General features: G+C 60.3%; 47 protein-coding genes (1 of these 47 cut by a window edge). 35 read left to right on the plus strand and 12 right to left on the minus strand.

The genetic code is table 11. The annotated features are described in order from the left end of the window. From recJ to ung, 4 genes are all read left to right on the plus strand, one after another. Positions 1–89, plus strand: partial view of a single-stranded-DNA-specific exonuclease RecJ gene (gene recJ, locus B2589_RS08315; protein WP_286816230.1) — the 3' end only. 1,645 nt of this gene lie to the left of the window's left edge; 89 of the gene's 1,734 nt are visible here — the last part of the coding sequence; its start codon lies beyond the left edge, outside the window; its stop codon occupies positions 87–89. A 394-nt stretch (positions 90–483) separates the two neighbouring features. Next, positions 484–1,579 (plus strand): peptide chain release factor 2 gene (gene prfB, locus B2589_RS08320; RefSeq protein ID WP_154707616.1). Its coding sequence is split into 2 segments (ribosomal slippage): positions 484–555 and positions 557–1,579, totalling 1,095 coding nucleotides; the frame shifts between segments, so codons are not numbered across the junction. A 51-nt stretch (positions 1,580–1,630) separates the two neighbouring features. Further along, on the plus strand, positions 1,631–3,166 hold the full coding sequence (gene lysS / locus B2589_RS08325) for a lysine--tRNA ligase (RefSeq protein WP_199456296.1): 1,536 nt from the start codon (positions 1,631–1,633) through the stop codon (positions 3,164–3,166). 4 nt (positions 3,167–3,170) lie between these two features. Further along, complete coding sequence (gene ung, locus B2589_RS08330; protein WP_199456297.1) at positions 3,171–3,905, plus strand: uracil-DNA glycosylase; 735 nt, start codon at positions 3,171–3,173, stop codon at positions 3,903–3,905. Here ung and B2589_RS08335 read toward each other — a convergent pair whose 3' ends face one another. Genes B2589_RS08335 through nadB form a run of 4 tightly spaced genes read right to left on the minus strand, consistent with a single transcriptional unit; the run spans position 3,906 to position 7,260 of the window. Next, entirely contained in the window at positions 3,906–4,871 is a 966-nt protein-coding gene (locus B2589_RS08335; RefSeq protein ID WP_199456298.1) for a YgfZ/GcvT domain-containing protein, read from the minus strand. 30 nt (positions 4,872–4,901) lie between these two features. Further along, positions 4,902–5,360, minus strand: coding sequence for a hypothetical protein (locus B2589_RS08340; protein WP_199456300.1), 459 nt, complete (start codon positions 5,358–5,360; stop codon positions 4,902–4,904). After that, complete coding sequence (locus B2589_RS08345) at positions 5,344–5,616, minus strand: succinate dehydrogenase assembly factor 2 (protein WP_058340296.1); 273 nt, start codon at positions 5,614–5,616, stop codon at positions 5,344–5,346. The genes B2589_RS08340 and B2589_RS08345 overlap by 17 nt, the downstream gene beginning before the upstream one ends. A gap of 36 nt (positions 5,617–5,652) precedes the next feature. Further along, positions 5,653–7,260 carry an L-aspartate oxidase gene (gene nadB / locus B2589_RS08350; protein ID WP_199456306.1) on the minus strand — a complete coding sequence of 536 codons (1,608 nt, stop codon included), beginning with the start codon at positions 7,258–7,260 and terminating at the stop codon, positions 5,653–5,655. A 94-nt stretch (positions 7,261–7,354) separates the two neighbouring features. Between nadB and rpoE the strand changes: the two genes are divergently transcribed. The 13 genes from rpoE (at position 7,355) to pdxJ (ending at position 20,722) form a co-directional block, all read left to right on the plus strand. Then, positions 7,355–8,044, plus strand: a complete 690-nt coding sequence (gene rpoE / locus B2589_RS08355) for an RNA polymerase sigma factor RpoE (RefSeq protein ID WP_286816233.1) — start codon at positions 7,355–7,357, stop codon at positions 8,042–8,044. 15 nt (positions 8,045–8,059) lie between these two features. Then, entirely contained in the window at positions 8,060–8,617 is a 558-nt protein-coding gene (locus B2589_RS08360) for a sigma-E factor negative regulatory protein (RefSeq protein ID WP_199456307.1), read from the plus strand. Positions 8,618–8,633: 16 nt separating this feature from the next. Continuing rightward, on the plus strand, positions 8,634–9,665 hold the full coding sequence (locus B2589_RS08365) for a MucB/RseB C-terminal domain-containing protein (RefSeq protein WP_414673941.1): 1,032 nt from the start codon (positions 8,634–8,636) through the stop codon (positions 9,663–9,665). After that, complete coding sequence (locus B2589_RS08370) at positions 9,662–10,111, plus strand: SoxR reducing system RseC family protein (protein WP_058340294.1); 450 nt, start codon at positions 9,662–9,664, stop codon at positions 10,109–10,111. Before B2589_RS08365 ends, B2589_RS08370 begins: the two co-directional genes overlap by 4 nt. Positions 10,112–10,267: 156 nt before the next feature. Further along, the gene (locus B2589_RS08375; protein WP_228285695.1) at positions 10,268–11,671 is read left to right on the plus strand and encodes a DegQ family serine endoprotease; all 1,404 of its coding nucleotides are present in this window, start codon (positions 10,268–10,270) and stop codon (positions 11,669–11,671) included. 119 nt (positions 11,672–11,790) lie between these two features. Further along, a complete protein-coding gene (locus B2589_RS08380; RefSeq protein ID WP_199456309.1) occupies positions 11,791–14,517 on the plus strand; it encodes a bifunctional diguanylate cyclase/phosphodiesterase in 2,727 nt (908 codons plus the stop codon). A 104-nt stretch (positions 14,518–14,621) separates the two neighbouring features. Beyond that, positions 14,622–16,424 carry a translation elongation factor 4 gene (gene lepA, locus B2589_RS08385; protein WP_036219390.1) on the plus strand — a complete coding sequence of 601 codons (1,803 nt, stop codon included), beginning with the start codon at positions 14,622–14,624 and terminating at the stop codon, positions 16,422–16,424. Positions 16,425–16,439: 15 nt separating this feature from the next. Then, positions 16,440–17,219, plus strand: coding sequence for a signal peptidase I (gene lepB / locus B2589_RS08390; protein ID WP_199456310.1), 780 nt, complete (start codon positions 16,440–16,442; stop codon positions 17,217–17,219). A 25-nt stretch (positions 17,220–17,244) separates the two neighbouring features. Continuing rightward, positions 17,245–17,631: a DUF4845 domain-containing protein gene (locus tag B2589_RS08395; RefSeq protein ID WP_199456311.1), complete on the plus strand. Its 387-nt coding sequence runs from the start codon at positions 17,245–17,247 to the stop codon at positions 17,629–17,631. After that, the gene (gene rnc, locus B2589_RS08400) at positions 17,628–18,317 is read left to right on the plus strand and encodes a ribonuclease III (RefSeq protein ID WP_036219388.1); all 690 of its coding nucleotides are present in this window, start codon (positions 17,628–17,630) and stop codon (positions 18,315–18,317) included. The genes B2589_RS08395 and rnc overlap by 4 nt, the downstream gene beginning before the upstream one ends. Next, positions 18,317–19,234 (plus strand): GTPase Era, encoded by a 918-nt coding sequence (era, locus tag B2589_RS08405; RefSeq protein ID WP_022988876.1) that lies wholly within the window; start codon positions 18,317–18,319, stop codon positions 19,232–19,234. The genes rnc and era overlap by 1 nt, the downstream gene beginning before the upstream one ends. Before the next feature lie 7 nt (positions 19,235–19,241). Beyond that, positions 19,242–19,988 carry a DNA repair protein RecO gene (recO, locus tag B2589_RS08410; protein ID WP_199456312.1) on the plus strand — a complete coding sequence of 249 codons (747 nt, stop codon included), beginning with the start codon at positions 19,242–19,244 and terminating at the stop codon, positions 19,986–19,988. Further along, on the plus strand, positions 19,988–20,722 hold the full coding sequence (pdxJ, locus tag B2589_RS08415; RefSeq protein WP_199456314.1) for a pyridoxine 5'-phosphate synthase: 735 nt from the start codon (positions 19,988–19,990) through the stop codon (positions 20,720–20,722). The genes recO and pdxJ overlap by 1 nt, the downstream gene beginning before the upstream one ends. On the opposite strand, the gene B2589_RS08420 is transcribed toward pdxJ, so the two are convergent. Continuing rightward, a complete protein-coding gene (locus B2589_RS08420; protein ID WP_286816237.1) occupies positions 20,719–23,595 on the minus strand; it encodes an ATP-binding protein in 2,877 nt (958 codons plus the stop codon). The genes pdxJ and B2589_RS08420 overlap by 4 nt on opposite strands. A 150-nt stretch (positions 23,596–23,745) precedes the next feature. On the opposite strand from B2589_RS08420, the gene cysM reads away from it, so the two are divergent. The 9 genes from cysM to B2589_RS08465 all read left to right on the plus strand — a co-directional run bounded on the left by cysM (position 23,746) and on the right by B2589_RS08465 (position 35,681). Continuing rightward, positions 23,746–24,639 carry a cysteine synthase CysM gene (gene cysM / locus B2589_RS08425; RefSeq protein ID WP_286816238.1) on the plus strand — a complete coding sequence of 298 codons (894 nt, stop codon included), beginning with the start codon at positions 23,746–23,748 and terminating at the stop codon, positions 24,637–24,639. 28 nt (positions 24,640–24,667) lie between these two features. After that, complete coding sequence (gene rlmD, locus B2589_RS08430; protein ID WP_286816240.1) at positions 24,668–26,017, plus strand: 23S rRNA (uracil(1939)-C(5))-methyltransferase RlmD; 1,350 nt, start codon at positions 24,668–24,670, stop codon at positions 26,015–26,017. Between the two features lie 78 nt (positions 26,018–26,095). Next, a complete protein-coding gene (gene relA / locus B2589_RS08435; protein WP_286816241.1) occupies positions 26,096–28,333 on the plus strand; it encodes a GTP diphosphokinase in 2,238 nt (745 codons plus the stop codon). Then, positions 28,330–29,175: a nucleoside triphosphate pyrophosphohydrolase gene (gene mazG / locus B2589_RS08440; RefSeq protein ID WP_286816243.1), complete on the plus strand. Its 846-nt coding sequence runs from the start codon at positions 28,330–28,332 to the stop codon at positions 29,173–29,175. Before relA ends, mazG begins: the two co-directional genes overlap by 4 nt. Positions 29,176–29,256: 81 nt before the next feature. After that, on the plus strand, positions 29,257–31,902 hold the full coding sequence (gene ppc / locus B2589_RS08445) for a phosphoenolpyruvate carboxylase (RefSeq protein ID WP_286816244.1): 2,646 nt from the start codon (positions 29,257–29,259) through the stop codon (positions 31,900–31,902). Between the two features lie 13 nt (positions 31,903–31,915). Next, the gene (locus B2589_RS08450) at positions 31,916–33,298 is read left to right on the plus strand and encodes an HDOD domain-containing protein (RefSeq protein WP_286816246.1); all 1,383 of its coding nucleotides are present in this window, start codon (positions 31,916–31,918) and stop codon (positions 33,296–33,298) included. 192 nt (positions 33,299–33,490) lie between these two features. Further along, a complete protein-coding gene (adk, locus tag B2589_RS08455; protein WP_022988866.1) occupies positions 33,491–34,144 on the plus strand; it encodes an adenylate kinase in 654 nt (217 codons plus the stop codon). A gap of 36 nt (positions 34,145–34,180) precedes the next feature. Beyond that, entirely contained in the window at positions 34,181–34,882 is a 702-nt protein-coding gene (tsaB, locus tag B2589_RS08460; RefSeq protein WP_058340280.1) for a tRNA (adenosine(37)-N6)-threonylcarbamoyltransferase complex dimerization subunit type 1 TsaB, read from the plus strand. Continuing rightward, positions 34,845–35,681 (plus strand): class I SAM-dependent methyltransferase, encoded by an 837-nt coding sequence (locus B2589_RS08465; RefSeq protein WP_414673942.1) that lies wholly within the window; start codon positions 34,845–34,847, stop codon positions 35,679–35,681. Before tsaB ends, B2589_RS08465 begins: the two co-directional genes overlap by 38 nt. Before the next feature lie 29 nt (positions 35,682–35,710). On the opposite strand, the gene plsB is transcribed toward B2589_RS08465, so the two are convergent. Beyond that, positions 35,711–38,182: a glycerol-3-phosphate 1-O-acyltransferase PlsB gene (gene plsB / locus B2589_RS08470; RefSeq protein ID WP_286816249.1), complete on the minus strand. Its 2,472-nt coding sequence runs from the start codon at positions 38,180–38,182 to the stop codon at positions 35,711–35,713. A gap of 142 nt (positions 38,183–38,324) precedes the next feature. On the opposite strand from plsB, the gene nudC reads away from it, so the two are divergent. Both nudC and murI read left to right on the plus strand, forming a co-directional pair. Beyond that, entirely contained in the window at positions 38,325–39,149 is an 825-nt protein-coding gene (gene nudC / locus B2589_RS08475; protein ID WP_286816250.1) for an NAD(+) diphosphatase, read from the plus strand. A gap of 2 nt (positions 39,150–39,151) precedes the next feature. After that, a complete protein-coding gene (murI, locus tag B2589_RS08480) occupies positions 39,152–39,997 on the plus strand; it encodes a glutamate racemase (protein WP_286816251.1) in 846 nt (281 codons plus the stop codon). Here murI and B2589_RS08485 read toward each other — a convergent pair. Further along, on the minus strand, positions 39,975–40,982 hold the full coding sequence (locus B2589_RS08485; RefSeq protein ID WP_232900730.1) for a DUF2156 domain-containing protein: 1,008 nt from the start codon (positions 40,980–40,982) through the stop codon (positions 39,975–39,977). The two genes, murI and B2589_RS08485, sit on opposite strands and share 23 nt — an antisense overlap. A 50-nt stretch (positions 40,983–41,032) precedes the next feature. Next, positions 41,033–41,686 (minus strand): class I SAM-dependent methyltransferase, encoded by a 654-nt coding sequence (locus tag B2589_RS08490; RefSeq protein WP_286816254.1) that lies wholly within the window; start codon positions 41,684–41,686, stop codon positions 41,033–41,035. Positions 41,687–42,147: 461 nt separating this feature from the next. Between B2589_RS08490 and B2589_RS08495 the strand changes: the two genes are divergently transcribed. From B2589_RS08495 to B2589_RS08505, 3 genes are all read left to right on the plus strand, one after another. Beyond that, positions 42,148–43,686, plus strand: coding sequence for a fatty acyl-CoA reductase (locus B2589_RS08495; protein ID WP_286816255.1), 1,539 nt, complete (start codon positions 42,148–42,150; stop codon positions 43,684–43,686). Positions 43,687–43,881: 195 nt separating this feature from the next. After that, positions 43,882–45,831, plus strand: a complete 1,950-nt coding sequence (acs, locus tag B2589_RS08500) for an acetate--CoA ligase (protein WP_286816257.1) — start codon at positions 43,882–43,884, stop codon at positions 45,829–45,831. 39 nt (positions 45,832–45,870) lie between these two features. Continuing rightward, positions 45,871–46,536: a LuxR C-terminal-related transcriptional regulator gene (locus B2589_RS08505; RefSeq protein WP_286816258.1), complete on the plus strand. Its 666-nt coding sequence runs from the start codon at positions 45,871–45,873 to the stop codon at positions 46,534–46,536. A 152-nt stretch (positions 46,537–46,688) separates the two neighbouring features. On the opposite strand, the gene B2589_RS08510 is transcribed toward B2589_RS08505, so the two are convergent. After that, a complete protein-coding gene (locus B2589_RS08510) occupies positions 46,689–47,669 on the minus strand; it encodes a D-2-hydroxyacid dehydrogenase (protein WP_286816259.1) in 981 nt (326 codons plus the stop codon). 153 nt (positions 47,670–47,822) lie between these two features. Here B2589_RS08510 and B2589_RS08515 point away from each other — a divergent pair, with 153 nt between their 5' ends. Both B2589_RS08515 and B2589_RS08520 read left to right on the plus strand, forming a co-directional pair. Next, a complete protein-coding gene (locus tag B2589_RS08515) occupies positions 47,823–49,049 on the plus strand; it encodes a pyridoxal phosphate-dependent aminotransferase (protein WP_022987986.1) in 1,227 nt (408 codons plus the stop codon). A gap of 69 nt (positions 49,050–49,118) precedes the next feature. Beyond that, entirely contained in the window at positions 49,119–49,688 is a 570-nt protein-coding gene (locus B2589_RS08520; RefSeq protein ID WP_286816260.1) for a DUF1439 domain-containing protein, read from the plus strand. A gap of 83 nt (positions 49,689–49,771) precedes the next feature. Here B2589_RS08520 and B2589_RS08525 read toward each other — a convergent pair whose 3' ends face one another. Continuing rightward, entirely contained in the window at positions 49,772–51,031 is a 1,260-nt protein-coding gene (locus B2589_RS08525; protein WP_022988604.1) for an aspartate aminotransferase family protein, read from the minus strand. A gap of 45 nt (positions 51,032–51,076) precedes the next feature. Next, on the minus strand, positions 51,077–52,231 hold the full coding sequence (locus tag B2589_RS08530) for an isocitrate/isopropylmalate dehydrogenase family protein (RefSeq protein ID WP_286816261.1): 1,155 nt from the start codon (positions 52,229–52,231) through the stop codon (positions 51,077–51,079). 328 nt (positions 52,232–52,559) lie between these two features. Here B2589_RS08530 and B2589_RS08535 point away from each other — a divergent pair, with 328 nt between their 5' ends. Beyond that, entirely contained in the window at positions 52,560–52,916 is a 357-nt protein-coding gene (locus B2589_RS08535) for a hypothetical protein (RefSeq protein WP_058340269.1), read from the plus strand. Here the strand turns inward: B2589_RS08535 and B2589_RS08540 are convergent. Next, entirely contained in the window at positions 52,910–53,812 is a 903-nt protein-coding gene (locus B2589_RS08540) for a LysR family transcriptional regulator (RefSeq protein WP_286816262.1), read from the minus strand. The genes B2589_RS08535 and B2589_RS08540 overlap by 7 nt on opposite strands. A gap of 147 nt (positions 53,813–53,959) precedes the next feature. Between B2589_RS08540 and B2589_RS08545 the strand changes: the two genes are divergently transcribed. Continuing rightward, positions 53,960–55,171 (plus strand): acyl-CoA dehydrogenase family protein, encoded by a 1,212-nt coding sequence (locus B2589_RS08545; protein ID WP_199456344.1) that lies wholly within the window; start codon positions 53,960–53,962, stop codon positions 55,169–55,171. Positions 55,172–55,516 lie beyond the last annotated feature (345 nt).

Here is a 55,516-nt window from a genome sequence, read left to right on the forward strand (position 1 = left end):
CGCGGGTGGTTTATAAGCCGGATGCTAATACGTTTCGGGGGCGGACTAATTTGCAGCTTTTGGTGGATTATCTGGAGCCTTTGGGGTGATTTTTTTGGCCACTAAATCCGCGAAAGGACACGAAAAAATAAGGGGTTAAAAGATAAGGATTTTTTGCCACGGAAGACACGGAAAAACACGGAAAGATAAAACGGCAAATACGTAGCCGCAGACTCCCCGAAACATGTCTGGGCGCAGGGTGGGTGGGAACCTTTCCGGGAGTATCGAAAACATGGATGTTTTCGTTAAGCGTACATGGACGTATTCACAGCGTCTCCCGGAAAGGTTCCCGCCCACCCTGTGCCTGCACCAGAGCCGAAGCCTCAGGGTCGGGCTCGGAACTCAGATACTCCGTACTTTCCGCTTGCTGATTTAACCCGCAAATTCCGGTAGAATCCGCCCTCTGTTTTTATCGCACCATTTTCCAAAGCGAGACAAGGTTTCATGGAAATTAATCCCATAGTGACGAAGATCAAAGAGCTTCGCGAGCGCACTGAAGCGCTGAGGGGGTATCTTTGACTACGATCAGCGCAGTGAACGCCTGACCGAAGTCGAACGCGAACTCGAACAACCCACCGTCTGGGACGATCCCGAGCGGGCCCAGGCATTGGGCAAAGAGCGCTCAGACCTTGAACTGATCGTCAAAACCATCGACAACCTCACCAACGGCCTGGCAGATGCAGAAAGCCTGCTCGACATGGCGGTGGAAGAGGACGACGAAGGTACCGTCCAGGAAATCGAAGCCGATCTCGAAGGCCTCGATAAAGAACTCGAGAAACTCGAATTCCGCCGCATGTTTTCCGGTGAAATGGACGCCAACAACGCCTACCTGGACATCCAGGCCGGTTCCGGCGGCACCGAAGCCCAGGACTGGGGCAATATGCTGCTGCGCATGTACCTGCGTTGGGCCGAGCGTCGTGGCTTTAAATCCGAGATCGTTGAACTGCAGGAAGGTGAAGTGGCGGGCATCAAGAGTGCCACCATTCACATCCAGGGCGACTACGCCTACGGTTGGTTGCGCACTGAAACCGGCGTACACCGCCTGGTGCGTAAATCCCCGTTTGATTCCGGCAACCGTCGCCACACCTCTTTCTCTTCGGTATTTGTATCGCCGGAAGTGGACGACAGCTTCGAAATCGAGATCAACCCGGCGGATCTGCGGGTGGACGTTTACCGTGCCTCCGGTGCCGGTGGTCAGCACGTCAACCGGACCGAATCCGCGGTGCGACTGACCCACAACCCGACCGGGATTGTGGTGGCCTGCCAGGCCGGCCGAAGCCAGCACCAGAACAAAGACCAGGCCATGAAGCAGCTCAAGGCCAAGCTCTTTGAGCTGGAAATGCAGAAGCGCAACGAAGAGAAACAGAAGGCCGAAGACTCCAAGTCTGACATCGGCTGGGGTAGCCAGATCCGCTCTTACGTGCTGGATGACAGCCGTATCAAGGACCTGCGCACCAAGGTGGAAACCAGCAACACCCAGTCGGTGTTGGATGGTGACATCGACAAGTTTATTGAAGCCAGTCTGAAGATGGCGCTGTAATCAGCGCCATTCACCCACACCCGGACAATCCCGACTTCTTAGTGAGCCAAAATGACTGAACACACCCAGAACGCTGCACAGCCCGAGGACAACAAGCTGATTGCCGAGCGCCGCGCCAAACTGGCAAACATGCGTGAGCAGGGCAATCCGTTCCCGAACGACTTCCGTCGCGATGCCACCGCTGCCGAGCTGCAGGAAAAATACGGTGACAAATCCAAGGAAGAGCTGGAGTCCCTGGGCATCAAGGTGGCCATTGCCGGCCGCATGATGCTCGACCGCAAGGCGTTCAAGGTGGTTCAGGACATGACCGGCCGCATCCAGATCTATGCCTCCAAGGATGTCCAGAAAGACACCAAGCACTGGGATATGGGCGACATCGTGGGCGTGCGCGGTACCCTGTCGAAGTCTGGCAAGGGCGACCTGTACGTCACCATGGAAGACTACGTGCTGCTGACCAAGTCTCTGCGCCCGCTGCCGGAGAAGCACAAGGGCCTGACCGACACCGAAGCCCGCTACCGTCACCGGTATGTGGACCTGATGGTGAACGAAGACAGCCGCCGCGTGTTCCATGCCCGGTCGAAGATCATCAACACCATGCGCCAGTACTTCACCGACCGTGACTTCATGGAGGTGGAAACCCCCATGCTGCAGGTGATCCCCGGTGGTGCTACCGCCCGTCCGTTTGTGACCCATCACAACGCCCTGGGTATCGATATGTACCTGCGGATTGCACCGGAGCTGTTCCTCAAGCGCCTGGTCGTCGGCGGCTTCGAGCGGGTGTTCGAGATCAACCGTAACTTCCGTAACGAGGGGCTGTCGACACGGCACAATCCCGAGTTCACCATGGTCGAGTTCTACCAGGCCTACGCCGATTACAACGACCTGATGGACCTGACCGAAGACATGCTGCGTACCATCGCGCAGAAAGTACTGGGCACCACCACCGTGGTGAACACCCGGGTACTGAAAGATGGCAGCGAAGAAACCATCGAATACGATTTCGGCAAGTCGTTCGAGCGCCTGACCGTGGTAGACGCCATCCTGCGCCACAACCCGGATATCACCCGCGAGCAGCTGGCAGACGACGCCCAGGCCCGCGAAGTGGCGAAGAACCTGGGTATCCACGTGAAAGATATCTGGGGCCTGGGCAAGGTGCAGATCGAAATCTTCGAGGCCACCGCCGAGCATCGCCTGATGCAGCCGACGTTCATCACCGAGTACCCGAAAGAAGTGTCGCCCCTGGCACGTTGCAAGGACAGCGACCCGTTCGTGACCGAGCGTTTCGAGTTCTTCGTGGGCGGCCGCGAGATTGCCAACGGCTTCTCCGAGCTGAACGATGCCGAAGACCAGGCCGAGCGTTTCCAGGCCCAGGTGGCGGAGAAAGACGCCGGCGACGACGAAGCCATGTTCTACGACGACGACTACGTGATGGCGCTGGAATACGGCCTGCCGCCGACCGCCGGTGAAGGCATCGGTATCGACCGCCTGGCCATGCTGCTGACCGATTCGCCGTCCATCCGCGACGTTATCCTGTTCCCGGCCATGCGCCCGGAGCACAAGGCCGAGCAGAAGCCGGAAGGCGAGTAAAGCGATGCACCCTGCCGAGGCGCTGGCTCAGCAACTGAAGCCCGGTCGCGGCTGGGATGAGTGGCTGACGGACGAGTTCCGTCAGCCCTACATGCGGCAACTGGCCGAGTTCCTGGCCGCCGAGGAACAGGCCGGCAAGGTGCTGTTTCCGCCAAGACATCTGTGTTTCAACGCCCTGAACAGCACGCCACTGGATAAGGTGAGTGTGGTGATTCTGGGGCAGGATCCCTACCACGGCCCCGGCCAGGCCCATGGCCTGTGTTTTTCGGTCCGGCCGGATGTGCCTCCGCCCCCGTCCCTGGTGAATATCTTCAAGGAAATTGAAGCGGATCTTGGCCATCCGCGGCCCGATCACGGCTGCCTGCAAACCTGGGCCGGGCAGGGTGTGCTTTTGCTGAATGCGGTACTGACCGTGGAGCAGGGCAATGCCGGCGCCCATCAGGCCAAAGGCTGGGAAACCTTTACCGATAAGGTGATCGAAACCATCAATCGCGAGCGCGACGATGTGGTGTTCCTGCTCTGGGGCAGCTACGCCCGCAAGAAAGGCCGGCATATCGATCGCAACCGTCACCTGGTGCTGGAAGGGCCGCATCCGTCGCCCCTGAGTGCCTACCGGGGCTTCTTCGGCTGCAGTCACTTCTCCCGGGCCAATGACTGGCTGCTCAGCCGGAACCGGCCTGCGATCGACTGGAGCCTGCCACCGAAGGCCGAATTGCTACAGCGTTACGGCAAGCAATAATCAGCTTGCCGGATCAGCTTCCCGCTCCGGTACCGGGTAGGGCAGGTCGAGCACTTCGAATTGGCAGGCGTCGTTACCTTCCAGGCTCAGTGCCGACTTGTCCGCATCATGACGCAGAACGGCCAGCAGCTCGCCCCCGTTGTCTGAGGTCATCACCGCATTGACCACATCCCCGGCCTTTTTGTCGCCTGCCAGCAGGTTGCTGCCAGCTTCAGGCGCCTGGGTGCAGCCGGTAAAGGCTAGCCTGTACAGGCTCTTCTTCAGCTGGCCGAGGAAATGCATGCGGGCGATCACTTCCTGCCCGGTATAGCAGCCTTTCTTGAAATGCACGCCCTGAAGATGCTGCAGGTTCAGCATTTGCGGTACGTAGGCTTCCACGGTGGTTGGTGTCAGCCAGGGCACGCCGGCGGCGATGCTGGCGGCGTTCCAGTCGTTTATGGTCAGCTCGGGAAGCCCTTCTGGTAATTCGGCAGCACCTTCCGGTAGCCACCATTCGTATCGGGGTAAAGCCCCGGCGCTGTCCTCAATGCGGATCAGGTAGCCGTTCTCTGTAGCCACTACATCGCCCGGGCTGCCCAGTGTGGCGGCGTTGTCTCCGGCAACCGTTACGGCGGCCTCCTGGCCCAGCAGGCCGATAATCCGGGCCTGCTCTACGACATCCATGCGGGTACCGCGGAACAGCATCAGGTATTTCTTCAGCTGGCCCAGGGTGGCGTCTGACAGTTCCCGGTCCAGGTCCATCAGCAGGTCCTGCTGGTCCCGCACCAGGCGGGTCAGGCAGTAGGCGCGGCCTTTTGGTGTGCTGGCTGCGGCCCGGCGTGATTGTTGGGGGGTAACGTCGTCCACGTGCTGGGAAAACTGGCCCTGAACAAACTTGTCGGTGCCCGGGCCGCTGATGCGGACCATGACCCTGTGCTCAAGCACCGCGTAGCCATGTTGGTTGGCGGTGGTGGGGCGGTTGTTCATAAAGCTCTCCGCAATGGGATGGAAAATTCGTTAAGCCGTTGTTGGCCGGCCGGCTCTCAGCCACATCCGTAACCGGCGAAAATCGGTCTCCGGGGCGTTGGCGCCAAACAGGGAGCTGGCACCGAGAACCAGTACAAACATAGTTCTGGATGTGGTGTCTGCAGGGCGCAGTTTCAAGGCCAGGAAGGAGGCGCCGAGGCTGCTCGAACCGCAGATTCTTACAGTGCGGGTTTCCCCGTTTGCCAGCTGGCAGGTGAGGGTGTCGGCGTCAGATTGCAGGGCAACAATGGCGTCAGGGCCCTGTAACAGCCCGCAACGCCGGAACTGGCGAACAGCCATGATCCCTGCAGGCGCCAGCAGCAACAGCAGCCAAAGACTGCTGGCCGGGGCTGCGACGAGGCTGAACACCATCAGTACCAGCCAGGGCAGGGCAGCCAGTATGCCGGCCGCCCGTGAAGGGGAAAGTCTCAGTTCAATCCGGCTGGACACGGTTCAGGATGATCTCCACGATCCGCTGCAGATCCGGGTCCTGCGGCTTGCTGCGCTGCATGAACCACTCGAACATGTCGGTGTCTTCGCAGCTCAGCAGCTTGCGATAGCGCTCCTGGTCTTCCGGATCGAGATCCCGGTAGGCTTCTTCCAGAAACGGCAGCAGCAGTACATCCAGCTCGAGCATGCCCCGGCGGCTGTGCCACCACAGGCGGTGAAAGTCGGTATGGTCGTTGGATGCGTTGGTGTCAGACATAGTCGATTGCCTTGAAAACAGAATGGAATCTCCCGGTCAGGGAGACAGTGTGCGATAGGTGGTGGGTATCAGGACCGTGTCTTGCGGATCGTTCAGCAGGCCCGGGTAGTCCAGTGTGTAGTGCAAGCCCCGGCTTTCCTTGCGTTGCAGGGCCGAGCAGATGATCAGGTCTGCTACGGTAACCAGGTTACGCAGCTCGATCAGGTCATTGGTTACCCGGTAATTGCTGTAGAACTCGCCGATTTCTCGGGACAGCAGGTCGACCCGGTGCTTGGCCCGCTGTAATCGCTTGGTGGTGCGTACAATGCCCACGTAGTCCCACATGAAGTGGCGAAGTTCGTCCCAGTTGTGGGAGATCACAACGTCTTCATCGGAATCCCGTACCTGGCTTTCATCCCAGTCCGGTGCCGCGGGTGGTGCCGGAATATCCGATTCCCGGCGGGTGATATCGGCAGCGGCGGCGCGGCCGTACACCAGGCACTCCAGCAGGGAGTTGCTGGCCATGCGGTTGGCCCCGTGCAGGCCGGTGAAGGCTGCTTCCCCCACCACATAGAGCTGGTTGATGTCGGTGCGGGCGCGTTCGTCGCTGACAATGCCACCACAGGTGTAGTGGGCCGCAGGCACCACCGGAATAGGCTCCTTGGTGATGTCGATGCCAAAGCCCAGGCACTTCTCGTAAATGGTCGGGAAGTGGTGCTTGATGAAGTCTGCCGGCTTGTGGCTGATGTCCAGGTACAGGTGGTCTGCACCCAGGCGCTTCATTTCATGGTCGATGGCCCGGGCGACGATGTCCCGGGGCGCGAGCTCGGCGCGTTTGTCGAAACGGTCCATAAACCGGCTGCCGTCTGGCAGCTTCAGGACACCACCTTCACCGCGAACGGCTTCGGTAATCAGGAATGACTTGGCGTGCGGGTGGTACAGGCACGTAGGGTGGAACTGGTTGAATTCCATGTTGGCGACCCGGCAGCCGGCCCGCCAGGCCATGGCAATACCATCGCCGGAAGCACCATCCGGGTTGGTGGTGTACCGGTAAGCCTTGGAAGAGCCGCCGGTGGCAATCACGGTAAACCGGGCCCGGAACAGTTCCACGTGGTTGTCTTCCAGGTTCAGGATATAGGCGCCCACGCAGCGGTTGCCCGGCAAGGCCAGTTTACGGTTGGTGATCAGGTCTACCGCCACCCGGCCGGATTTCAGGTCGATATTCGGGCGCGCCGCAGCCTGGCTGGCCAGGGTGGTGGATACCGCATGGCCGGTGGCATCGGCGGCATGGATGATGCGCCGGTGGCTGTGCCCGCCTTCACGGGTCAGGTGGTAGTCGGCGCCATCGTCCTGGCGGGTGAACTCCACACCGGATTCAATCAGCCACTCGATGCTTTCCTTGCTGTGCTCCACGGTAAAGCGCACGGCGTCTTCGTGGCACAGGCCACCGCCGGCGTTAAGGGTGTCCTGTATGTGGTTTTCCACAGAGTCGGTATCGTCGAGCACCGCCGCAATGCCGCCCTGGGCCCAGAGTGTGGCGCCCGAACTGATGTCGGCCTTGCTGACCACGCACACCCTGAGGTGTTCCGGCAGGTTGAGCGCTACGGTCAGGCCGGCAGCGCCGCTGCCGATAATGAGAACGTCGTATTCGTAGGACTGTGGCATTGAGTCGATGTCGCGGGCCATAATGTGGACGTGTATTGAACTAAACTTTGCGCTTGCTGTCTATTTGGCCTGAACGAACGCAGGAACATGCCCAATGACTCAAGCAAATTTTGCCAAGGCCAGAAAGCCAGTGGCCAGCAACAGGGGACACACTGCTGTTTCGTCCATGACACCTGATAAAGACTGGAATCCCGGAGAGCAGTCCGACAGCCAGACGGACCTGCAATTGGTACGCAAGGTCCGTAACGGCGACCGTGCGGCCTTCGACCTGCTGGTGGTGAAATACCAGTCGCGCGTGGCCTCTATTATCAGCCGCTATGTCTACGACAGCCAGGAAGTCATGGATCTGGCCCAGGAAACCTTTGTCAAAGCCTACCGGGCGATTGACCGTTTCCGGGGCGACAGTGCGTTCTATACCTGGTTGTACCGGATCGCTGTTAACACCGCCAAAAACTACCTTGAAGCCCGGGGGCGCAGACCTCAGGGCTCGGCCGATGCTGCCGAAGCCGAAAACTTTGATGATGGCAGTCGCCTGCGCGACGTCGCCTCGCCAGAGCGGCTGCTGCAGCGGGAGCAATTACAGAAAGCCCTGAGCGAAGCCATCGCCGGTTTGCCGGAGGAACTTCGGTCTGCGTTTCTGCTCAGAGAGTATGACGGCCTGAGCTACGAAGACATTGCCCGGATTCTGGAGTGTCCGATAGGAACCGTTCGTTCCCGGATATTCAGGGCGCGGGATGCAGTGGATCGCCAGTTGGCGCCGCTGCTGAATCATTCAGAGATATAAACGAGGTTGCACCTGATGGATGATCGTCTCAGAGAGACCCTGTCAGCGATGATGGACGACGAAGCGGATGAACTGTCGGTTCGGCGCTTGTTGTCCCATGCCAACCAGGGCGAAGTCCGGGATCAATGGCAGCGCTGGCAGCAGGTCCGGGATCTGATGCACGAAAACCACGGCCCGGCGGAAGGCCTGGATATCGCCTCTGCTGTGCGTGAGCAGCTTGATGGCCGGAGCCGCCGCGAGGTAGCGGCCAGTGAGGTTGCCCGGTCGCCGCGCCGGCGCTGGCACATGCCGGTCGCTGCCATGGTAGTGATGGCGCTGGTGGTCGGCTTTGGTGCCGGGGCCGGCTGGGATTCCCGACCGGGTGACGTTCCTGCGGCCATCGCGGGGCAGGGTGCGGTTGCACCGGTTGCCTTACCATCGGCTGTGGAAGAGGTGGCCCTGCAACGCCTGGATGAAGAACAACTGCAGCAGATGCGCCAGTATCTGCTTGAGCATGCGCAGCACAACAGCGTGGGCGCCGGGCGCGGTTCGGTAGGCTATGCCCGCCTGGTCAGTGCCAGCGGCGGTTATTGAGTTTGGAGCAGTTTCAATGATGGTTCCGGTTGGCATGAATGTCAGGTTGGTGGGTACTGCGCTGGTGACAGTTCTGGTATTGCTTTTTGCCATGCAGCCGGTAAAGGCCGACGAGTCACCCGCTGATCCGGACCCGGCCATGGCCTGGCTGGAGCGCATGGGCCCGGCCCTGAATATGACATCTTATCGCGGTGTGTTTGTTTATGCCCGGGGCGACCGGGTTCACTCCATGCGCATCGCCCACCGCTACCGCAACGGTCGGGTGGAAGAGCGCCTGGTGATGCAGGACGGTGGCAGCGGAGAGATTGTCCGCAAAGGCATGAATGTAGTGTGCGTGTTGCCGGATCGTGGCCGGATCAGCCTGGAAGAAGTCATTCCCTCCGGCCCCTTTGCCGAGGCCTTTACCAGCCAGTTGATGCCCTTCGGGCAGTGGTATCAGCCGGAACTTATCGGTGAAGACCGGGTGGCGGGATACGATGTGGTTACCGTGGCCCTGACCGCCCGAGACAGCGATCGTTACAGCCACCGGTTGTGGCTGGAGAAAGAAACGGCTCTGCTGGTGAAAAGCCATGTGCGCAACGCTGACGGTGAGGTGCTGGAGCATTTCCAGTTCACCAACCTGGACATAAACGGCGACATTCCCGATGAAGAGTTTGAAGTGCAGACCCGGGGCCGGGAAATTACCCGCACGCTCGACGACGCCGGCCAACCCCGGCAATCGATGATAGCGCGCATGAACGGCTGGACCCTGAACTGGCGCCCTGAGGGTTTTGAACCCGCAGCAGCGCCTCGTTCCGGCAAGGGCAAAGCGGTTGCTTTCTCTGATGGCCTGGCCGCATTTTCGGTATTTGTTGAACCCATGGGCCGGCTGAAAATGCCCACCGGGGCGTCCAGAATCGGTGCTACCACCGTATATATGCGTGAGGTGGCGGTAAAGGAACGCGCGTTCCTGATCGCGGTGGTGGGAGAGATCCCGCCAGCCACGGCACGAAAGGTGGCCGATGGTGTGAAAATTGACGGTGCCCTTGGCCTGGTGTCTGAACGATGATCACTGAAACCGGCAAAGTGGTTGCCCTCAAGGGCGACCGGGCCTGGGTGCAGACTATCCGCACCAGCGCCTGCCAGAGTTGTTCGGCGCGCTCCGGTTGCGGCCAGCGGGCACTGGCGTCGGTGTCTGGTGGGCGTGCGAACCAGATACTGGTGGCCAACACCGTGGATGCCCGGGTGGGCGATGAAGTGGTGATCGGAGTGGACGAGCAATCAGTGCTGACCGCTTCGCTGGCGGTATACGGGCTGCCCCTTGTGCTGATGGTGCTGGGCAGTATCGGGGCCTATCGGTGGCTGGGGGCGACGGACCTTGTCGCGATTACCGGCGCGCTGGCGGGCCTGGCTGCGGGCTTTGTCGCAGTCAGACACTGGCAGTCCGGCTCCGGTGACCGGTTTGAACCGCGCCTTGTGAGGGTCAACCGTATCGCAACGGTGAACTGTCTCTGAGTCCTACCGTTTTTTAAGTTGAAAATCAGAGGCCTGACCCCAGAATTAACGCTGTATCACAGTCATAACAGGGGGTTGTAGATGTCGAGAACAAACACAAAAGCTGCCCGGTTGTCCCCGGTCCTGAAGCCCTGGCCGGTGCTGGGCGCACTGCTGATGTTGTCAGCACTGGTGTCGGTCTTCTGGAGTCAGGGCCTGGCGGCCCGCGGCTTGCCGGACTTCACCGAGCTGGTGGAGGAAAATTCCAGTGCCGTGGTCAACATAAGCACCACAACGGATCCGCAAAGCAGCGGCTCCCGCTTCCAGGGTATGCCCTTCGACGAGCGCCAGTTCGAGCAGCTGCCCCCGTTCCTGCAGGATTTCTTCCGTGGCCCCCAGTCGCCGTTTGGCGGGTCTCCCTATTCCCAGCAGCCCAGCCGTTCCATGGGCTCCGGCTTCATTGTTTCCAAAGACGGCTACGTGCTGACCAATAACCACGTGGTGGAGGGTGCAGACGAAGTGATCGTGCGCCTGAATGATCGCCGGGAGTTCAAGGCGGTTATCGTAGGCACAGATCCACGCTCTGACATGGCAGTGCTGAAAATCGACAACGGTGATGACCTGCCGGTGGTCAGCATTGGTCGTTCTCAGGATCTCAAGGTCGGTGAGTGGGTGTTTGCCATCGGATCGCCGTTCGGGTTCGACTACACGGTAACTGCGGGCATTGTCAGCGCGCTTGGCCGCTCCCTGCCATCTGAAAACTATGTGCCGTTTATCCAGACCGACGTTGCCATCAACCCCGGCAACTCTGGCGGGCCGCTGTTCAACCTGGATGGTGAGGTTGTCGGCATCAACTCCCAGATTTACACCCGCTCCGGTGGCTTCATGGGGGTATCGTTTGCCATTCCCATTGACGATGCCATGAGCGTATTTCGCCAGATCCGGGACGAAGGCAGTGTTGCCCGGGGCTGGTTGGGTGTGTTGATCCAGGAGGTCAACCGGGACCTGGCCGAGAGTTTTGGTCTGAAGCGCCCCCGTGGTGCCCTGATCGCTGAAGTAATGGAAGGCTCTCCGGCTGAAAGTGGTGGCCTGCAGTCTGGTGATATTGTTCTCGAGTTCAATGGCGAATCTGTCCAGCGTTCCTCAGACCTGCCGCCCATGGTGGGCCGCACTGTGGTGGGTGAGTCGGCCCGGTTGACCGTGTTGCGTGAAGGCCGGGAGATGGACCTGGATGTCGAGATCGGTCGCTTGCCGGAGGACGGTGAAACCGCAGCCAGCCCGGAAGTGGGCAGCAACGAGAACAGCGGCTCCAACCCCCTGGGGCTGGCGGTCGAGTCGCTGAATGATGAAATGGCCCGGGCAGCAGGCGTCGACGGTGGGGTGCTGGTGTCCGGTGTTGGCCAGGGCGCAGCCTACGAGGCCGGAATTCGCCCACGGGATATCATCACCGAAATCAACCGCAAGCAGGTGCGTTCGGTTGACGAGTTCCGCAAGGTGGTGGCGGGCCTGCCGGATAACCGGGCCGTTTCGGTACGCATCGTGCGCCAGGGCCGGGCTATCTACCTGGTGATGAAGCCCTGACCTGAACGCCCGGGTTCAACAGCTCACAAAGCCCCTGACGTGGTTCACGACACGCTCAGGGGCTTTTGCTATACTTTTTCGACCGATAATAACGATGGCTATGGCACGGATCGCCGGAAATGATGACAAAAAAGGAACTCCCCCTCCGTAAGTTGCTGAAATTCAGGAACGCCTGGGTTGCCTGGGGCGTGTTCCTGGTTTCAGTCATTGCCACCATTCTGCTCTGGCAATTGTCCATCCGCCTGGTGGAAGATCGCACCGAGGCCCGCTTCCGTACCCAGTCCCTTCAGCTGAGAACTGCCATTGAAGAGCGTTTGCTCAATTACGAGCAGGTGCTGGCCGGCAGCGCCGGGCTGTTCGCTGTCAATGGCCGCGTTACCCGCGAGCAGTGGAGCGAGTACGTCAATAAGGTGGACATCAACCGCTACTACCCGGGCATTGAAGGTATCGGGTTTGTCGAGCGCATTGGCGTGCGCCAGATGGCGGATCACATCTCTTCGGTGCGGGCCCAGGGGATATACGATTACCTGGTCCGGCCGCTGGGCAAGGGGCCCTACTATTACCCCATGGTGTATATGGAGCCGGGTACCGACAGGAACCGGCGGGCACTGGGGTACGATGCATTCAGCGACCCGGTGCACCGGAGTGCCATGGAGCGGGCTCGGGATGCCGCAGTGCCTATGGTTACCGGCAAGGTGGTGCTGGTGCAGGAATCGGTCGATGAAGACCAGGCCGGCTTTCTCATGTATTACCCGGTTTTTCAGGGCGGTGAGGTGCCGGAAATCCGGGCCGAGCGACGCATGATGCTGGCGGGCTATGTGTTCAGTGCCTTTCGTATGAACAGTCTGTTTGACGGCATTGTCGGGCTGATCTCCCCGTTCCTGGACGTTCGCATCTACGATAACGGCGTAGTGGCCCGCGACACCTTGATGTACGGCTCTAACCTCGGTTCCCTGGAAAACGATTTCAGTTTTGAAATGAGCCAGACCGTGTCGCTCGGTGGCCGGGACTGGCTGCTGCAAACCCGCTCTACCCCGGCCTTTGATTACCTGGCGTCTGACGCGCGCCCGCCGATTGTGCTGGGCTCCGGCCTGGCCATCAGCCTGTTGCTCTGGCTGTTTGCACTCGCCCTGATCCGTTCGCGGATGATTGCCCAGGCCAGCGCCGGCCGTTACCGGGCCATTACCGAGGGGGCCGCCAACGTAACGCTGGTCCTGGATGAAGAGGGCCATGCCTTGTATGCCAGCCCCTCCAGCAAGGATATTCTGGGCTTTGATCCGGACGCCGTTGATCAGCTGGAGTTTGACCAGCTGGTGCATGCTGATGACTGGTCGGCCCTGAAGCGCGGTTTCAAGGATGCCATGGCAGAGCCGGGCAAGCAGATGCCGGTGGTGCGGGCCAGGATACGGGATGCCCAAAGCCGCTGGCGCGATATGGAGGGCACCTACACCGCCATGCTGACGGTTCCCGGGGTGAATGGCGTTGTACTCAGCCTGCGGGACCTTACCCAGCTGAAGGCGGCCCAGTCGGAATTGCATCGCCTGGCCTTCTACGATCCGCTGACCGGGCTGGCAAACCGGCAGCTGTTCCGGGATCGACTGGACCATGTGGTGCGCCGTTGCCGGCGCAGTGGTGAACCGGCCGCCTTGATGTTCCTGGACCTGGACGGGTTCAAGCGAATCAACGACACCCTCGGCCATGACGCCGGTGACGAACTGCTGTGCCAGGTGGCTCAATGGCTGCAGGGCTGTGTCCGGGAAGAAGATTCGGTGGCGCGGCTGGGTGGTGACGAATTTGTGGTGCTGCTTTCGCGCATCAGCGATTCCGACGCTGCAGGCCGCGTCGCCGAGTCGATTCTGCGCCGGCTTTGCCAGCGTATCCGCCTGAACGAGCACGAGGTAGGGGTAACCGTCAGTATCGGGATCACCATGATTCCCGACGACAGCGAAGATGCCGGCACCCTGATGAAATACGCAGACCTCGCCATGTACCGGGCCAAGGAAGTCGGCCGCAACACCTATCAGTTCTTCACTCCTGCGATGAATATCAAGGCGGCCAGGCGCCTGTTGCAGCAGGAAGAGCTGGCAACCGCCCTGGAAGGCGACCGGTTTGTACTGCATTACCAGCCGAAACTGGACCTGGCAAGCCAGCGGGTAATCGGGGTAGAGGCCTTCCTGCGCTGGCATCATCCGGAAAAGGGATTGGTATCGGCGCAGCAGTTTATCAGCCTGGCAGAGGAAACCGGCCTGATCATCCGCCTCGGTGAGCTCGCCCTGCGCCAGGCCTGCATCCAGGTACAGGCGCTGGAGCGGGCGGGCTTTGAATCCCTGAAAATGGCGGTGAACTTCTCGGTACGGCAGCTCACAGATTCCGGTTTCCCGGATCTGATGCGCCGGGTGATTACCGAAACCGGGGTATCACCGGACCGGCTGGAGCTGGAAATGCCCGCCGAGCTGCTCAATGAAGACCCGAGGCTGGTTCGTGAGTTGCTGGTGTCGTTGAGTGATCTTGGTGTGTGCCTGATCCTGGACGATTTCGGTACCGGTTCCTGTTCTCTGGCTGCCCTGCAGCAGTTGCCGCTGAACGTGATCAAGATTGATCACCGGTTTATCCGGGACATTCCCTACAATGTCAGCGCCACCGACGTAGCCTCGGCCGTTATCGCCCTGGCGCACCAGCTGCACCTGACCGTTGTGGCGGAAGGGGTGGAAACCATGCAGCAGCTTAACTTCCTGAAATCCGCCGGTTGTGCCCAGGGGCAGGGTAACCTGTTCAGCTATCCGCTGGACGAAGATGCCCTGATCGGGTTCCTGATTCGCCAGTACGAGAAGCCGCTGATTTCCTGATCATGGCAATGACGGCCGGTAACCGGTAAAATCACGCCGTTCCCGGATCCCGGTAGCGGCCCCTCCGGGCTCAATCCTACGTCTTATATGAGTAATCATTGTCTGTGACTGAACTGAGCCGAATCCGTAACTTTTCCATTATTGCCCACATCGACCACGGTAAATCCACGCTGGCGGACCGCTTTATCCAGATTTGCGGTGGCCTGACGGACCGTGAAATGGCCGAACAGGTCCTGGACTCCATGGACCTCGAACGGGAACGGGGCATCACCATCAAGGCCCAGAGCGTAACGCTCAACTACACCGCCAAAGATGGTGAAACCTACAAGCTGAATTTTATCGATACCCCTGGCCACGTGGATTTTTCCTACGAGGTGTCCCGCTCATTGTATGCGTGCGAAGGCGCGCTGCTGGTGGTGGATGCCGGGCAGGGTGTCGAGGCCCAGTCTGTGGCCAACTGTTACACCGCCATCGAGCAGGGGCTGGAAGTTGTTCCGGTCCTGAACAAGATGGACCTGCCGCAGGCCGAGCCCGATCGGGTAGCTGCAGAAATCGAGGACATTATCGGAATCGACGCCACTGACGCCGTGCGCTGCAGCGCCAAGAGCGGCCTGGGCGTCGAGGATGTGCTGGAAGACCTGATCAAGAAGATTCCGCCCCCCAAAGGGGATCGCAGTGCACCGCTGCAGGCGCTGATCATCGACTCCTGGTTTGATAACTACCTGGGTGTTGTGTCACTGGTGCGGGTTACCGAAGGGGTGCTGCGCAAGGGCGACAAGATTGTCATTAAGTCCACCAAGAAAGCGTGGAACGCGGACAAGGTCGGTATTTTCAACCCGAAGCCTACCGATACCAATGTCCTGGAAGCAGGCGATGTGGGCTTCGTGGTGGCGGGCATCAAGGACATTCACGGGGCACCGGTGGGCGACACCATCGTGCACCAGAAGTTTGCTGAAGAAACCCCGATGCTGCCGGGCTTCCAGAAAGTGAAGCCGCAGGTGTATGCCGGTTTGTTCCCGGTCAGCGCCGATGATTACGACGATTTCCGGGATGCCCTGGAAAAGCTGACCCTGAACGATGCTTCGCTGTTTTTCGAGCCGGAAAACTCCGATGCCCTGGGCTTCGGCTTCCGCTGTGGCTTCCTGGGCATGTTGCACATGGAGATTATCCAGGAGCGACTGGAGCGGGAGTATGACATTGACCTCATTACCACCGCGCCCACGGTTATCTACGAAGTGGTCACCAAGCAGGGTGAGACCCTGTCGGTGGACAACCCTTCCCGGCTGCCGGATATTGGCTCCATCGAGGAAATGCGCGAGCCGATCGTAGAGGCCAATATCCTGGTGCCCCAGGAACACCTGGGTAACGTGATTGCCCTGTGCGAGGAAAAGCGCGGCGTTCAGAAGAACATGCACTTTATGTCCACCCAGGTGCAGGTCAGCTATGAGTTGCCCATGGCGGAAGTGGTGATGGATTTCTTCGATCGCATCAAGTCAGCGAGCCGGGGCTTTGCCTCACTGGATTACCACTTTGTGCGTTTCCAGACGGCCAACCTGGTGCGGCTGGATGTGCTGATCAACGGCGAGCGTGTAGATGCCCTGGCCCTGATCGTTCACAAAGACCTGGCCCACCGCAAGGGCCGGCAGCTTGTCGAAAAGATGAAAGAGCTGATCCCCCGGCAGATGTTCGATATCGCCATCCAGGCTGCGATTGGCACCCAGGTGGTGTCCCGGGTAACCGTTAAGGCCCTGCGCAAGAACGTAACGGCCAAGTGTTACGGTGGTGACGTCAGCCGTAAGAAGAAACTGCTTCAGAAGCAGAAGGAAGGTAAAAAACGTATGAAGCAGCTGGGCAATGTCGAGGTGCCTCAGGAAGCGTTTCTTGCCGTGTTGAAAGTCGATAACTAAAACTAAGGCGCCCGGATGGACATTGATTTTCCACTGGTACTGGTAGTTCTGACATTGGTAACCGGTGTGATCTGGCTTGCCGACAAACTGGTTCTGAAAAAGCGGCGCCTGGCGGCTGCCGGGGCAGAGGATGCCCCCGCCGAGGAAGCACCCGCCGAACCCTGGCTGGTGGACATCAGCCGGTCGTTCTTCCCGGTGCTGGCCGTGGTCCTGGTACTGCGGTCGTTCCTGGTCGAGCCGTTCCAGATTCCCTCGGGTTCCATGTTGCCCACCCTGGAAGTGGGCGACTTCATCCTGGTCAACAAGTATGCCTACGGCCTGCGCCTGCCGGTCGCCGGTACCAAGGTTGTTGACATCGGCGATCCGGAGCGGGGCGATGTGATGGTGTTTCGTTACCCGGAAGACGGTTCCACCAACTACATCAAGCGGGTGATCGGCCTTCCGGGTGACCATATCCGCTACCGTAACAAGCAGCTGTTCATCAACAACGAGCCGGTGGCCCGGGACTTTGTGGCGCGTCTGCCACCGATGGAGCGCTGGCGCGAGCAGCTGGGGCCGGTAGAGCATGATGTGTACCTGACCATGGGCCGTGTGAGCGGTACCGGTGAGGGCGAATGGGTGGTGCCGGAAGGGCATTACTTTGTTATGGGCGACAATCGCGACAACAGTAACGACAGCCGATTCTGGGGTACCGTGCCGGACGACCTGGTGGTGGGCAAGGCCTTTGCAATCTGGATGCACTGGCAATCGCTGACAAGTCTGCCATCTTTTGATCGAGTAGGCTCTATTGAGTAATCCATTGTTCCGGAGACAGAAAAGAATGAATAACAAAACTCCTGCAGGCCTGAAAAAGCAACAAGGTGGCGCACTGGCCATGATGATCATCGCGCTGTTCTTCGGTGCGCTGCTCACCCTGGCGATCAAGATCGGGCCGGCCTACATTGATGACATTACCATCCAGGAAGCACTGGAAAGCCTGGAAGGTACCGAAGGCCTCGGGCAGATGGGGCCGGCACAGGTACGCACACTGATCAACAAACGCTTGAGCGTCAATAACGTCCGGGGCTTCGATGCCAAGAACATCACTGTGGAAAAGAACGGTGAGTTTGTGGTGGTCAAGGTGGACTATGAGGTTCGCAACAATATCATCGGGAATGTGGACAGTATTGTTCATTTCCAGCACGAGTATGAGTTAGAGGGCAAGTGAGTTCACAACCAGATCTTGATCAGTTACAGCGCCGGATCGGCTACCAGTTCAGGGAACCTGAACGGTTGCTGCTGGCGCTGACCCACCGAAGCTACGGCAACCAGAACAATGAGCGGCTGGAGTTTCTGGGCGATTCTATCGTGAATATGGTGATCGCCGAACATCTGTTCCTCCACTTCGAAAAAGCCCGGGAAGGCCAGCTGAGTCGCCTCCGGGCACGCATGGTCAAAGGCGTGACCCTGGCGGAAATCGGCCGGGAGTTCCAGCTCGGCCAGTACCTGCGGCTGGGTTCCGGTGAACTCAAAAGCGGTGGTTATCGCCGGGAATCCATCCTGGCGGATGCCGTGGAATCCATCATCGGGGCCATTTACCTGGACAGTGATTTTCACACCTGCCGTGAGCAGGTGCTGCGCTGGTTCAAGGAGCGGCTGGCGAAACTGGATATCCAGGACACTCAGAAAGATCCGAAAACCCGGTTGCAGGAATACCTGCAGTCCCGGCAATTCCCGTTACCCCGGTATGAAGTGATTTCCGTGGACGGCGAAGCCCACAACCAGACCTTCCATGTGTCCTGCGCCTTGCCATCACTGGATCGGAAAACCTCCGGCACCGGCAGCAGTCGCCGTATTGCTGAACAGCAGGCCGCCCGCAGTGCCCTGAAACAACTGGGCGTGGAGAACGACTGATGAATGATATTACCCGCCCGGAGAATCCGGACAGCCGCTGTGGCTTTGTGGCCATTGTGGGACGCCCGAACGTGGGCAAGTCCACGTTGCTGAACCACATCCTGGGCCAGAAGCTGAGCATTACCTCCCGCAAACCCCAGACCACGCGCCACCAGGTGCTGGGCATCAAGACCGTGGGTCCGGTGCAGGCCATCTATGTAGACACCCCGGGCATGCACGAAGAAGAGCCCCGGGCCCTGAACCGCTACATGAACAAGGCTGCGACATCGGCCCTGATCGATGTAGACGTTGTGGTGTTTGTGGTTGACCAGCTGGCCTGGACCAGCGCCGACGAGATGGTGCTGGAAAAGCTGAAGCGCCTGAAGTGCCCGGTCATCCTTGCGGTTAACAAGGTCGACAAGATCGAGAAGCGGGATTTGCTGCTGCCACATCTGGAAACGCTGTCGAAGAAGCGGGAATTCGCCGAGATTATTCCGCTGTCGGCCCTGAAAGAGACCAACCTGAAACCACTGGAAGAAGCGGTGGGCCGGTATCTGCCGGAGAGTGTGCATTTCTATCCGGATGACCAGATTACGGATCGCAGCGAGCGTTTCATGGCTTCGGAAATGGTGCGTGAGAAAATCACCCGGCAACTGGGTGCGGAATTGCCGTATTCCGTGGCAGTCGAAATTGAAGAGTTCAAGCATCAGGGCAAAACCTTGCATATTTCAGCCCTGATCCTGGTCGAGCGTGAAGGCCAGAGGAAGATCATCATCGGTGATAAGGGCGAGCGCCTGCGCCAGATTGGCCAGGATGCCCGCATGGATATGGAGAAGATGTTCGGCTGCAAGGTGATGTTGCGGCTGTGGGTTAAGGTTAAGCGGGGCTGGGCAGACAGCGACCGTGCCCTGAAAAGTCTGGGCATGAGCGACTTCTGAGGCCGCCATGGTGGCCTCGAAGGGAGCTGTGCAGCAGGAGCCGGCGTATGTGATCCACCGCCGGCCCTGGCGGGAAACCGCCCTGCTGGTAGACCTGTTTACCCTCAACCATGGCCGCATGAGCCTGGTTGCCCGGGGTGCCAACAGTGCAAAAAGCCCCCTCAAGGCCCAGCTGCAGCCGTTTCAGCCCTTGCTGGTCGACTGGACCGGCCGCAGTGACCTGAAAACCCTGGTGCAGCTGGAAGTGCGCTCTGCACCGTTGCTCAGGCAGACCCTGTCGCTCTACAGTGGCCTTTACATCAACGAGTTGCTGCAACGGGTCTTGCCGGTTGCCGATCCTTATCCCACCCTGTTCGCCAGCTATATCGATACTCTGCAAGCCCTGACCGGCCTGGCCGGCCGGGGTGATCTGGAGCCCTTGCTGCGTCGCTTCGAGCGGGAGTTCTGTTCCGCGCTGGGCTATGACTTTGCCTGGGACCAGGCCACCGATACCGGCTTGCCGGTCAGCGCCGGCCAGGTATACGGGTACGACCCGGCCCAGGGCATTGTGTCCGCGGCCAGCCGTGATGCCCGCCTGAACCAGTTGCCCGGGGAGGTGCTGACAGCCCTCGCCGCCGGTGACTACACCAGTGAGGCCAGCCGCAAAACCGCCAAGCGGGTGATGCGTGTACTGGTAGACTACCTTCTGCAGGGTAAGCCCCTGCACAGCCGCAATCTTTTCAGCCAGACGGTTTCGTCTTCAGGGAGAACGTAATGAACCCCAGAGTGTTGCTCGGAGTGAATATCGACCACGTGGCCACCCTTCGCCAGGCCCGGGGTACCCGTTATCCGGACCCGGTGCAGGCCGCACTGGTGGCAGAGGAAGCCGGCGCAGACGGCATCACCATTCACCCCCGGGAAGACCGCCGGCATATCCAGGACCGGGACGTATTGCTGCTCAAAGAAGTGCTGCAGACCAGGATGAACCTGGAAATGGCGGTGACCGATGCCATGCTGGCCTTTGCCGAACAGGTGCGGCCGGAGTGTGTGTGCCTGGTACCGGAAAAGCGGGAAGAGCTGACCACCGAAGGCGGGCTGGATGTGGATGGCCAGGAAGACCGGGTGGCCCGGGCCTGTGAACGGCTGGCGAAAATCGGCGCAGAAGTGTCACTGTTTATTGATCCGGACCCGGTCCAGATTGACGCTGCGGTGCGCTGTGGTGCGCCGGTGGTGGAACTGCACACCGGCGAATATGCCGAGGCAGAAACCCCGGAGCAGGCGGATGCCTCTTTCCGGATTCTGGCGGATGCCGTGGCCTATGCCCGCAAGAAGGGACTGATCGTCAACGCCGGCCATGGCCTGCATTACCATAACACCGAGCGGGTGGCGGCCATTCAGGGCATCAATGAACTGAATATCGGCCACGCCATTATTGCCCGCGCCGTGTTTACCGGCCTGAAAGAGGCCGTGCGTGATATGCGGGCGATTCTGGATAGCGTACGCCGCTAGGCTTGCGGGCTGGTGGCCGGCTGGTGCTGTTCCCGGAACAGTTGCTGCCAGTCGGTCTGCTCGCTCCAGTCCTGCAGCCGGGCCATCGCGGCCAGCAGCTGGTCTTTCTGGATTTCCAGGTCCTGGGCCTGGCACTTCAGGGCGGTTTCAAACCGGTTGGTGGCTGTGCGCAACTCCGGAACGCCACAATAGCGGGTGGCGCCGTGGAGCTTGTGTACACACTCCAGCAGAACATCCAGTTGCTGCTTTTCCCATAGCTCGGGGATGGCCTTGCTGTCGGTATGCAGCTGTTCCAGTAGCATGCTGAACAGCTCCTCCGCCAGGTCAGCCTTGCCGGCGGCCAGCTGAATACTCTCGTCAATACTTACGCAATTCTGGTGCGTCCGGCGGTTAGACGGCCGCAGACCGCGCCGGGTATCCCGCACCTCGGAAATCTTGAACCGGGGCTGGCTGCCGGAGCACTCGTAGCCCGTGAATTCCCTTACCAGTTCAATCAGCTGGGCGCTGCTGATGGGCTTGGGCATGTAGCCGTCAAAGCCCTGCTTGGCCAGTTTTTCCTGTTCGTCGGCCAGGGCATGGGCGGTCAGGGCAATGATCGGCGTTTGATGGGAGCCGGAATCCAGGGCCCGGATACGGGCGGTGGTTTCCACCCCGTCCATGCCTGGCATTTGCAGGTCCATGAACACCAGGTCAAAGGGCTTCTGCCGGGCCTTGGTCAGGGCTTCGAAGCCGCTGGAGGCGCTCTCGGCATCCAGGCGGCAATCTTTCAGCAGGGTCATTACCAGCTTCAGGTTAGCCTCGTTATCATCCACCGCCAGGATGCGCGGCACCCGGCCGGCGCCGGAGGTTCTTGTGCCGGGCACGGGCTGGGGCAGGGTGCCCCTGCCGGTATGGATTCCGTGAATCAGCAGCAGTAATTCGTCATACAGGGGATCACGGCACACCGGCTTGGTCAGGTGACCGCTGGCCAGCCCGGACAGCGGCAGGTCGTGGGTCTCCAGGGTGGGTGTCAGCAGCAGGGTGCGGCAGTCCCGCTCCACCTCCAGGCTGCGGACCAGGCTGCAATACTGGCTGGAGTTCAGCAGGTGCCGGGTAATGCCGAGCAGGACAACGGCATAGCCTTCCTGGCGGCGCTGGGCTTCTTCTACCTGTTCCATCAGGGCGCCGGGCGAGGCCACCCGGTCAACCGCCACGCCCCATTCCCGCAGCAGGTGTTCCACCGCAAGCCCGGTGGTTTTCTGGTGCTCCAGATAGATAATCCGCTCGCCTTTCAGAGCCTCCCTGGAGAAAGAACCTTCGCCGGTGACGGACAGTTCCGGTGTCAGTGTGAACCAGAAAGTCGAGCCCCGGCCCAGTTCGCTCTCCAGGCCGATTTCACCGCCCATTTCTTCGACCAGGCGCTTGGAAATCGCCAGCCCCAGCCCGGTACCGCCATACTGCCGGGCGGTGGAGGCATCAGCCTGGCTGAAGGCGTTGAACAGGGATTGCTGCTGGGCCCGGGACAGCCCCACCCCGGAGTCGGTTACGCTCAGGCGCAGGGTGACCCGGTTGGCTTCCTTGTCTTCGTCTTCAAGGCTGGCGCGCAGCACGACTTCGCCGGTCTGGGTGAACTTGATGGCGTTGTTGACCAGGTTGGTGATCACCTGCTTGACCCGGAGCGGGTCGCCCATGATGTTGTCCGGCACGTCGTTATAGACCAGCGGAACCAGGTCCAGGTTCTTGGCGTGGGCCGCCGGTGCCAGCATGACCATTACTTCTTCCACGATATCCCGCAGCTGGAAGGGCACGCGGTCCAGGATCAGTTTGCCGGCTTCGATTTTCGAGAAGTCCAGGATGTCGTTGATGATGGTCAGCAGGATTTCCGACGACTTGCGGATGGTGTTCAGGTGGTCCCGCTGCTGACGTGGCAGGGGGCTTTTCAGCAGCAATTCGGTGAAGCCGATAATGCCGTTCAGCGGCGTGCGGATTTCGTGGGACATGTTGGCCAGGAATTCCGATTTGATCCGGCTGGCTTCCAGCGCCTCTTTGCGGGCAAAGTCCAGTTCGATGTTCTGGATTTCGATGGTCTCCAGGGTTTCCCGAAGATCCCCGGTGGCCTGGTCGATGTTCTGCTGCATTTCTGCCTGGGCCTGGCTCAGCTCCGACGCCATCTCGTTCAGGCCGGATTCCAGCTGTTCAAACTCCGGCCCGGCCCGGGTGTATACCCGGGTATCCAGCTTGCCTTCCTTGAGCCTGGCCACCGCTTCATTCAGCTGGAACACAGGGTGGGTAAAGGCCCGGCTCAGGCGCAGGGAAACCAGCAGGCTCAGCAGCACGCCGCCAACCACCAGCATCAGGGAGATCAGCAGCGCCTGGTAGGTTTCTTTTTCGGTGCGGATATGGGACATCTCTACGGCCACCCAGCCCAGGGGCTCGGCCAGCCCGGTGGCGGATTCCCGGGCGTCCGGGTCGAGCATGGTTTCGATCATCAGGTCTTGCAGGTACACCGGGGTGACGAAGCGGGTGCTGCTGTCTGAACTCAGTTTGACCGGTCTTTCTGAGCCCAGGGCCGAGGCCGGGATGGTTTCGGTGCTGCCGGGGCCGCTGTGCAGCAGGCGTTGGCCGTCCCGGTCGAAGAAGGTGATGGAGCGGACATCCTGCTCTTCCAGCAGTGCCGTGGACAGGCTGCTCAGAAGGCTGCGGTTGGCGGTAAACAGGCCATACTCGGCACCGGCAGACAGCTGGCGGGACAGGGATTCGCCCCGGTCGTTCAGCAGGTTTTCGATGTTCTTCACCCAGCTGTAGGTAAAGAACAGGCCCAGCAACAGGGTGGTCAGAAGGGTGGGAACGAGGGTCACCACCAGAACTTTTTTTCGAATGCCCCAACGCCGCATACTGTGTTCCCGTCAGTCTTACGAGCCCGGTGCTGTGTTGGCAGCCAATACCGGGTACTTCCCTGTCAGCATAGATGATCCGGATCGGAATGACTGTGGCCGCCATCCCGCGTATGATTCAAAGCCGAAAGTGTATCACAGGGTTTGCGTATGATTTTCCCCACCATTGAAGATTATGTCGGCCACACGCCACTGGTTCGTTTGCAGCGGATACCGGGCAATACCTCCAATGTCATCCTGGCCAAGCTGGAGGGTAATAACCCGGCCGGTTCGGTAAAAGACCGGCCCGCCATCAGCATGATCCAGGAAGCCGAGCGCCGGGGTGAAATCCAGCCGGGTGATACCCTGATTGAAGCCACCTCCGGCAACACCGGTATCGCCCTGGCCATGGCCGCCGCCATCAAGGGCTACCGGATGGTGCTGATCATGCCCGATAACCTGAGCGAAGAACGCAGGGCTTCCATGCGTGCCTATGGTGCGGAAGTGGTGAATGTTACCCGTGACCAGGGCATGGAGGGCGCCAGGGATTTGGCAATCCGTATGGAAGCCGAAGGCAAGGGCAAGGTGCTGGACCAGTTCAGCAACCCGGATAATCCCCTGGCCCACTATCTCAGCACCGGCCCGGAAATCTGGGAACAGACCCAGGGCAAGGTGACTCACTTTGTCAGCTCCATGGGCACCACCGGCACCATCATGGGCGTGTCCCGTTACCTGAAAGAACGCAACCCGGATGTCCGGATTATCGGGCTGCAGCCGGAAGACGGCGCCTCCATTCCCGGTATCCGGCGCTGGCCGGAAGCCTATCTGCCAAAAATCTACGATGCCGCCCGGGTAGACCAGGTGCTGGACATCGGCCAGCAGGAAGCAGAAGACACCATGCGGGCCCTGGCCCGTGAAGAAGGCATCTTCTGTGGTGTGTCTTCGGGCGGGGCCATTGCGGCTGCGCTCAAGCTGTCTGGCCAGGTTGAAAACTCGGTGATCGTGGCCATTATCTGTGACCGCGGAGACCGTTACCTGTCTACCGGTGTATTCCCGGGCGCCTGAATCGTTAATCTTCAAGAGACCAGCCAATATGAGTAAGCGCCGCCGCAAGGTTCTGCCGCAAGAACCCGTGCGTTGTGAAATTGAATCCCTCGGCCATGATGGCCGTGGCATCGCCCGAACCGACGGCAAAGTCCAGTTTGTGGACGGCGCCCTGCCCGGGGAAACGGTGATGGCAAAGATGGTCAGCACCCGCAGCAAGTTCGACGAGCTGCGCACCCTGGAAGTGCTGGAAGCTGCCCCTGACCGCCAGCAGCCCCCGTGCGAATTTGCCGACCTTTGCGGCGGCTGCAGCCTGCAGCATATGAGCGCCGATGCCCAGATCCGGTTCAAGGAAGACACCCTGCGGGAGCACTTTGCCCATTTCGGGGGCATAGAGCCGGAGCAGTGGATCGAGCCCATGCGTTCACCGGATACCCTGGGATACCGCCGCAAGGCCCGGCTCGGGGTACGTTACGTAAAGGCCCGGGAATCGGTGCTGGTGGGATTCCGGGAAAAGCGCAACAGTTTCCTGACTGACATTAGCGAGTGTGTGGTGCTGGACCCGCGTATCGGCAAACGCATCACACCGCTGCGGGAGCTACTGCACGGCATGGTTGCGTTTGACCGCATCGCCCAGGTGGAAGTGGCCTGTGGTGACGACGTTGCCGCCATGGTGTTCCGTAACATGGACGACCTGGTGCCGGAAGACCGGGAAAAGCTGATTGCCTTTGGCCAGGCCCATGACTTGCATATCTACCTGCAGCCGAAGGGCCCGGACACCGTGCACCGGATCTGGCCGGAATCGGCGGGCCGGAACGACGAACGCCTGGCCTACCGTATGGATGAATTCGACCTGACCATGCAGTTCCACCCCATGGACTTCACCCAGGTGAATGCCGGTATCAACCGGGACATGGTGCACCGGGCGGTTGAGTGGCTGGATATCCAGCCTGGCGAGCGGGTGCTGGACCTGTTCTGTGGCCTGGGTAATTTTACGCTGCCGCTGGCCCGTAAGGGTGGCCAGGTTGTGGGGGTGGAAGGCGACGATGCCATGGTGGTTCGTGGCCGGGAAAATGCACGGTTGAACGGCCTGGATAATGTGGAGTTTTTCGGGGCTGACCTGCACGGCGACTTCACCGGCCAGGGCTGGGCGAAGGAAGGTTTCGACAAGATCCTGATCGACCCGCCCCGCTCCGGTGCCGAGGATATCTGCAAGTACCTGACCGCCTTTGGCGCCAACCGGATTGTCTATGTGTCCTGCAACCCGGCCACCCTGGCCCGGGATGCCGGTGTCCTGGTGCGTAACGGCTATCGGCTGCTGCGCGCCGGTGTGATGGATATGTTCCCGCACACCACCCATGTTGAGTCCATCGCCCTGTTCGAGCGCGACCCGCGCTGACCGGTTCGGGGAGCCGGCCTTGCCCCTGCTCCGGACGGGCCCGGGCAACGCCGGAAATTTATCAGGTAAGTTATTGCTATGGTTAAAGTTAGGGAAGAGTACGGGGTAACCGGCGACGGTGAAGTGGATATTGACCGTTGGGTTCAGCACATTGCCGAGCTGACGCATCTGGATAAGCCGGACCAGCTGCGACTGGCCTGCGAGAAAGCGGCCCTGATTGCACTGCAGGCGTTCCGCGAGGACCGCCTGTGGACGCCCGGCTCCAGCAGCTTCCGCACCGGGCTGGAAATGGCCCAGGTGCTGGCGGAACTGCACCTGGACCAGGCCAGCCTGGTGGCTGCCGTACTCTATCGGGCCGTTCGGGAAGAGCGGGTCGCCCTGGAAGAAATCCGAAAGGAATTCGGCGACGAAGTCGCCGGGCTGATCAACGGTGTCCAGCAGATGGCGGCGATCTCGTCGGTTCACCATCCGCTCAAGGGCAACGTGCTGGGCCAGAGTGAAGGCCAGCTGGACAACGTGCGCAAGATGCTGGTCACCATGATCGACGACGTGCGGGTGGCCCTGATCAAGCTGGCGGAGCGAACCTGCGCCATCCGGGCGGTGAAAGACGCTCCGGAAGAAAAACGTATGCGGGTGGCCCGGGAGGTGTTCGACATCTACGCGCCGCTGGCCCACCGGCTGGGTATCGGCCATATCAAGTGGGAACTGGAAGACCTGTCTTTCCGCTACCTGCATGCTTCCGCCTACAAGAAAATCGCCAAGCTGCTGGATGAAAAGCGGCTCGACCGTGAAGGCTATATCCGCCGGGTGATCGATACCCTGCAGACCGAGCTGAAGGCTTCCGGCATCAAGGGCGACCTCAGTGGCCGGGCCAAGCACATCTACAGCATCTGGCGCAAAATGCGCCGCAAGGGCATTGATTTCTCCCAGGTATACGATGTCCGGGCGGTGCGGATTCTGGTGCCGGAAGTGCGGGATTGCTACGCCGCACTGGGTATCGTGCATACCCTGTGGCGGCACATCCCCAACGAGTTTGATGACTACATCGCCAACCCCAAGGAAAACGGTTACCAGTCCCTGCATACGGCGGTGATCGGCCCCGAGGGCAAGGTGATGGAAGTACAGATCCGTACCCATGCCATGCATGAAGATGCCGAACTGGGTGTTTGTGCCCACTGGCTGTACAAGGGTACCGACAAGAACAACAAGTCCTCCGGCTACGATGCCAAGATCAACTGGCTGCGCCAGGTGCTGGAGTGGCAGGAAGAGCTGGGGGATATCTCAGGGCTGGCGGACCACCTGAAATCCGATGTGGCCTCAGACCGGGTCTATGTGTTTACCCCGGAAGGCCACGTGGTGGACCTGCCTCAGGGGGCCACGCCGGTGGACTTCGCATACCGGGTGCACACCGAAATTGGCCATGCCTGCCGGGGTGCCCGGGTGAACAGCCGCATTGTGCCGCTGACCTACCCGCTGAAAACCGGCGACCAAGTGTTCATCCTGACTTCCAACAATCCGGCGCCCAGCCGGGACTGGCTGAACCCGAGCCTGGGCTACATCCAGACCTCCCGGGCCCGGGCCAAGGTGACCCATTGGTTCAAGCAGCAGGACCGGGACCGCAACATCTCGGATGGCCGGGCAATCCTGGAAGACGAATTCAAACGGCTGTCGATCTATGACGTGGATTTGACGGATCTGGCCAGGAAGGTCAACTACCACTCCACCGAAGACATGTTTGCCGCCGTTGGCGCCGGTGATTTGCGCCCCACCCACGTGGCCAACGTCGCCCAGCAGATGCTGGAGCCGAGAACCGAGCAGCTGGATCTCAAACTCACCGGCAACCGCAAAAAAGCCTACGACACCGAATCGGACATCCAGATTCTGGGTGTGGGCAAGCTGAAAACCCAGGTGGCCAAGTGCTGTAAACCGCTGCCGGGCGACCCGATTGGTGGCTACATTACGGTGGGCCGGGGCGTTACCGTGCACCGTCAGGACTGCATGACGTTCCTGAACCTGAAGGAATTCGAACCCAACCGGATCATCGAAGTGAACTGGGGTGGCCAGCCGGTAGCGGTGTATCCGGTGGATATCGAGATCGAGGCCTACGACCGGTCAGGATTGCTGCGGGATATCACCCAGGTGCTGTCGGCGTCCAAGAGTGATGTCATGTCGCTGCATACCCAGACCAATAAAGACGAGAACACCGCGACCATGCTGGTGACGGTGGAAATCTCCAGCCTGGAACAGTTGGCGCGGTTGCTGGCGCAGATCCGTAACCTGCCGAACATCATCGACGTAAGGCGAAAGCGCGGATGAGCTACTCCATCGACGACCTGAAAACCCTGATGGCGCGCCTGCGGGAACCGGACACCGGTTGCCCGTGGGACACAAAGCAGACCTTCGCCAGCATCGTGCCCCATACCATTGAAGAGGCCTATGAGGTGGCGGATGCTATCGAGCAGGGTGATTACCCCCATGTGAAAGACGAGCTGGGGGACTTGCTGTTCCAGGTGATCTTCTACGCCCGGATGGGGCAGGAGGAGGGCCACTTTGATTTTGATGGCATTGTCGACAACCTGGTGCGCAAACTGATCCGCCGGCATCCCCATGTGTTTCCGGAAGGTACCCTGGAAAGCCGGATAGACCCGGACAACCGGCCCACGGAAGCCTGGATCAAGGAAAGCTGGGAGCGCATCAAGGCGGAAGAGCGGGCGCAGAAGCCTGCGCCGGATGCCGATGCATTGGTCAGTCGCCTTGACGGTATCGCCCGCACACTGCCGGCCATGGCCCGGGCCGAGAAGTTGCAGCGCCGCGCTGCCCGCCACGGCTTTGACTGGCCGGATATCGGCGCGGTGTTCGACAAGCTGCACGAAGAAATCGATGAGCTGAAGGAAGCCTGGCAGGCCGCCGAAGACGGCACCGGCGAGCGGGATGCGGTGGAAGACGAGCTGGGCGACCTGCTGTTTGTGTGCGTGAACCTGGCCCGGTTCATGAAAGTGAATCCGGAGCAGGCGCTCAAGCGCACCAATCGCAAGTTTGAGATGCGCTTCCGGGCCATTGAGGAGATCCTGGCCGCCGAGGGGCGTGACATGGACGAAGAAAGCCTGGAGGCGCTGGATGCCATCTGGCAGCGGGTCAAGGGCGTGGAAAAAGGGTAACCCCAAGGCCTGATAGACTTTCCCGGGCAATCCTTAGTATCGTAACTCTCTCCCGATTACGCCCTACAGAAGGAACCCGCTGTGACAGAACTGCATCCCGATCTGCGAGAGAACGTACGTTTACTGGGTGAACTGCTCGGCCAGAGCATTCTGCAGCATCCGGGGCAGGAGTGCTTCGACCTGATCGAGGAAATCCGGGCGGCGGCGAAAGCCGATCGCCGCCAGGAGAGCGGTTCCGGCCAGCGGCTTGAAACCCTGCTGCGCCAGCTCAGCGATAACGAATTGCTGCCGGTTACCCGGGCTTTCAACCAGTTTCTCAACCTGGCCAACCTGGCCGAACAGTATCACGGTATTCGGCGCAAGCAGGGGCACCCGTCTGACCTGATGGTGGAATCCCTGAGCGAAGTTTTCGACCGGCTGAAATCCGGCGGCGTTGACCCGGAAGAACTGCATCGCCGTGTGGCCGACCTGCGTATTGAATTTGTGCTTACCGCACACCCTACCGAAGTGGCCCGCCGTACCCTGATCCTGAAATACGATGAAATGTCAGACTGCCTGGCCCGGCTGGACCATGACGACCTGATGCCGGCGGAGCGGGGTGAAGTCACCGACCGCCTGTCGCAGCTGATCGCCGAAGCCTGGCACACCGACGAAATCCGCCACGAGCGGCCCACCGCGGTAGACGAGGCCAAGTGGGGGTTTGCGGTGATCGAAAACAGCCTGTGGCAGGCGCTGCCGAAGTTTCTGCGCAGCCTGGATACTTCCCTGGAAGATGCCACCGGCAAGGGGCTGCCGTTGCAGGCGACACCGGTGCAGATTGCCTCCTGGATGGGCGGCGACCGGGATGGCAACCCCAACGTCACCCACGATGTGACCCGGCAGGTATTTCTGCTTGGGCGCTGGATGGCGGCCGACCTGTACCTGCGTGATATCCAGTCCCTGAGAGCCGAGCTGTCCATGTGGCAGGCCAGTGCTGAATTACAGGCAGTCACCGGTGATTCCCGGGAGCCATACCGCCAGGTGCTGGCACAGTTACGGGACCGGCTGATCCGTACCCGGGACTGGGCCGAGGCCAGCGTCAAAGGCGAACCGGCCGACAGAACTGACATCCTGTTCGAAAACGAAGACCTGACTGCACCGCTGGAGCTGTGTTACCGCTCGCTGGTGCAATGCGGCCTTGAACACATCGCCAACGGGCCGCTGCTGGACACCATTCGCAGGGCCCACACCTTCGGGCTGCCTCTGATCCGGCTGGATATCCGCCAGGAAGCCACCCGTCACGCCGAGGCGGTGGCCGAGATGGTGGATTACGCGGGCCTGGGTGACTATTTATCGTGGCCAGAGCAGGAACGCCAGGCCTTTCTGGTACGGGAACTGCAGGGCCGCCGGCCGCTGGTGCCCAGAAACTGGGAACCCTCCGAGCCCGTCAGGGAAGTGCTGGCCACCTGTGAAGTCGTGGCACAACAAACCCCGGAAGCGCTGGGCTCTTATGTGATTTCCATGGCCAGCACGCCGTCGGATGTGCTGAGTGTGATCCTGCTGCTGCGGGAAGCCGGCATGAAGTTCCCGATGCGGGTGGTGCCGCTGTTCGAAACCCTGAGCGATCTGCAGGGCGCACCGGACAGCATGGCCGCCCTGTACGAGGTGGACTGGTACCGCGAATACTGTCAGGGCCGGCAGGAAGTGATGATTGGCTACTCGGATTCGTCCAAGGACGCAGGCCAGCTGATGGCCGCCTGGGCCCAGTACCAGGCCCAGGAAAAGCTGACCCGGGTGGCCAGCCAGTATGGCGTGCACCTGACCCTGTTCCACGGCCGGGGCGGTACGGTAGGCCGGGGCGGTGGCCCTGCCAACCGGGCGATCCTGTCCCAGCCCCCGGGGTCAGTAAACGGCAGTTTCCGGATTACCGAACAGGGCGAGATGATCCGCTTCAAGTTCGGCTTGCCTCGGCTGGCGGTGCAGAGCCTGACCCTGTATACCACGGCAGTCATCGAGGCCACCCTGGCGCCGCCACCGGAGCCGGAAGACAGCTGGCGCGAAACCATGGACTGGCTGACTGAAAGGTCCCTCAAGGCCTATCGGGATGTGGTTCGGGAGAATCCGGATTTTGTGCCTTATTTCCGCCTGGTAACGCCGGAAACCGCCCTGGGTAAACTGGCCCTGGGCAGTCGCCCGGCCCGGCGCAAGCCCACCGGTGGCGTCGAAAGCCTGCGGGCAATTCCATGGATCTTTGCCTGGACCCAGATGCGCCTGATGCTGCCGAGCTGGCTGGGCAGCGACGTGGCCCTTGAAGAGGCGGCACAGGCGGATCGCCTGCCGGAACTTCGGGAAATGATGCGCGGCTGGCCGTTCTTCCGCACCTACGTGGATATGCTCGAGATGGTACTGGCCAAGGCCGACCTGCGTATTGCCAGCTATTACGAGCAGACCCTGGTGGAAGACGACAAGCTCAAGGCATTGGGCGCCAGCCTTCGGGAAAGGCTGACCGGATGCATTGCGCGCTTGCTGGAGCTTAAGGAGCAGCAGGATCTGCTGGAAGGCGAACCGGTGTTCGCCCACTCCATGAAAGTGCGCAACCCCTACACAGATCCGCTGCACTACCTGCAGGCGGAACTGCTGCGCCGTGACCGGGAAAGCGAAGACAAAGGCGAGGTGCCGGAGATGGTCGAGCGGGCCCTGAAAGTCACCATGGCCGGTATTGCTGCCGGCATGCGTAACACGGGCTGATGCCGGGGAGACAATGCGTTTGAACGTATCCGAGCGACTGGAACAATACCTCGCCCGCCGCGGGCTGGCCTGGACACCGGTGGATATTGCGCCGGTTACCAACCTGGATGAGGCGATCAAGGCGTCCGGGCAGGCGGCTGACTTTGCCGTGGCCACGGTACTGATCGATGTAAGCGGCCTGTTGATGGTGGTGCACCGTGCCGGAAACCCGCCATCGCTTGCTCAGCTGCGCAAAGTCACGGGCCGGCCCTTGCAGCAGCTGGAGCCTTTGCAGGCCGCCAGCTTCTTTGACGATTGCCATCCCGGCTTTATTCCGCCGGTGGGCGCGGCCTGGGACCTGGACGTGCTGGTGGATGAAGACATCTACGGTGCCCGGCAAGTGTGTTTTACCTCGGGCAGTGAGCAGGTTCTGATACAGATGGCTGGCGAGGAATTCCAGCGTGCCCTGAGCAACGCCCGGAGAATGGATTTCACCGGTAATGAAGCGGGTAACGGCGGCGATGATGAAGCCGATGCCACCCCGACCCTGAACAAGGTGGCAGACCGCCTGAAAGGCCTTACCCGGTTGCCGCCCATGCCGGCACTGGCCGGCCGGATGGCGGAACTGGCACAAGACCCGGAGCAGCGCGGTGATGAACTGGCGAACCTGGTCGGTATCGACCCGGGCCTGGCGGCCCAGGTACTGAGGTACGCCCGTTCCGGATTGTTCGGGCAGACCCGCCAGAACGGATCCCTGGCGGAGGCGATAGAATTGCTGGGGGCGGACCGTCTGGCCCATGTGGCCCGCGGTGCAGCCGGTGTGCGTTCGTTCAGGGTTGCCCGGGACGGCGCGCTGGGCATCAACAGCCTGTGGCGCCACTCCCTGTACTGCGCGTTTATGTGCCGTGCACTGGCGGAGCGGCTGGAGCTTGACCAGGATATGGCCTACCTGTGCGGCCTGCTCCACAACTTCGGTTTGCTGCTGATTGCCTGGCTGTATCCGTCCGAATTCCGTGAATTGCAGGCGCTGCGGGAAATCAATCCGGAAAGCGACATGCGTTCGCTGGAGCGTGAAGTGTTTGGCTCCGGCGAGGGCGGCGACAGCGTACCGATGGGGCATGCGACCCTGGGCGGATTGCTGTACCGCTTATGGCAGTTGCCGGAGCCGGTCATCAAGGCCGCAGGCCTGCACCAGAGCCCGGACTATCAGGGCGCTGATGAAGACTACGTGCGGATGGTTTTGCTGGCCAACGGCCTGCTGAAAAAGCGCGGGATCGGCGACGAGCTCAGCCCGGATGATATACCGGCACTGACCGATGCCCTTGGCCTGGGGTCGGTGGCACTGGAAGAAGTGCAGCAGGAAATCAGCAGTTTGTCGGCGGATCTGGACGCCCTGATAACCCCCCTCGAACCTTGAGTTCAGTCAGTTACTCATCCAATGATACGGAGGTCGACTTTCTATGCGGGGTCTGACTTCGTATAATGCGGCCTCGATTCTGGGCAGGTGTGCCGTTAACCCACTGGAATCCTGTTGAGAGGTTGCCGCAAAGGCAGGGGTCTTTGCCGCAGTTTTTCAAACGATAATATAAGACAACGGGAGCACAACGTTATGCGAATCATTATGTTAGGCGCGCCAGGCGCGGGTAAGGGTACCCAGGCCCAGTTTATTACCGAGCGTTTCGAGATCCCCCAGATCTCCACCGGTGACATGCTGCGGGCCGCGGTCAAAGCCGAGTCCGAGCTGGGCAAGCAGGTAAAGGAAGTCATGGCTTCCGGCGGCCTGGTATCTGACGACATCATCATCGCGCTGATCGAAGAGCGCATCCAGCAGCCGGACTGCAAGAACGGCTTCCTGCTGGACGGTTTCCCGCGCACTATTCCCCAGGCCGAAGCGCTCAAGGAACAGGGCATTGCCATTGATTACGTGGTCGAGATTGCCGTAGCAGACGAAGAAATTGTCAGCCGCCTGTCTGGCCGTCGTGTGCACGAAGGCAGTGGTCGCATCTATCACGTGAAATACGATCCGCCCAAGGTAGAAGGCAAAGACGACGAAACCGGCGAGCCGCTGGTTCAGCGTGAAGACGACAAGGAAGAAACTGTACGCAAGCGCCTGGGTATCTACCACGACCAGACCGCTCCGCTGATCGGTTTCTATCAGGACTGGGCCGGTAAGGCGCCGTCTGAAGCACCCAAGTACGTGCGCGTAGAAGGTGTTGGCAGCCTGGACAGCATCCGCGACCAGATCCTGTCCCAACTCAAGTAATATCAAGGCCGGAGCGGCCCCGGAGGCACTGATTCTGTGAAGTTACTGGCACTGGATACGTCTTCCGAAGGCTGCTCCGCCGCGCTCTGGCTGGATGGCCATATTACCGAGCGCTTTGAAGTGGCCCCCCGGGGCCACACCCGTCTTCTGATGCCCATGGTGCGTGAGTTACTCGCGGAGCAGGGGCTCACTCCTTCTGGCCTGGATGCCCTGGCGTTTGCCCGGGGGCCGGGCTCTTTCACCGGCTTACGCATTGCCACCGGCGTGGTTCAGGGCCTGGCCTGGGGGCTGGATATCCCTGTGGTGCCGGTATCTTCCCTGGCTGCTGTTGCGCTGCAAGCCATCGACAAGCATCAATTGCCCGAAGGGGCCTGCGTAGCCGTAGCTTTCGACGCCCGCATGGGTGAAGTCTACTGGGGCACTTTCCAGTGCCGTGACGGCCTGCCGGTGTTGCTGGCAGACGAGCGGGTATGCCCGCCATCGGCAGTCAGCCTGCCGGATGTCAGTGCAGATCGCTGGATCGGTGTTGGTTCCGGCTGGGCCTTCGCCGGTGACATGCCTGCGGATGTAGCGGAAACCGTCGCTGTGGTTGATGACACCCTGGTACCCCGGGCCTGTGAAGTTGTCCGGTTGGCGGAACAGGGCTACCGCCAGGGTGAGGCGGTGCCGGCGGAGCAGGCCCAGCCGGTTTATATCCGCGATGAAGTCGCCTGGAAAAAGCTGCCAGGCCGTGACTGAGCCTTCCGTGCCAGGCACCCTTGCGGTGGCCTGCAGCCCGCTGGGTGACCAGCACCAGGCCCGAGCGCTGGCTGAGGAGCTGGCACTGCCCTGGTTGGGCGTCGTCAAGCCGCAACAGGTTCGTGATTACTCCATTCTTCTGTATTCCGACGACCAGGGCCTGGCCCTGCAGATCACCGGTAAAGGTGCGCCTGGCCCGGTACGGGCCGAGTTTGTTACCGGTAAGATGGGTTATCGCCGGGAACACGGTGGCGGTACGGGCCAGCTGGTCGCCAGGGCAGTGGGCTTGCAGAAGACCCGCGCAGGTTTACACGTTCTGGATGCCACGGCCGGGTTGGGGCAGGACGCCTTTGTACTGGCTGGCCTTGGCTGCCGCGTCACCTTGCTGGAGCGAAACCCGGTGATCCATGCCTTGCTGGCCGATGGTCTGGCCCGGGCTGCGTTGAATCCGGACTGTTCGCCAATTGTGGCCAGGATGACCCTGGAAGCCGGCAGCTCCATTAACTGGCTGGCGCAGGCTGACCCGGAATCGGTGGATGTGGTTTACCTGGACCCTATGTTCCCGCATCGGGACAAGTCGGCCCTGGTGAAAAAAGAAATGCAGGTGTTCCGGCAGGTGGTGGGCGACGACGATGATTCAGCTCAATTACTGCAAGCGGCACTGAAGGCTGCCCGTTACCGGGTGGTGGTCAAACGCCCCCGCAAGGCACCATTCGTGGAAGGGCCGGAACCGGCTACCCGCATCGAAGGCAAGAGCAGCCGCTACGATATCTATTCCCTGAAAGCCCTGCCGGCCTGAGAGCCCTCCCGGGCCGCCGGCACCGGGGCTCAGGCATCCAGCATGGTGACCTGCTGGATGGCCTGGCGCTTCTCCACGCTCAGTACCAGCCGGGCATCTTCTGCCACTTCGTCCAGACCTTCGCCGTAACACAGCCGGCCGTTGTCGTCGGTGGTCAGAACCCCTTCCTTTTGCATGTTGGCAATGAAGTTCCGGAACAGGGTCTTGTCGAAGAATTCCGGGGCATTCAGCCCGAACAGGATAGACATCCGCTCGGCCAGCAGGGTGCTCTGCTCCTCCAGTTCGGCGGCGGTCAGCTTGCCGGAACCGTATTTGCGCAGAATGCCCAGGGCAATGTGGTAACGCTCCAGGGTCTGGATAATAAACCGGGACAAAATACGCGCCCGCAGCATGGCTTCTGTGCCTTCTTCCGGCCGGCTCAGGCGTTCGTCATCCAGGGTCACCAGCAGGCCCTGGTCAACCAGCACATCAATCCAGTCGTTAATGACGGATTCGATCTCGTCCTGCGAGTATTTCAGGAACAGTTCTGATTGCAGGTAGGGGTAGGCCACGCTGGCCAGGAAGACGATTTTGTCACGGCGCAGGCTGGACTTGTTTTCGAACAGGCTGACAACCAGGGCTGGCAGGGCAAACAGGTGCTGGATGTTATTGCGGTAGTAGGTCATCAGGGTGGCGTTGGAGCCTTCCAGGCCGATGATGTCTCCCAGCTTCTGTGGCTGGCGGGACACCAGCCCCATGCCTTCACAGTAGGCCACCCAGTCCTTGCCACTGCCCTCGGGCAGGGTCACGGTGCCGGCGTAGGGCCGGGCTTTCAGCAGGCTCGCGTACTGGTCCAGCAGCCGGATCAGCTGGCCCTCGTCCATGGCCAGGCGCTCGGTGCCCAGCAGTACGGTGGCGGTCATGCCAATGGGGTTCACCGCAACCGAGGCGTTGATGTTGCTGGCAACCCGCTGGGCCAGGGCGTCGACGGCATCCGGCAGCCAGGATGGCCGGAACTCCGGATCGTAGGCCTCTTCGCGCCAGCTGTCGTGTACGTTGTCCAGAACCTCGGCTAACGGAATCGGGTCGCCGAAGTTGACCGCTACCCGGCCAAAGGAGTTGGTGAGCTTGCGGGCGGTCTTGGCGAGCCCGAATACGCTTTCCTTCTGCTTTTTCTTACCCCGGAGTTCGCCCAGGTACGACCGGCCTTCCATCACTTTCTCGTAACCGATATACACCGGTACAAAGACAATCGGCTTGCGGTGATCCCGCAGGAAGCTGCGCACCGTCATCGACAGCATGCCGGGCCGTGGGGCCAGCATGCGGCCGGTACGGGAGCGGCCGCCTTCCACGAAGTATTCCACCGAGTAACCCCGGGTGAACATCACGTGCATGTATTCGTTGAACACGGTGGCGTACAGGGGGTTGTCACGGAAACTGCGGCGCATGAAGAAGGCACCGCCACGGCGCAGGATCGGCCCGACAACGGGCATGTTCAGGTTGATGCCGGCAGCAATGTGCGGCGGCATCAGACCGTTCTTGTACAGCACATAAGACAGCAGCAGGTAGTCGATGTGCGAGCGGTGGCAGGGCACATAGACCACGGCATTGTCCTGTGCTGTTTCCTTGGCCACCTTGATGTTGTTGATGGCAATACCGTTGTAGATCCGGTTCCACAACCAGGCCAGCACCAGTTCCAGGAAGCGTATGGTGACAATGGACATGCTGGCGGCGATTTCGTCGGCGTACTTGTAGGCCTTGGCCCGGACTTTCTCCGGGGGAATATCGTCCTTGGCGGCGGTTTCGCGAATGGCTTCTTTTACCGCCTGGGTGCGTACCAGGCCTTCCACCAATGTGCGGCGGTGGGACAGGTCTGGCCCCAGTACCGCCTGGCGTACCCGACGGAAATGGGTGCGCAGCAGGCGCGCCAGTTTGCGGTTGGCTTTCTGCTCGTTATCCCGGTATTCCTCAACCACCTGGTTGAGTGACAGCGGCTGGTTGAACTGCACGTAGGTGTTGCGCCCGTGCACCAGGATAATCAGGAACTTCTGTAAACGGCCGGCGACAGACCAGGTGTCAGACAGCAGCAACTTCACCAGGGATTTTTCCTTGTCCGGAGAGCGACCCCAGAACAGGGAAACCGGAACAATCTGTACGTCCTGCTCGGGGTGTTCCAGCCCGAATCGGACCAGGTCACCGAATTCCCTGGTGGGAACGGGCTTGTGCCGGCCGCCGCGGAACAGGCCGCCAATCCGCTTGTACAGAAAGAAAAACGAATGGGATGGCCCGTTCTTGACGGGCAGGACCGGCGTGGCACCGGGCAGCCGGGCCTGGATGACTTCCTGCTCCAGCACCAGTCGGCTGGAAAGCGAGCTGTATTGCAGCACATAGCACACCGGCTTCTGCGGATCGAGGCCGAGGGCTTCAAGGGTGTTGCCGCTGACATCCGTCCTGACCCAAAGGAACAGGATCTTGCGGAAAAGAGACAGGATCAGGCTGCGAATACCCTGATAAAGTCGCATAAGGTGCTACTCCGGTGCTGGAAACAGGCGCCAAGTTTAACGGGTTGGAGCGGGGCCGGAAAGCGCTATGCCGATTCTGGCCGGTGAATGTGATGTGGTACATTGCCACGGAACGTAATCGCTGCAGGTACAAGGCAAGGGTATGGTCGATCAAAACATGCAATGGGTACCGGGTTGGTCTGAACAGGGGCCGGAGCCGGGTGACCTGTTACTGGCGTTTGCCGGTAACAGCATTCTCAAACCCGGTGACGGCTGGTTTCTGACCTGGGGCGGCCCCGAAATGGGTGACAGCCGGCCGGAAGCCCTGATGCTTGGCACCGTCGGCGGCCGAAGGCTATATGTGACGGCATTGCCCGACACCGGCCTGCCCGGGCTGGAAACCCTGAGCCTGCGCGAGGCCATGTTGCATACGCCTGATGCCCCCTCCGAACTGCTCAGTACCGGTTTCCAGGTGTGGCAGTGGTGGCAGGACCATCGCTATTGCGGACGCTGTGGCGAGCGCACGGGGCCGCATCCCCGGGAGCGCGCCCGTTGGTGTGGCCGGTGTAACATTCCCTGGTACCCCAGGATTGCCCCTTGCATCATTACTGTGATTCGCCGGAATGATCGTTTTCTGCTGGCCCGGTCGGCCCGGGTAACCCGAAATTTCTTCAGCCTGATTGCCGGTTTTGTGGAGCCGGGCGAGAGCCTGGAGCAGGCCGTGGCCCGGGAAGTGATGGAAGAAACCGGCCTGGAAGTGACCAATATCCGCTACCAGGCTTCCCAGCACTGGCCATTTCCCCATCAGCTGATGGTGGGCTTCCTGGCGGACCATAAAAGCGGCGAGCTGAAGCTGCAGGAAGACGAGCTGGCCGAAGCCGGCTGGTTCACGCCGGAGGAGCATCCGCCGATCCCGCCGGAAACCACCATTGCCGGCCGCCTGATCAGTGCCATGAAAAAGGAAATCGCTGGTGGGTCGGGTAACTGACCATGGCTGATGCACGTCCCAGGGTATTGGTGTTCGATTCCGGCGTGGGTGGCCTGAGTGTGGCGTCCTGCATTCACCAGGCCTTGCCGGGGGCCGAGCTTGTTTACCTGGCTGACAACGCCGGCTTCCCTTATGGCGATAAACCGGAGCAGGTGGTGATCGAGCGCAGCTGTGGCCTGATCATGGGGTTCCTGGCCCGGTGGCGCTGCGATGTCATTGTGATTGCCTGTAACACCGCCAGTACCGTGGCCTTGCCCAGCCTGCGGTCCAGAACGGACATTCCGGTGGTGGGAGTGGTGCCGGCGGTGAAGCCCGCCGCCGCCTGCAGTGAAAACCGGCGCATCGGCTTGCTGGCTACCCCGGCCACGGTGCGGCGACCTTACCTGGACGACCTGGTGCGCGAGTTTGCGGCGGATTGCCAGGTGGTTCGGTTGGGGCATCCGGGCCTGGTGCTCTGGGCCGAAGCCCTGGTGTCTGGTGCTGAGCCGCCTCAGCAGGATCTGGACCAGGCTATGCAACCGCTGCGGGAAGCGAGGGTTGATACCGTGGTGCTGGGCTGTACCCATTACCCGCTGTTGCTGCCCTGGTTACGCAAAAGCCTGCCGGACGTGCGCTATTGGGTAGAGTCTGGTGAGGCGATTGCCCGAAGGGTGGCCTACTGGCTGGAGGAAGCCGGATGTTTGCCAGAGGCGGAGACACCCAGGGAGGCAGGGCTGCCGGTTGTCCGGGAAGCCTGCTTTACCGGCGAGGTAGCGCCACAGATGGACCTGTTCCTGGCTGAGATGGGAATTCCGGTGGGGCAGGTGACTGGCCACTGGCCCGGCGTTACAGCAGCCGGGTCAGTTTGAACATGGCCAGGAATTCCAGTGCCGGAATTGCCCGCTTGTGGCAGCAGTAGGTTTTGAAGTCATCACCGCGGAAGCGTGACTTGGTGAACTCCAGCCCCTTGAAGTTATAAAGGAAGTTTCCTTTCTCGTAGACGCCGTGCAACAGCGATTTCAGCAGCCGGCTTTCCTGGTGCTCGGTGGTTTTATCCAGCGATAGCGGAATCAGGCCCAGATCCAGGTAGGGCACGCCTTCTTCTTTGAACACCTCCATGGCATGTGCCATCAGGGTGTAAAAAATGCCCTGGCGGAAATCGGCGTTGGCCCGGGAAATATTGGGCACATAGCTGATGATTTCGTTGTTGCGATACACCGGGTCAAAGTAGATAAAGCCCACCGCCTTGTCGTCCTGGTAGGCATAGAAGTGGCGCTCGTTCTCCCGGTACTCCATTTCCATCGGCCGGATCAGGAACCGGATTTCATTACTTTTGCACTTGCGGGTACGAATCCAAGCCTCGGAAATTTCCCGGGTGTGGTCGTCACTGAACCGTTCTTTAACGGTAATGCCGCTCTTCTCGGCTTGGTTGAGGGCAGTACGCAGAATCTGCTTCTTCTTACCGCTCAGGCTCCATTTACGGAGGTCGATCCGGGATTCGCTGCCAAACTGGGTGCCGTAGAGGCCAAAGCGCAGGTGCAGGAAATCCACCACCGGCTTGGATACCTGGATGTAGCAGGCATTTGGGAATTTCTGGTGAAAGCGTTCCAGGATGGCAGGGAAGTGTTCGGGCGCGCTGACCGGGTCAGACAAAACAAAGGTGCCGCCCCATTTGCGCATGTAGGCAATGTAGCCCATGCCGGGCACGTCAAAGTATTGCATGCCCGGTTGCAGGGTAGAGAACGACTGGGTGTGGGCTCCGTACCTTTTCAGGTAGTTAACCCGCTCGGAGAAGGAGAACTGGCCATCGGCCAGGTCTCTGACGCTGTCGAGTGCAAGAATCTGGTCGGTCATTGTGAAGCTCCCGTTGTCCGGTTGTTATTGTGTTGGTCGGCGGGGCAGGCTCAGGCCTGTTTTTGCCCGAGAATCGACCAGTAACAGTCCATGTTGAGAAGCTTGAACTTTTTCTTTTCCGTTACCTGCAGGCCAAGGCGCTGCATGTGTTCGGGATAGTTGTAGATTTTGTGGAAAGCGTTGTTGGCAAACAGCCAGAAGGTGAACACCGCCATATACCAGTACATTTTCTTGAACAGACGGGACAGCAGGTTTCCGGTGGGGTAGCAGAAGTCACCGACAACCACCTTGGCATCGGCCTTGCCCAGCCGGATCAGGTGTTCCAGTACTTTTACCATCATGTCTTCGTCGAAAACGTTCAGGAAAAAGTTGGCCACCACCATGTCGTATTGCTCGAATTCATCCACCTTCATGATGTCACTGTGGATGCAGCGAATGGTCAGGTTTGGCGCCTCGCTGTGCTGGGCTTCGGCAAACTTGCGCAGCATGGTTTCGGACAGGTCGACCACGGTCACGTCGGCGCCCAGCTCGGCGGCGCGAATGGCATCGCGGCCATGGCCAACGCCGGCAAACAGGATGCGGTCGCCGGGTTTCACGGTTTCCACGTCCAGCATGGCGGTTTTGCAGCGGTGGATGTTCTTGCCGCTGTAGAGGTTGCTCAGAAAGTCGTAAACAGGGCCGATGTATTTATATTTGTCGCGCATATCACTGCAGCCTTCGTTCTTGTTCCCTGGGGCCGTCACCGTTTTTATGGTTTTTGATCCGGCGTAAGCCGGTGCGGTGATCGGTTGTGATGGATCGAGCTTAGAGAAGGCTGTGGTCGAAATATGTGCAGTAGGCCGCATTTCCGGATACACAAAGTAACGCTCTGCAACGCTTTGCAAACTGCGTCAATATTTATAATAAGAGTGTCAGACAATAAATAATTGAATTGTGAATTCGGGAATAGAGCCGTGTGCCGGCAGGGTGCAGCTGCCCTGATAATATGCAGTTTGGTTCGTCATTTTATTGTCGGTCCGGGTTGTGTAAGTTTGCAGTCTGTCACCACCCTGTCACCTGTGGTGTGCAAGAATTGAGCGATATCGTTTTCGTGGCCCGCATTATGCAGGTACCGGTTTGCTGGCATCGTTGCCGGCTACGTGAAGATCAGAGAAGGAGTTCTACCATGACAAAACGGCAGGTCAGCGGCGGTGAAGCATCGTCAAGGGTGCTGGAGCAGTTACGCGGCAAAAAAGTGCTGATTACCGGAACAACCGGTTTTCTCGGCAAGGTGGTACTGGAAAAGCTGATCCGGGCGGTTCCGGATATCGGTGGTATCTATCTGCTTATCCGCGGCAACAAGCGCCATCCGGATGCCCGCAGCCGCTTTCTGAACGAAATCGCCACATCCTCGGTATTCGATCGCCTCCGCGAGGCAGATACCGAAGCATTCGATGCCTTCCTCGAAGACCGCATTCACTGTGTAACCGGTGAGGTCACCGAGGCTGGCTTTGGTCTGGGAGAGCCGGCCTGCCGCAAACTGGCCATGGAGCTGGATGCGGTCATCAACTCCGCAGCCAGTGTGAATTTCCGGGAAGAACTCGACAAGGCGCTGACCATCAACACCCTGTGCCTGGAAAATATCGCACAGCTGGCCCGCATGAATCCTGCCCTGGCGGTGTTGCAGGTATCCACCTGCTATGTGAATGGCATGAACTCCGGGCAGGTGGCCGAGGCGGTGATCAAGCCGGCAGGCGAGGCGATCCCGCAATCGCCCGACGGTTATTACGAAATAGAAGACCTGGTGCGACTGCTGCACGACAAGATCGAGGATGTCCGCTCCCGTTACACCGGCAAAGCGCTGGAAAAGAAACTGGTGGAGCTGGGCATTCGCGAGGCCAACCGCTATGGCTGGAGCGACACCTATACCTTCACCAAGTGGCTGGGTGAACAACTGTTGATGAAAGCGCTGCAGGGGCGGAGCCTGACCATTGTCCGGCCTTCGATTATCGAAAGTGCGCTGGAGGAACCGGCGCCCGGCTGGATTGAAGGGGTCAAGGTGGCGGATGCCATCATCCTGGCTTACGCCCGTGAAAAGGTCACCCTGTTCCCCGGCAAGCGCTCTGGCATTATCGACGTTATCCCGGTCGACCTGGTGGCCAACGCTATCATTCTGGGGTTGGCAGAAGCCTTGGCCGAGCCGGGTGAACAGCGTATCTACCAATGCTGCAGTGGCGGTTCCAACCCGGTCACGCTGGGCCAGTTTATCGACCACCTGATGGAAGAATCGAAAACCAACTACGCGGCTTATGACCACCTGTTCTACCGTCAGCCCAGCAAGCCGTTCGTAGCAGTCAACCGTGGCCTGTTCGACCTTGTCGTCAGTGGCGTGCGCCTGCCCCTGAGCATCACCGACCGGGTGCTGAAACTGCTGGGCAACTCCCGGGACCTCAAGTGGCTGCGTAACCTGGATACTACCCAGTCCCTGGCGACCATCTTCGGTTTCTATACAGCTCCGGATTATGTGTTCCGTAATGACCAGCTGCAGGACCTTGCCGAGCGGATGGGGCAGACCGACAAAGCCCTGTTCCCGGTTGATCCCAAGGCGATTGACTGGCAGCACTACCTGCGCAAGATCCATCTTGCCGGCCTGAACCGCTATGCGCTGAAAGAGCGCAAGGTCTACAGCCTGAAATCATCCCGCCAGCGTAAAAAGGCGGCTTGAGCCGCTACCTCACCGGGCCTGGTCAGGCCCGGTCTACTGCCTTTTGAGAATGCCATTTGGACGTTAGTCTAATTCATTGTGTAGTGGCACACATGTTGAACTACGGGTATCTGTCTTAAGAAGGACTGATAAAGTCCCACCACCCTGAATTTTGAAAACCCATAATGACAACAGACTCTTAATAGGGGGAGCACAATGACTGATAAACAGGTATATCCGGTGAGTCCGGAAGTGGCCGAGCGTGCACTGGTTACCCGCGAACAGTACGAAGCCATGTATCGCCAGTCGGTAGAAGACCCGGACACCTTCTGGGGCGAGCACGGCAAGCGCCTGGACTGGATCAAGCCCTACAGCAAGGTCAAGAACAGCACCTACGACTACAACAACCTGTCCATCAAGTGGTTTGAAGACGGCGTGCTGAACGCCTCCGCCAACTGCCTGGACCGGCACCTGAAAGACCGCGCCGACCAGACGGCCATTATCTTCGAAGGCGATGATCCTTCGGTATCCCGCAACGTTACCTACCGCGAACTGCACGAAGAAACCTGCAAGTTTGCCAACGTGCTGAAAGCCCAGGGCGTTAAGAAAGGTGATGTAGTGACCATCTACATGCCGATGATCGTGGAAACCGCCGTTGCCATGCTGGCCTGTGCCCGTATCGGTGCCATCCATTCTGTTGTCTTTGGTGGCTTTTCTCCGGAAGCACTGGCCGCCCGTATTGTTAACGGCAAGTCCCGCTTTGTGATCACTGCCGACGAAGGCCTGCGTGGCGGCCGTGCCATACCGCTGAAGAAAAACGTGGATGCCGCCCTCAAGCATGAGGAAGACGCCAAGGTTGAACGCGTGATTGTGGTCACCCGCACCGGCAACGACCAGGTGCCCTGGACCGAAGGCCGCGATGCCCGCTACGAAGACCTGATGAAAAACGCCTCGGCCGAGTGCGAGCCGGAGCCGATGAACGCGGAAGACCCGCTGTTCATGCTGTACACCTCCGGTTCTACCGGCGCCCCGAAAGGCGTTCTGCACACTACCGGTGGTTACCTGGTGTACGCCTCCATGACTCACGAGTACATCTTTGATTACCATGAAGGTGATGTGTACTGGTGTACCGCTGACTTCGGTTGGGTAACCGGCCACAGCTACATCCTGTACGGCCCGCTGGCCAATGGCGCCATCACCCTGCTGTTTGAAGGTGTGCCCAACTACCCGGACAGCTCCCGCATGGGGCAGGTGGTGGACAAGCACCAGGTCAACATCCTGTATACCGCACCGACCGCTATCCGTGCCCTGATGGCCGAAGGCGAGTCCTGCATGAGCGGCACCAAGCGTGACAGTCTGAAGCTGCTGGGTTCTGTGGGTGAGCCGATCAACCCGGAAGCCTGGGAGTGGTATCACCGGGTGATCGGTAACAGCAAGTGCCCGATTGTGGACACCTGGTGGCAGACCGAGACCGGCGGCATCCTGATTGCTCCGCTGCCGGGCGCAGTAGACCTGAAGCCGGGTTCCGCGACGCTGCCGTTCTTTGGCGTACAGCCGGCTCTGGTAGATAACGAAGGAAACATCCTGGAAGGCAAGGCCGAGGGCAACCTGGTGATCCTGGACAGCTGGCCGGGCCAGATGCGCACCATCTACGGTGACCATGAGCGCTTCATCCAGACTTACTTCAGCACCTACAAGGGCATGTACTTCACCGGTGACGGTGCCCGTCGCGACGAAGACGGTTACTACTGGATTACCGGCCGTGTGGATGACGTACTGAACGTCTCCGGTCACCGCCTGGGTACTGCGGAAGTTGAGAGTGCGCTGGTTGCCCACGAAAAAGTGGCCGAGGCCGCTGTGGTAGGCTATCCGCACGAGATCAAGGGGCAGGGCATCTACGTTTACGTAACCTTGGTTCAGGGCGAAGAGCCGTCTGACGAACTGAAGAAAGAACTGGTGCAGTGGGTGCGCAAGGAAATCGGCCCGATTGCCTCTCCGGACGTGATCCAGTGGGCGCCTGGACTGCCCAAGACCCGGTCTGGCAAGATTATGCGCAGGATTTTGCGTAAAATTGCCGCTAACGAGCACGATCAGCTTGGAGATACGTCCACTCTGGCTGATCCGGGCGTAGTGGATGAGCTGATCAGCAGCCGGGCGTTCAAGTAACGCCCCGCTGCTGGCACTAACCTGTGAGGAATCTGTTGAATGACACAAACAATTATCGTCGCTGATGATCACCCGCTGTTTCGGGCAGCATTGAAACAGGCGGTCAATCAGGCGGTGCCGGATGCCGAGACCGTAGAGGTCGACAGCATCAAGGCCCTGCAGGCGGCGGTAGAGTCGCACCCGGATGCCGATCTGATCCTGCTGGATCTGAATATGCCGGGTGCCCACGGCTTCTCGGGTCTGGTATTCATGCGTGGCCAGTACCCGGGCTTGCCGGTGGTGGTTGTGTCAGGATCGGAAGACTTGCAGGTTATGCGCCGTTCGGTGGACTACGGTGCCTCCGGGTTCATTCCCAAGAGTGCACCGCTGCCAACCATTACCGGGGCCATTCAGGCGGTTCTGGAAGGGGATGTCTGGCTGCCGGAAGGCGTAGCGGACAAGATCGAACGCATGCAGGCTGAAACCACGGACTTCTCGGAGCGCCTTGCGTCACTGACGCCGCAGCAGTTCCGGGTGTTGGGTATGCTGGCCGAGGGGCTTCTGAACAAACAGATCGCCTATGATCTGGATGTTTCAGAGGCGACCATCAAGGCGCATATTACAGCGGTGTTCCGCAAGCTTGGGGTTCGTAACCGGACCCAGGCGGTGATTGCTATCCAGCAGATGGAGCTGGACCCTTCGGAGCAGTCGCTTTCGGGGGGCTGAGGTTTTAGCTTTTAAGTTTGTTTCAGAACGGGAGCCTTTGGGCTCCCGTTTTGTTTTGGGGCCCTTGAGTTCAGGTGTTGTGCCGCAAGTAGCGGTTTCTGGAAGCCCCTACCCGACCAGCTGCTCCGGTGCCAGACAAAGGCTCCAAAGCACTAGCTCCCCGCGTACCCAAGCTCCTTATTAACGAGGTTGAACAGCTCCCCTCCCTGATGCCACCGGTCAAAGTTCTCCAGGAACTGATCGGTCAGCGCCCGCTTCCAGCCGATGAAATCGCCCGCCATGTGCGCCGTCATAATCACATTCTCCCGCTCCCACAGCGGATGATCCGCCGGCAAAGGTTCTTCCTCGAACACATCCAGCGCCGCCCCGGCAATCTCGCCTTCGTCGAGCGCCTTCACCAGGTCCCCGGTTTTCACAATTGGCCCACGGCCAATGTTGATCAGGCGGGCAGATTTCTTCATCACCGCAAAGGCCTTGGTATCAAACAACCCCTCGGTCTGGGGCGTCAGCGGTGCTGCAATCACTACATAGTCCGCGTGCCGGAGCTGGTCATAAAGTTCGTCATTGCCGTGCACCGCCTCAAAATCCGGGTCTGTCTTTCGGGGCGTGCGGGCAATGCCGTGGGGGTGCATGCCGATGGCCTTCACCAGCCTGCCAATCTGCCGGCCGATGGAGCCCGCGCCCACCACCAGCACCTGCTTGCCTTCTGCCCGCTCGGTATCCCGGTGCTGCCACTGGTGCTGGTCTTGAAGGCGGATGGAGCGGGGAAAGTCCTTGGCGAACATCAGAATGCTGCACAACACATATTCGGCAATGGTGCGGTCGAAAATACCCCGGGCGTTGGTGACGATAACGTCGCTCTTGATCAACGCCGGGAACATCAGGGCATCCACCCCGGCACTGGTGGCGTGGATCCATTGCAGGCGGTCTGCGGCGGGCCAGGCGGCTTCCAGGGCTTCGGTGCGGAAGTCGGTCACCATCATTACGTCTGTGCCGGGCAGGGTGTCCCGCAGGGTTTGTTCGTCCCAGGCAAAGCGTACTTCGGCCCGTGCCTTGACGGCTTCGATGCCGGCCGGGGTATCTTCGCCCGGGGCGGTCAGAACGGTGATAACCGGTTGGCGGGATTCGGTCATTTCAACTCCGGAGATTGCTGAAGGCGTTTAATGGTCTTTTTATAGTCTGGTAGCGGGGCCGGCCGGGGTCAATGTTGGCGGTTTCCTTGTACCTCTCATTTTTCGTGACTACGCTGCAATCAGGCCTTTATTTCCTGATGCGTGGAGGTGCATATGGCAGACCCGGTGAACAAGGACACAGGTGAGTCCAAGCCGCGGAAAATGAAGTACCGTAAGGCGAAGGCCAGCTGGAACCCGGCCATGCAGGCCATCCCGGTATCCGGCATTCGCCGCCTTGTGAATATGGCAGCCACCATGAAGGATGTAATCCATCTTTCCATCGGCCAGCCGGACCTGCCAACGCCGAAACATATTATCGACGCCTACGTGGATGCCCTGAATGCCGGCCAGACCGGTTACACCATGGACGCCGGCCTGCCGGAGTTGCTGGTGGCGCTGCGGGACTACTACGGCAAGCGATACAACCGCAAACTCACCCGCGATAACATCCTGGTGACCAGCGGTGCCACCGAGGCCATGTACCTGGCCATTTCCGCCACGTCGGCCCCGGGGCGGCAGTTCATCGTGACGGACCCGTCGTTCCTGCTATACGCGCCACTGATCCGCATGACCGGGGGCGAGGTGAAGTTCATCCCGACCCGGGCAGAGAACGACCACCAGCTGGACCCGGACGAAGTGATCCGGGCCATGGGCTCGCGCACCTTCGCGCTTATCCTGAACAACCCGAACAACCCCACCGGCGCGGTTTACCCCCGCAGTACCGTGGAGACCATCCTGGAAGAATGTGCCTACCGGGGCATCCAGGTGTACGCCGACGAGGTGTACGACCACATGCTGTTTGATGACGATGACTTTGCCAGTGTGCTCAACTGCTCCATGGACCTGGACAACATCATGTGCATCAGCAGCTTCTCCAAGACCTACAGCATGGCCGGGCTGCGGGTAGGCTGGGTGATTTCCAGCCAGGCCGCTATCAAGTCCCTGCGCCGGTACCACATGTTCACCACGTCGGTGGCCAACACACCCGCCCAGTTTGCCGGGGTGGCCGCACTGAACGGCGACCAGCAATGCGTAAAGGATATGGTGGATATATACCGGGAGCGGCGGGACAAGATTGTGGACCTGATCGACCAGACGCCATACCTCACCGGCTACAAGCCCGGCGGCGCCTTCTATGCCTTCCCGAACCTGCCGCCCCATGTGGACGGCTCTGATGTAGCCTTGCGGATGCTCAAGGAAACCGGCGTTTGTGCCGTGCCCGGGGATGCCTTTGGCGAAAGCTGCACCAACGCCTTGCGCTTCAGCTTCTCCACTCCCTGTGAGCGGCTGGATGAAGCCTTCGACCGGATTATCCCCTGGATGGCCAAGCAACAGTTCTGATACCGGAGTTTAAGTTGTCAGTGCCCCGGAGATGCCGCACTATAGTGGCATTTCCGAGGAGACTGACTTATGACGGACGTATTGAAACCTTTCCTGAGACTGGCTGCGCTGTTTGCCGTGGTGCTGGTCAGCGGCTGTGCCAGCTTTTCCCCGTATTCCATTTCCGAAGGTGAAATCGAAGGCCACCTGAAAAATGCCGTGGCCAAGTACGACCGTGAGCAGCTGAACAGCGGTTCGCCGCTCAGCCTGAGCCTGAGTGATGCGGATATTACCCTGGGGCCGGACGGTCGCGATGTGGCGGTGATCGACCTGAAAGGGCAGGTGGCCCTGAATGCGTTGATGACCAGACTGCCGGTGGATCTGGCCCTGAAAGTGGAAGGCGCCCCGGTCTACGACAGTCAGGAAAAAGCCGTGTATATCCGCCGGCTGCAGTTGCTGGAAAGCTCCGTGGATTCACCCTTCTTCAAGGGCGACCTGGCGCCGGTTACCGATACCGTGATGCGGGTGGTGGCCCAGATGCTGGAAACCATGCCGGTATACCGGCTGGATGAAACCGATACCGCCCAGCGCATGTTCGGCCTGGTGCCCATGGATATCCGGGTCGCCCCGGGTCGGCTGGAGTTTGTAATGGCGGAGTAACCTGCCTCGATTGCTGACCGGCATCCATAAAAAACGCCAGGTGGTTTCCCGCCTGGCGTTTTTCGTTGTTGCCGGTTTAAGGATCAGGCGGTGGCTTTAAGGGCTTCCTCGAAGATTCCGCACGCCTCGTCAATCTGCTGTTCGTTGACGATCAGCGGCGGCAGCCAGCGTACGATTTCCTGGTAGGGGCCGCAGCGCAGCATCAGCAGGCCCCGCTTCTCGCATTCCTTGAGAATCTTGCCGGCCCGCTCGCCGTCCGGGCATTCGCCCCGGCGCATTTCCACCCCGATCATCAGGCCCTTGCCACGCACATCGGCCATGTCCGGGTAGTCTTTCTTCAGGTTATGCAGGTTGTCCCACAGGCGTTTGCCCATGCGGTCGGCGTTCTGCACCAGGCCTTCTTCCTGGATCACCTCGATGGTTGCGATGGCCGCGGCTGCAGCCACTGCGTTACCGCCGTAGGTGCCGCCCTGGGAGCCGGGCCAGCCCTTGGCCATGGTTTCCTCAGACGCCGCCAGCGCGGAAATCGGGAAGCCGCTGGCCAGCCCCTTGGCAATCATGATGGCATCCGGCGTTACCCCGAAGTGCTCGTGGGCCCAGAACTTGCCGCTGCGGCCGAAGCCGGCCTGAACTTCATCGAATACCAGCATGATGCCGTGCTTGTCGCAGCGTTCCCGCAGCCCCTGCATAAAGCGGGCATTGGCGGGCACGTAGCCACCTTCCCCCTGAACCGGCTCGATCAGCATGGCAGCGGTTTCTTTCGGGGCGGAATAGGTGACAAAGATGCGGTCCAGTTCTTTCAGGCAGAAATCGGTGGCTTCGTCTTCACTCCAGCCGTAGTGGAAGGCGTGGGGGAAGGGGGAAACCACGACACCACCCATCATCGGGCTGACCCCGGCCCGAAGGCCGACGCTGGAGGTGGTCATGGACAGCGAGCCCATGGTGCGGCCATGGAATCCGCCATGGAACACAATGATGTTGGGCCGGCCGGTTACCTGCCGCACCAGCCGGATGGCCCCCTCGGCCACTTCGGTGCCGGCGTTGGAGAAGAAAAAGGCATTGAGCGGATCTGGTGTGAGCGCACCGAGTTTTTCCGCCAACTCCGGTAACCGGGGATTCATCACCGTGGTGGCCTGGGCGTGAATCATGGTGGCCACCTGTTTCTGGGCGGCTTCCACCACTTTCGGGTGGCAATGGCCGGTACTGGTTACCCCGATACCCGAGGTGAAATCCAGGTAGCGACGGCCGTCTGTATCAACAATGTAGGCGCCTTCGCCCTTGGCGGCGGTGATGCCGGTAGCCTGCTTGAGCAGGGGAGAAAGTTTGCCTTTGTGGTCGGTCATGGATACCTCCCGAAGTGAATGGAACAGCTCTCTATTGCAGCCTAGTCACGGGGCCAGCCGTTTACAAATAGCGTCGCCGATTTCACGGGTGGCGCGCCGGTCTCCGCCGTGTTCGGCCAGGTCTGCCGCCACCGCATCGAACAGTTCTTTGCCGGCCTGGGCCAGGGTCGGGTCTTTACGGCCCAGCCAGTCGAGCATGCGGGCGGTGGTGAACAGCATGGCGGTGGGGTCGGCAATGCCCTGGCCGGCGATATCCGGGGCGCTGCCGTGGGTAGGCTCGAACATCGACGGCATGTCCGGGTCTGTGGGGTTCAGGTTGCAGGAGGGGGCCACTCCCATGCCGCCGGAGATCACTGCGGCCAGGTCAGTCAGGATGTCGCCCTGCAGGTTACTGGCCACCACCACGTCAAAGGCCCACGGGCTGGATACAAACTTCATGCAGGCGGCATCCACCAGCTCGTGGTGGGTGGCAACGTCCGGGTATTCCCCGGCGATGTCCTCGAACACCTCGGTGTACATGTCGCCCCAGTAACGCAGGGCATTGCGCTTGGTTATCAGGCACACCTGGCTTTCACAGGTGGAACCGTCGTACCGGTGGAAGCTGCGGGTGCGGCCGTCCTGAACGCGCTCGGCGGCGCGCTGGCGGGCCTGCTCGAAACCGTAGCGGATAATCCGCTCGGTGGCTCGGCGGGTGAATACTTCCATCTGGGTCGCCACTTCATCCGGCGTGCCCTGGCGCAGGCGGCCACCCTGGCTGACATACTCGCCTTCACTGTTTTCGCGGATCACCAGCATGTCGATGTCTTTGGTTCGGTCATCTTTCAGGTACTGGCGGGCGCCGGGCAGTAACCGGGCCGGGCGTTCGCACACCCACTGGTCAAAGCCTTTGCGCATCTCCAGCAGGGGTGCAAGGGACACGCTGTCCGAAAGCAGGTAGCGGTTGGTGTCATCGATCGGCCCGGGGTCTCCCAGCGCGCCCAGCAGAATGGCGTCGTAGGCTTTCAGTTGCTGCAGGGCATCCTTCGGCCAGCTTTCGCCATATTCCTCATGCCAGGCGTGTGAGGGCCAGGGAAACCGTGTCCACTCCAGGGCCAGGTCGTGCTTTGCACGCAGGGTTTCCAGGCAGCGGACGGCTTCTGCCACCACTTCCGGGCCAATGCCGTCACCGGGGGTAACGGCGATGCGAGCGGTCTGGGCCATTCCCGAACCTCCTTCATGCTTTGCTGTAGGGTGTGATGCAACACCGTCAGTGTAGTTCCCGGCAGGTCAGATGCCAGTGGCAAAGCCGTGTTTCCGGATTTGTTGTTTTACCCCTGAAGACATGCTGGCTATAGTGGCAGGTAATTGATTTCTGGAACGGCTTACTCAGCCGGATTGTGGCTGAGGGGGTGGAAGTGCCCGAAGAGTATTACTGGCTGCGATCCCAGGGCATTGTGCTGTATCAGGGCTATCTTTCCGCCCGGCCCGGATTCGAGTGCCTGCCGGAGCCGGTGTTCCCCGATTGATCATGTTTTAACAGGATGACCACGTGCTGTATCGGATAATTACCCTGATTGGCGGCCTGGTGTTTGTGGCCGCATTGTTTGCCCTGGTGTGGTTCTTCTGCAAGAAGTTCCTGGAGCACCACGATGTAACCGACCAGACCTCTGACCGGGCCATGGTGCTGGCCACCTGGACCTTTGCCGGTATTGCCATCGGGCTAGTGTTTGCCGTGGTAGGTGCCTTTGTACTGGGCCCCTGGGCTTTCTATCGCACTCTGCGGGGCCACGGTGTGAACATTTCCGATGGCGCCGCCATCTGGTGGGGATTCGGGATTGTGGCGGTGTCGCTGGGCATTACCGCCACCGGCTTCTTCGGTTTCCTGATGCTGGTGGGGGCTTACTGATTCCCCGACAGGCTCCGCAGCAGATCCCGGAACCACACCAGCGCCGGTTCGCCTTCATAGGCCTTGTGCCAGTACAGGTGCACGTCTAACGACGGCAGCTGTGCCGGCGGGCTCATCACCTGAATATCGGAACGCTCGGCGATAATTCGGGCATAGGTTTCCGGCATGGTCAGCAGCAGGTCTGAATTTTCCACCACCCGGCAGGCGGCATAGTAATGCTGGCACCGCAGGCGGATATTGCGGCGAACGCCACGGCGAGACAGCTCGAAATCCTCAATGCCCGGCCCCTCGGTTCGGGACGACACCAGCACGTGTTTCGCCGCCAGATAGCTGTCCATATCCAGCCCGCCTTTCACCACCGGGTGCCCTCCACGGGCCAGCACCACCAGCCGGTCCTGCCGCAGTAATTCATGGCTGGTGTGATTGCTCACCGGCAGCAGCACATCAATGGCAAAGTCCAGCTTGCCGGCGGCCAGCTGGGTTTCCATATCCCGCCGGGCCACCCGCTGGCTGACGATTTCCATTTCCGGATAAGGCTCCAGCCGGTTCATAAGCTGGGGCAGGAAGGTGGACTCCAGCACATCCCGCAAACCGAGCGAGTAGGTTTTACGCTGTGTGGCCGGGTCAAAGGCGTGGAACTGGTTCACCGCACTCTGGACCTGGTTCAGCCCCGGGCGCATAGACTCCAGAAACCTCCGGGCCAGCGGCGTGGGCACCATCTGGTTACCCTGGCGGGTAAACAGCGGATCGTTGAAGTGATCCCGCAACCGGGCCAGGGAATGGCTGATGGCGGGCTGGGTCAGGTGCAGGGCCTTGGCGGCACGGGTCAGGCTGCCCTCCCGGTAGATGGTGCCGAAAACGTGTAGCAGGTTCAGGTCCAGTCGATTCAGGGCCATGATGGGAATCCGTTGTCTGAATTAGTAACACTAATGATAAATGATAAGAACAATTCAGTCGCGTAATAGAGCATCGGCTCCTAGACTGTTTGCCATCTGACTGAAAGTGCGCCCCCAACGGGGCAGGCAAGCGCGAGGAGCTGCACCATGGATTTTAACATTTCCGAGAAAGGCCAGGATTACCTCAACCGCGTGAAAAAATTCATGCGCGACGAGATCTATCCCATCGAAGAGCAGTACCACAAGGAGCTTGCCTCCCAGGATAACCGCTGGGTAGTACTGCCGGTCATCAAGGAACTGAAGGAGAAAGCCAAGGCCCAGGGCCTGTGGAACATGTTCTTCCCGGACGACAAATACGGCTGCGGCCTGCTGAACTCCGACTACGCCCTGATTGCCGAAGAAACCGGCCGCAGCTTCATCGCCCCGGAAATCTTCAACTGCAACGCGCCGGACACCGGCAACATGGAAGTGCTGATCCACTACGGCTCTGAAGAACAGAAAGCCGAGTGGCTGCCGAAACTGCTGAGCGGCGAAATCCGCTCCGCCTTCTGCATGACCGAACCGGCCGTGGCCTCCTCCGACGCCACCAACATGGAAGCCACCGCCACCGTTGAAGGCGACGAAGTCGTGCTCAACGGCCGCAAATGGTGGAGCACCGGCATCGGCCACCCTGACTGCAAAGTTGGCATCTTCATGGGCGTAACCGACCCGGACGCCCAGAAACATCGCCGTCACTCCATGGTGCTGGTGCCGCTCGACACCCCGGGCATCACCGTTGAGCGCATGCTGCCGGTCTTCGGTGCCTACGACGAGCCCTATGGCCACGGCCAGGTACTGTTCGACAACGTACGCCTGCCCAAAAGCGCCATCATCGCCGGCCCCGGCCGCGGCTTCGAAATCGCCCAGGGCCGCCTTGGCCCGGGCCGCGTACACCACTGCATGCGCGCCATCGGCGCTGCTGAACGCACTCTGGAGATCATGATCAAACGCGCCATGACCCGCGAAGCCTTCGGCCGCCCGATCGCCAAACTAGGCGCCAACCCGGACATCATCGCCAATGCCCGAATGAACATCGAACAAGCTCGGCTTCTAACCCTGAAATGCGCCTGGGCGCTGGACACCAAGGGCATCATGGGCGCCTTGCAGGAAGTCTCCATGATCAAGGCAGTGGTGCCGAAGATGCTGCAGCAGATTGTGGACGATGCGATTCAGATTCACGGCGGTGCCGGCGTCAGCGACGACGATTTCCCGCTGACGGCGTTGTTCGGTTACGCTCGGGTTCTGAGATTGGCCGATGGCCCGGACGAGGTTCATCGGGCTATGGTGGCCCGGTTGGAGCTCCGGAAGTACAAGTCCTGACGTTGGTTCGGGCCTGGGAGCCTGTGTTCTCCTGGCCTCTTGGTTGGGAGCAGGGTGTTCGTCTTGGCCGCCAGTATTGGTGATGGGAGCGGGTGGGTTGGGGGTTCTGAAAACCGCTCCTTACGGCACATCCCTGTGGCGCTTCTGCTCCGCCATCCATGGCTCCGCAAATTTTCAGAACCCCCAACCCACCCGCTCCTTCAGACTGTCGAGAGGGGTGGCCAGATGAAAATACTCTATGCCACGAGGCATTGGAAATGTGTCAGCGCGATTTAGTTTTTTGAACAGCTGACTAGAGAGTATGGGAGCTGATGCCGGGTAAGGCCTTCCAAAACTGTGCGGAGC

Origin of the sequence: Marinobacter sp. UBA3607, from assembly GCF_002375525.1 — a bacterium.
GTDB classification, from domain to species: domain Bacteria; phylum Pseudomonadota; class Gammaproteobacteria; order Pseudomonadales; family Oleiphilaceae; genus Marinobacter; species Marinobacter vinifirmus.

What these genes read in the sequence shown, in the direction of transcription:
- era (WP_022988876.1), top strand. Translation starts at nt 18,317, where the DNA reads ATGAATGATATTACCCGCCCGGAGAATCCGGACAGCCGCTGTGGCTTT.
- B2589_RS08375 (WP_228285695.1), top strand. Translation starts at nt 10,268, where the DNA reads ATGTTGTCAGCACTGGTGTCGGTCTTCTGGAGTCAGGGCCTGGCGGCC.
- B2589_RS08345 (WP_058340296.1), bottom strand. Translation starts at nt 5,616, where the DNA reads ATGTCTGACACCAACGCATCCAACGACCATACCGACTTTCACCGCCTG.
- B2589_RS08450 (WP_286816246.1), top strand. Translation starts at nt 31,916, where the DNA reads ATGCGTTTGAACGTATCCGAGCGACTGGAACAATACCTCGCCCGCCGC.
- nadB (WP_199456306.1), bottom strand. Translation starts at nt 7,260, where the DNA reads ATGCCACAGTCCTACGAATACGACGTTCTCATTATCGGCAGCGGCGCT.
- B2589_RS08530 (WP_286816261.1), bottom strand. Translation starts at nt 52,231, where the DNA reads ATGGCCCAGACCGCTCGCATCGCCGTTACCCCCGGTGACGGCATTGGC.
- B2589_RS08490 (WP_286816254.1), bottom strand. Translation starts at nt 41,686, where the DNA reads ATGCGCGACAAATATAAATACATCGGCCCTGTTTACGACTTTCTGAGC.
- recO (WP_199456312.1), top strand. Translation starts at nt 19,242, where the DNA reads ATGGTGGCCTCGAAGGGAGCTGTGCAGCAGGAGCCGGCGTATGTGATC.
- mazG (WP_286816243.1), top strand. Translation starts at nt 28,330, where the DNA reads ATGAGCTACTCCATCGACGACCTGAAAACCCTGATGGCGCGCCTGCGG.
- B2589_RS08365 (WP_414673941.1), top strand. Translation starts at nt 8,634, where the DNA reads ATGATGGTTCCGGTTGGCATGAATGTCAGGTTGGTGGGTACTGCGCTG.
- lysS (WP_199456296.1), top strand. Translation starts at nt 1,631, where the DNA reads ATGACTGAACACACCCAGAACGCTGCACAGCCCGAGGACAACAAGCTG.
- rpoE (WP_286816233.1), top strand. Translation starts at nt 7,355, where the DNA reads ATGACTCAAGCAAATTTTGCCAAGGCCAGAAAGCCAGTGGCCAGCAAC.
- rlmD (WP_286816240.1), top strand. Translation starts at nt 24,668, where the DNA reads ATGAGTAAGCGCCGCCGCAAGGTTCTGCCGCAAGAACCCGTGCGTTGT.
- lepB (WP_199456310.1), top strand. Translation starts at nt 16,440, where the DNA reads ATGGACATTGATTTTCCACTGGTACTGGTAGTTCTGACATTGGTAACC.
- B2589_RS08395 (WP_199456311.1), top strand. Translation starts at nt 17,245, where the DNA reads ATGAATAACAAAACTCCTGCAGGCCTGAAAAAGCAACAAGGTGGCGCA.
- B2589_RS08505 (WP_286816258.1), top strand. Translation starts at nt 45,871, where the DNA reads ATGACACAAACAATTATCGTCGCTGATGATCACCCGCTGTTTCGGGCA.
- B2589_RS08485 (WP_232900730.1), bottom strand. Translation starts at nt 40,982, where the DNA reads ATGACCGACCAGATTCTTGCACTCGACAGCGTCAGAGACCTGGCCGAT.
- B2589_RS08495 (WP_286816255.1), top strand. Translation starts at nt 42,148, where the DNA reads ATGACAAAACGGCAGGTCAGCGGCGGTGAAGCATCGTCAAGGGTGCTG.
- pdxJ (WP_199456314.1), top strand. Translation starts at nt 19,988, where the DNA reads ATGAACCCCAGAGTGTTGCTCGGAGTGAATATCGACCACGTGGCCACC.
- B2589_RS08515 (WP_022987986.1), top strand. Translation starts at nt 47,823, where the DNA reads ATGGCAGACCCGGTGAACAAGGACACAGGTGAGTCCAAGCCGCGGAAA.
- B2589_RS08380 (WP_199456309.1), top strand. Translation starts at nt 11,791, where the DNA reads ATGATGACAAAAAAGGAACTCCCCCTCCGTAAGTTGCTGAAATTCAGG.
- B2589_RS08370 (WP_058340294.1), top strand. Translation starts at nt 9,662, where the DNA reads ATGATCACTGAAACCGGCAAAGTGGTTGCCCTCAAGGGCGACCGGGCC.
- cysM (WP_286816238.1), top strand. Translation starts at nt 23,746, where the DNA reads ATGATTTTCCCCACCATTGAAGATTATGTCGGCCACACGCCACTGGTT.
- B2589_RS08465 (WP_414673942.1), top strand. Translation starts at nt 34,845, where the DNA reads ATGAAGTCGCCTGGAAAAAGCTGCCAGGCCGTGACTGAGCCTTCCGTG.
- relA (WP_286816241.1), top strand. Translation starts at nt 26,096, where the DNA reads ATGGTTAAAGTTAGGGAAGAGTACGGGGTAACCGGCGACGGTGAAGTG.
- ung (WP_199456297.1), top strand. Translation starts at nt 3,171, where the DNA reads ATGCACCCTGCCGAGGCGCTGGCTCAGCAACTGAAGCCCGGTCGCGGC.
- acs (WP_286816257.1), top strand. Translation starts at nt 43,882, where the DNA reads ATGACTGATAAACAGGTATATCCGGTGAGTCCGGAAGTGGCCGAGCGT.
- B2589_RS08545 (WP_199456344.1), top strand. Translation starts at nt 53,960, where the DNA reads ATGGATTTTAACATTTCCGAGAAAGGCCAGGATTACCTCAACCGCGTG.
- B2589_RS08510 (WP_286816259.1), bottom strand. Translation starts at nt 47,669, where the DNA reads ATGACCGAATCCCGCCAACCGGTTATCACCGTTCTGACCGCCCCGGGC.
- murI (WP_286816251.1), top strand. Translation starts at nt 39,152, where the DNA reads ATGGCTGATGCACGTCCCAGGGTATTGGTGTTCGATTCCGGCGTGGGT.
- plsB (WP_286816249.1), bottom strand. Translation starts at nt 38,182, where the DNA reads ATGCGACTTTATCAGGGTATTCGCAGCCTGATCCTGTCTCTTTTCCGC.
- adk (WP_022988866.1), top strand. Translation starts at nt 33,491, where the DNA reads ATGCGAATCATTATGTTAGGCGCGCCAGGCGCGGGTAAGGGTACCCAG.
- B2589_RS08420 (WP_286816237.1), bottom strand. Translation starts at nt 23,595, where the DNA reads ATGCGGCGTTGGGGCATTCGAAAAAAAGTTCTGGTGGTGACCCTCGTT.
- B2589_RS08540 (WP_286816262.1), bottom strand. Translation starts at nt 53,812, where the DNA reads ATGGCCCTGAATCGACTGGACCTGAACCTGCTACACGTTTTCGGCACC.
- B2589_RS08520 (WP_286816260.1), top strand. Translation starts at nt 49,119, where the DNA reads ATGACGGACGTATTGAAACCTTTCCTGAGACTGGCTGCGCTGTTTGCC.
- B2589_RS08360 (WP_199456307.1), top strand. Translation starts at nt 8,060, where the DNA reads ATGGATGATCGTCTCAGAGAGACCCTGTCAGCGATGATGGACGACGAA.
- B2589_RS08525 (WP_022988604.1), bottom strand. Translation starts at nt 51,031, where the DNA reads ATGACCGACCACAAAGGCAAACTTTCTCCCCTGCTCAAGCAGGCTACC.
- nudC (WP_286816250.1), top strand. Translation starts at nt 38,325, where the DNA reads ATGGTCGATCAAAACATGCAATGGGTACCGGGTTGGTCTGAACAGGGG.
- B2589_RS08335 (WP_199456298.1), bottom strand. Translation starts at nt 4,871, where the DNA reads ATGAACAACCGCCCCACCACCGCCAACCAACATGGCTACGCGGTGCTT.